Origin of the sequence: Pseudoalteromonas maricaloris (assembly GCF_024746855.1) — a bacterium.
Lineage (GTDB): Bacteria > Pseudomonadota > Gammaproteobacteria > Enterobacterales > Alteromonadaceae > Pseudoalteromonas > Pseudoalteromonas maricaloris.
Genome location: NZ_CP024625.1, coordinates 994,214 through 1,051,884, shown reverse-complemented (window position 1 = coordinate 1,051,884; position 57,671 = coordinate 994,214). Strand labels below are relative to the sequence as shown.

The 57,671-nt window shown below is 43.7% G+C and carries 59 protein-coding genes (2 of these 59 running past the window's edge); 31 read left to right on the top strand and 28 right to left on the bottom strand.

The genetic code is table 11. The features are described from left to right. The 6 genes from CTT31_RS04460 to CTT31_RS04435 all read right to left on the bottom strand — a co-directional run. Positions 1-286, bottom strand: the beginning of a protein-coding gene (locus CTT31_RS04460; protein ID WP_260492055.1) for an endonuclease/exonuclease/phosphatase family protein. 650 nt of this gene lie to the left of the window's left edge; the window shows 286 of its 936 coding nt (coding positions 1-286); its start codon is at positions 284-286; its stop codon lies off the left edge, out of view. Between the two features lie 12 nt (positions 287-298). Next, positions 299-937, bottom strand: coding sequence for a DUF1826 domain-containing protein (locus CTT31_RS04455; RefSeq protein ID WP_017217834.1), 639 nt, complete (start codon positions 935-937; stop codon positions 299-301). A 23-nt stretch (positions 938-960) separates the two neighbouring features. Then, entirely contained in the window at positions 961-1,338 is a 378-nt protein-coding gene (locus CTT31_RS04450) for a MerC domain-containing protein (protein WP_017217835.1), read from the bottom strand. Between the two features lie 309 nt (positions 1,339-1,647). Then, positions 1,648-1,833, bottom strand: coding sequence for a hypothetical protein (locus tag CTT31_RS04445; RefSeq protein ID WP_017217836.1), 186 nt, complete (start codon positions 1,831-1,833; stop codon positions 1,648-1,650). 141 nt (positions 1,834-1,974) lie between these two features. Continuing rightward, positions 1,975-2,439 carry a hypothetical protein gene (locus CTT31_RS04440; protein ID WP_017217837.1) on the bottom strand — a complete coding sequence of 155 codons (465 nt, stop codon included), beginning with the start codon at positions 2,437-2,439 and terminating at the stop codon, positions 1,975-1,977. A 67-nt stretch (positions 2,440-2,506) separates the two neighbouring features. After that, positions 2,507-3,526: a PDDEXK family nuclease gene (locus tag CTT31_RS04435; protein ID WP_017217838.1), complete on the bottom strand. Its 1,020-nt coding sequence runs from the start codon at positions 3,524-3,526 to the stop codon at positions 2,507-2,509. Between the two features lie 324 nt (positions 3,527-3,850). On the opposite strand from CTT31_RS04435, the gene CTT31_RS04430 reads away from it, so the two are divergent. Beyond that, complete coding sequence (locus CTT31_RS04430) at positions 3,851-3,982, top strand: hypothetical protein (RefSeq protein WP_017217839.1); 132 nt, start codon at positions 3,851-3,853, stop codon at positions 3,980-3,982. Between the two features lie 45 nt (positions 3,983-4,027). Here CTT31_RS04430 and CTT31_RS04425 read toward each other — a convergent pair whose 3' ends face one another. Beyond that, positions 4,028-4,555: a cytochrome b gene (locus CTT31_RS04425; protein ID WP_017217840.1), complete on the bottom strand. Its 528-nt coding sequence runs from the start codon at positions 4,553-4,555 to the stop codon at positions 4,028-4,030. Continuing rightward, positions 4,548-5,558 carry a catalase family peroxidase gene (locus tag CTT31_RS04420; protein ID WP_017217841.1) on the bottom strand — a complete coding sequence of 337 codons (1,011 nt, stop codon included), beginning with the start codon at positions 5,556-5,558 and terminating at the stop codon, positions 4,548-4,550. The genes CTT31_RS04425 and CTT31_RS04420 overlap by 8 nt, the downstream gene beginning before the upstream one ends. Positions 5,559-5,824: 266 nt before the next feature. Here CTT31_RS04420 and CTT31_RS04415 point away from each other — a divergent pair, with 266 nt between their 5' ends. The 5 genes from CTT31_RS04415 (at position 5,825) to CTT31_RS04395 (ending at position 11,006) form a co-directional block, all read left to right on the top strand. After that, complete coding sequence (locus CTT31_RS04415; protein WP_069023353.1) at positions 5,825-7,246, top strand: DEAD/DEAH box helicase; 1,422 nt, start codon at positions 5,825-5,827, stop codon at positions 7,244-7,246. 95 nt (positions 7,247-7,341) lie between these two features. After that, positions 7,342-8,151, top strand: a complete 810-nt coding sequence (locus CTT31_RS04410; protein ID WP_010370681.1) for a fascin domain-containing protein — start codon at positions 7,342-7,344, stop codon at positions 8,149-8,151. 99 nt (positions 8,152-8,250) lie between these two features. Then, positions 8,251-9,639 carry an ATP-dependent RNA helicase DbpA gene (dbpA, locus tag CTT31_RS04405; protein ID WP_253105735.1) on the top strand — a complete coding sequence of 463 codons (1,389 nt, stop codon included), beginning with the start codon at positions 8,251-8,253 and terminating at the stop codon, positions 9,637-9,639. A gap of 169 nt (positions 9,640-9,808) precedes the next feature. After that, the gene (locus tag CTT31_RS04400) at positions 9,809-10,438 is read left to right on the top strand and encodes an SDR family oxidoreductase (protein WP_260492054.1); all 630 of its coding nucleotides are present in this window, start codon (positions 9,809-9,811) and stop codon (positions 10,436-10,438) included. Positions 10,439-10,835: 397 nt separating this feature from the next. Then, positions 10,836-11,006: a hypothetical protein gene (locus tag CTT31_RS04395; protein WP_010370673.1), complete on the top strand. Its 171-nt coding sequence runs from the start codon at positions 10,836-10,838 to the stop codon at positions 11,004-11,006. A gap of 61 nt (positions 11,007-11,067) precedes the next feature. On the opposite strand, the gene CTT31_RS04390 is transcribed toward CTT31_RS04395, so the two are convergent. Together CTT31_RS04390 and CTT31_RS04385 are read right to left on the bottom strand one after the other, a co-directional pair. Next, positions 11,068-12,054 (bottom strand): tetratricopeptide repeat protein, encoded by a 987-nt coding sequence (locus tag CTT31_RS04390; protein ID WP_260492053.1) that lies wholly within the window; start codon positions 12,052-12,054, stop codon positions 11,068-11,070. Further along, positions 12,054-12,800, bottom strand: coding sequence for a hypothetical protein (locus tag CTT31_RS04385; RefSeq protein WP_260492052.1), 747 nt, complete (start codon positions 12,798-12,800; stop codon positions 12,054-12,056). Before CTT31_RS04385 ends, CTT31_RS04390 begins: the two co-directional genes overlap by 1 nt. 229 nt (positions 12,801-13,029) lie before the next feature. On the opposite strand from CTT31_RS04385, the gene CTT31_RS04380 reads away from it, so the two are divergent. Together CTT31_RS04380 and CTT31_RS04375 are read left to right on the top strand one after the other, a co-directional pair. Next, entirely contained in the window at positions 13,030-14,163 is a 1,134-nt protein-coding gene (locus CTT31_RS04380; protein WP_017217848.1) for a sensor histidine kinase, read from the top strand. 11 nt (positions 14,164-14,174) lie between these two features. After that, positions 14,175-14,816, top strand: coding sequence for a response regulator (locus CTT31_RS04375; protein ID WP_045961947.1), 642 nt, complete (start codon positions 14,175-14,177; stop codon positions 14,814-14,816). 55 nt (positions 14,817-14,871) lie between these two features. Here the strand turns inward: CTT31_RS04375 and CTT31_RS04370 are convergent, their stop codons facing one another. The 3 genes from CTT31_RS04370 to acuR form a co-directional block, all read right to left on the bottom strand. After that, positions 14,872-15,120: a DUF3297 family protein gene (locus CTT31_RS04370; RefSeq protein ID WP_017217850.1), complete on the bottom strand. Its 249-nt coding sequence runs from the start codon at positions 15,118-15,120 to the stop codon at positions 14,872-14,874. A gap of 91 nt (positions 15,121-15,211) precedes the next feature. Further along, the gene (gene acuI / locus CTT31_RS04365; protein WP_017217851.1) at positions 15,212-16,198 is read right to left on the bottom strand and encodes an acrylyl-CoA reductase (NADPH); all 987 of its coding nucleotides are present in this window, start codon (positions 16,196-16,198) and stop codon (positions 15,212-15,214) included. Positions 16,199-16,275: 77 nt separating this feature from the next. Continuing rightward, positions 16,276-16,914, bottom strand: coding sequence for an acrylate utilization transcriptional regulator AcuR (gene acuR, locus CTT31_RS04360; protein WP_260492051.1), 639 nt, complete (start codon positions 16,912-16,914; stop codon positions 16,276-16,278). Between the two features lie 204 nt (positions 16,915-17,118). Between acuR and CTT31_RS04355 the strand changes: the two genes are divergently transcribed. Beyond that, entirely contained in the window at positions 17,119-17,304 is a 186-nt protein-coding gene (locus tag CTT31_RS04355; RefSeq protein ID WP_010607259.1) for a hypothetical protein, read from the top strand. Positions 17,305-17,343: 39 nt separating this feature from the next. Here the strand turns inward: CTT31_RS04355 and CTT31_RS04350 are convergent, their stop codons facing one another. Both CTT31_RS04350 and CTT31_RS04345 read right to left on the bottom strand, forming a co-directional pair. Beyond that, positions 17,344-17,757 (bottom strand): GNAT family N-acetyltransferase, encoded by a 414-nt coding sequence (locus CTT31_RS04350; protein ID WP_045961950.1) that lies wholly within the window; start codon positions 17,755-17,757, stop codon positions 17,344-17,346. A 149-nt stretch (positions 17,758-17,906) separates the two neighbouring features. Beyond that, positions 17,907-19,019: a TRAP transporter substrate-binding protein gene (locus CTT31_RS04345; RefSeq protein WP_017217854.1), complete on the bottom strand. Its 1,113-nt coding sequence runs from the start codon at positions 19,017-19,019 to the stop codon at positions 17,907-17,909. Positions 19,020-19,304: 285 nt separating this feature from the next. Here CTT31_RS04345 and CTT31_RS04340 point away from each other — a divergent pair, with 285 nt between their 5' ends. The 6 genes from CTT31_RS04340 (at position 19,305) to CTT31_RS04315 (ending at position 26,460) form a co-directional block, all read left to right on the top strand. Further along, positions 19,305-20,447, top strand: coding sequence for a hypothetical protein (locus CTT31_RS04340; protein WP_045961951.1), 1,143 nt, complete (start codon positions 19,305-19,307; stop codon positions 20,445-20,447). Further along, positions 20,447-21,376, top strand: a complete 930-nt coding sequence (locus tag CTT31_RS04335; protein WP_260492050.1) for a hypothetical protein — start codon at positions 20,447-20,449, stop codon at positions 21,374-21,376. The genes CTT31_RS04340 and CTT31_RS04335 overlap by 1 nt, the downstream gene beginning before the upstream one ends. Positions 21,377-21,546: 170 nt before the next feature. Next, the gene (locus tag CTT31_RS04330; RefSeq protein WP_260492049.1) at positions 21,547-23,043 is read left to right on the top strand and encodes a cytochrome-c peroxidase; all 1,497 of its coding nucleotides are present in this window, start codon (positions 21,547-21,549) and stop codon (positions 23,041-23,043) included. Between the two features lie 20 nt (positions 23,044-23,063). Then, a complete protein-coding gene (locus tag CTT31_RS04325) occupies positions 23,064-24,536 on the top strand; it encodes an ATP-binding protein (RefSeq protein WP_260492048.1) in 1,473 nt (490 codons plus the stop codon). A 12-nt stretch (positions 24,537-24,548) separates the two neighbouring features. Beyond that, the gene (locus tag CTT31_RS04320; RefSeq protein WP_260492047.1) at positions 24,549-25,247 is read left to right on the top strand and encodes a response regulator; all 699 of its coding nucleotides are present in this window, start codon (positions 24,549-24,551) and stop codon (positions 25,245-25,247) included. A gap of 130 nt (positions 25,248-25,377) precedes the next feature. Next, positions 25,378-26,460 (top strand): MBL fold metallo-hydrolase, encoded by a 1,083-nt coding sequence (locus tag CTT31_RS04315; protein WP_045961955.1) that lies wholly within the window; start codon positions 25,378-25,380, stop codon positions 26,458-26,460. Between the two features lie 104 nt (positions 26,461-26,564). Here the strand turns inward: CTT31_RS04315 and CTT31_RS04310 are convergent, their stop codons facing one another. Next, positions 26,565-27,908: a hypothetical protein gene (locus tag CTT31_RS04310; RefSeq protein WP_017217862.1), complete on the bottom strand. Its 1,344-nt coding sequence runs from the start codon at positions 27,906-27,908 to the stop codon at positions 26,565-26,567. Positions 27,909-28,158: 250 nt separating this feature from the next. On the opposite strand from CTT31_RS04310, the gene CTT31_RS04305 reads away from it, so the two are divergent. Continuing rightward, complete coding sequence (locus tag CTT31_RS04305; protein WP_260492046.1) at positions 28,159-29,544, top strand: hypothetical protein; 1,386 nt, start codon at positions 28,159-28,161, stop codon at positions 29,542-29,544. A gap of 100 nt (positions 29,545-29,644) precedes the next feature. Here CTT31_RS04305 and CTT31_RS04300 read toward each other — a convergent pair whose 3' ends face one another. Continuing rightward, positions 29,645-29,893, bottom strand: a complete 249-nt coding sequence (locus tag CTT31_RS04300) for a hypothetical protein (RefSeq protein ID WP_010370646.1) — start codon at positions 29,891-29,893, stop codon at positions 29,645-29,647. Between the two features lie 74 nt (positions 29,894-29,967). After that, positions 29,968-30,873: a LysR family transcriptional regulator gene (locus tag CTT31_RS04295; RefSeq protein ID WP_017217864.1), complete on the bottom strand. Its 906-nt coding sequence runs from the start codon at positions 30,871-30,873 to the stop codon at positions 29,968-29,970. Positions 30,874-30,984: 111 nt separating this feature from the next. Here CTT31_RS04295 and CTT31_RS04290 point away from each other — a divergent pair, with 111 nt between their 5' ends. Beyond that, positions 30,985-31,737 (top strand): SDR family oxidoreductase, encoded by a 753-nt coding sequence (locus CTT31_RS04290; RefSeq protein WP_260492045.1) that lies wholly within the window; start codon positions 30,985-30,987, stop codon positions 31,735-31,737. 10 nt (positions 31,738-31,747) lie between these two features. On the opposite strand, the gene CTT31_RS04285 is transcribed toward CTT31_RS04290, so the two are convergent. Beyond that, positions 31,748-34,438: a DUF2339 domain-containing protein gene (locus CTT31_RS04285; RefSeq protein WP_260492044.1), complete on the bottom strand. Its 2,691-nt coding sequence runs from the start codon at positions 34,436-34,438 to the stop codon at positions 31,748-31,750. Positions 34,439-34,680: 242 nt separating this feature from the next. Between CTT31_RS04285 and CTT31_RS04280 the strand changes: the two genes are divergently transcribed. Continuing rightward, a complete protein-coding gene (locus CTT31_RS04280) occupies positions 34,681-35,229 on the top strand; it encodes a CIA30 family protein (protein ID WP_260492043.1) in 549 nt (182 codons plus the stop codon). Between the two features lie 196 nt (positions 35,230-35,425). Here the strand turns inward: CTT31_RS04280 and CTT31_RS04275 are convergent, their stop codons facing one another. From CTT31_RS04275 to CTT31_RS04265, 3 genes are all read right to left on the bottom strand, one after another. Beyond that, positions 35,426-35,992: a hypothetical protein gene (locus CTT31_RS04275; protein WP_017217868.1), complete on the bottom strand. Its 567-nt coding sequence runs from the start codon at positions 35,990-35,992 to the stop codon at positions 35,426-35,428. A gap of 128 nt (positions 35,993-36,120) precedes the next feature. Next, a complete protein-coding gene (locus tag CTT31_RS04270; RefSeq protein WP_260492042.1) occupies positions 36,121-36,369 on the bottom strand; it encodes a hypothetical protein in 249 nt (82 codons plus the stop codon). A 232-nt stretch (positions 36,370-36,601) separates the two neighbouring features. Continuing rightward, on the bottom strand, positions 36,602-36,910 hold the full coding sequence (locus tag CTT31_RS04265; protein ID WP_260492041.1) for a hypothetical protein: 309 nt from the start codon (positions 36,908-36,910) through the stop codon (positions 36,602-36,604). Positions 36,911-37,064: 154 nt separating this feature from the next. Here CTT31_RS04265 and CTT31_RS04260 point away from each other — a divergent pair, with 154 nt between their 5' ends. Together CTT31_RS04260 and CTT31_RS04255 are read left to right on the top strand one after the other, a co-directional pair. Then, positions 37,065-38,201, top strand: coding sequence for a sensor histidine kinase (locus CTT31_RS04260; RefSeq protein ID WP_260492040.1), 1,137 nt, complete (start codon positions 37,065-37,067; stop codon positions 38,199-38,201). Further along, positions 38,198-38,812 (top strand): response regulator, encoded by a 615-nt coding sequence (locus CTT31_RS04255; protein WP_260492039.1) that lies wholly within the window; start codon positions 38,198-38,200, stop codon positions 38,810-38,812. Before CTT31_RS04260 ends, CTT31_RS04255 begins: the two co-directional genes overlap by 4 nt. Positions 38,813-38,946: 134 nt before the next feature. On the opposite strand, the gene CTT31_RS04250 is transcribed toward CTT31_RS04255, so the two are convergent. Beyond that, positions 38,947-39,231 (bottom strand): hypothetical protein, encoded by a 285-nt coding sequence (locus CTT31_RS04250; protein ID WP_249122460.1) that lies wholly within the window; start codon positions 39,229-39,231, stop codon positions 38,947-38,949. Between the two features lie 393 nt (positions 39,232-39,624). Here CTT31_RS04250 and CTT31_RS04245 point away from each other — a divergent pair, with 393 nt between their 5' ends. From CTT31_RS04245 to CTT31_RS04225, 5 genes are all read left to right on the top strand, one after another. Continuing rightward, positions 39,625-41,895, top strand: a complete 2,271-nt coding sequence (locus tag CTT31_RS04245) for a TonB-dependent receptor (RefSeq protein WP_260492038.1) — start codon at positions 39,625-39,627, stop codon at positions 41,893-41,895. 2 nt (positions 41,896-41,897) lie between these two features. Then, positions 41,898-42,848, top strand: coding sequence for an alpha/beta hydrolase (locus CTT31_RS04240; protein WP_260492037.1), 951 nt, complete (start codon positions 41,898-41,900; stop codon positions 42,846-42,848). Between the two features lie 9 nt (positions 42,849-42,857). Beyond that, entirely contained in the window at positions 42,858-44,099 is a 1,242-nt protein-coding gene (locus CTT31_RS04235) for an esterase/lipase family protein (protein WP_211859367.1), read from the top strand. Positions 44,100-44,218: 119 nt separating this feature from the next. Further along, positions 44,219-45,271, top strand: coding sequence for a helix-turn-helix domain-containing protein (locus CTT31_RS04230; protein ID WP_260492036.1), 1,053 nt, complete (start codon positions 44,219-44,221; stop codon positions 45,269-45,271). A 48-nt stretch (positions 45,272-45,319) separates the two neighbouring features. Beyond that, complete coding sequence (locus CTT31_RS04225; RefSeq protein WP_260492035.1) at positions 45,320-46,981, top strand: Na/Pi cotransporter family protein; 1,662 nt, start codon at positions 45,320-45,322, stop codon at positions 46,979-46,981. 24 nt (positions 46,982-47,005) lie between these two features. On the opposite strand, the gene CTT31_RS04220 is transcribed toward CTT31_RS04225, so the two are convergent. From CTT31_RS04220 to CTT31_RS04205, 4 genes are all read right to left on the bottom strand, one after another. Next, the gene (locus tag CTT31_RS04220) at positions 47,006-47,671 is read right to left on the bottom strand and encodes a DUF5034 domain-containing protein (RefSeq protein WP_260492034.1); all 666 of its coding nucleotides are present in this window, start codon (positions 47,669-47,671) and stop codon (positions 47,006-47,008) included. Positions 47,672-48,039: 368 nt separating this feature from the next. Then, positions 48,040-48,648, bottom strand: coding sequence for a glutathione S-transferase family protein (locus tag CTT31_RS04215; protein ID WP_260492033.1), 609 nt, complete (start codon positions 48,646-48,648; stop codon positions 48,040-48,042). 23 nt (positions 48,649-48,671) lie between these two features. Further along, a complete protein-coding gene (locus CTT31_RS04210; RefSeq protein ID WP_260492399.1) occupies positions 48,672-49,733 on the bottom strand; it encodes an NADP-dependent oxidoreductase in 1,062 nt (353 codons plus the stop codon). Positions 49,734-49,757: 24 nt separating this feature from the next. Then, positions 49,758-50,450, bottom strand: coding sequence for a type 1 glutamine amidotransferase domain-containing protein (locus tag CTT31_RS04205; protein WP_260492032.1), 693 nt, complete (start codon positions 50,448-50,450; stop codon positions 49,758-49,760). A gap of 158 nt (positions 50,451-50,608) precedes the next feature. Between CTT31_RS04205 and CTT31_RS04200 the strand changes: the two genes are divergently transcribed. Further along, the gene (locus CTT31_RS04200) at positions 50,609-51,514 is read left to right on the top strand and encodes a LysR family transcriptional regulator (RefSeq protein ID WP_260492031.1); all 906 of its coding nucleotides are present in this window, start codon (positions 50,609-50,611) and stop codon (positions 51,512-51,514) included. A gap of 105 nt (positions 51,515-51,619) precedes the next feature. After that, positions 51,620-52,051 carry a hypothetical protein gene (locus tag CTT31_RS04195; RefSeq protein ID WP_039492036.1) on the top strand — a complete coding sequence of 144 codons (432 nt, stop codon included), beginning with the start codon at positions 51,620-51,622 and terminating at the stop codon, positions 52,049-52,051. A gap of 14 nt (positions 52,052-52,065) precedes the next feature. On the opposite strand, the gene CTT31_RS04190 is transcribed toward CTT31_RS04195, so the two are convergent. Further along, positions 52,066-53,589, bottom strand: coding sequence for a LytR/AlgR family response regulator transcription factor (locus CTT31_RS04190; protein WP_260492030.1), 1,524 nt, complete (start codon positions 53,587-53,589; stop codon positions 52,066-52,068). Between the two features lie 146 nt (positions 53,590-53,735). On the opposite strand from CTT31_RS04190, the gene CTT31_RS04185 reads away from it, so the two are divergent. From CTT31_RS04185 to CTT31_RS04170, 4 genes are all read left to right on the top strand, one after another. Further along, positions 53,736-55,208 (top strand): alpha/beta hydrolase, encoded by a 1,473-nt coding sequence (locus tag CTT31_RS04185; protein WP_260492029.1) that lies wholly within the window; start codon positions 53,736-53,738, stop codon positions 55,206-55,208. 128 nt (positions 55,209-55,336) lie between these two features. Further along, complete coding sequence (locus CTT31_RS04180) at positions 55,337-55,645, top strand: hypothetical protein (protein WP_010370578.1); 309 nt, start codon at positions 55,337-55,339, stop codon at positions 55,643-55,645. A 162-nt stretch (positions 55,646-55,807) separates the two neighbouring features. Then, positions 55,808-56,503, top strand: coding sequence for a fimbrial biogenesis chaperone (locus CTT31_RS04175; RefSeq protein WP_130126760.1), 696 nt, complete (start codon positions 55,808-55,810; stop codon positions 56,501-56,503). Positions 56,504-56,514: 11 nt separating this feature from the next. Beyond that, on the top strand, positions 56,515-57,671 hold the 5' portion of the coding sequence (locus CTT31_RS04170) for a fimbria/pilus outer membrane usher protein (protein ID WP_260492028.1). Its footprint extends 1,303 nt past the window's final position; the window shows 1,157 of its 2,460 coding nt (coding positions 1-1,157); it begins with the start codon at positions 56,515-56,517; its stop codon lies beyond the right edge, outside the window.

Below are 57,671 nucleotides of genomic sequence, written 5' to 3'. Positions count from 1 at the left end.
GCTCTAATGCCTTAACCGATGCAACTTCCTGCAGCGCAATAACGTCTGCATTAAGCCCTTTTGCATAATCACGCAGTGCGCTTATCTCCTGCTCGTCACGAGGTCTACATCCTGCGCTCGATGGATATGCTAAATGCTCCATGTTCCAAGTCGCGATTTTAAGCGATGCGGCCGTTGCTTGGCCGCTTACCACGGAGTTACCGATATTTGAAGGCTCCGATTGGCACCCCAAAAGCGAGAGACTAAAAATAGCGCTAAATGCAAATGCAGTTAATTTTGTTGTCATAATGAATCCAATCTAGGCGATAAAATCTAACGTCAGTAGCAATCGTTTTTCCCCTATTACTACCGCAGGTGAGCGATGCACTAAGCCACGGCCTTCATTACCGTCCCAACGCTCACCTTTTAATAATGCCACATCCCCACAGGCAAGCTGTATTGCGTCTGCTTCCGAGGCCACAGTCAGTTTGTTGTCATCCCTTGATACATGCTGGTTTCTAAGCCACTCACTGCCCGCGCCTACTAGTGTTGTCACCAGTCGTACAGGTACTTTATCAACATGAAATTTCGGGCACATTGCAGTCTTGAGCATTTTTAACCGAAAACCAACGACGCGAAGTTCAAATAAGCAGCTAAACATATCTACTATTTCAATAATATGCGCCACCATCGCATCGCTAAAATTCAGCCGCTTTAACGGCTCACTAACTTCGCAAGTGATATTGCTAGTCGCAATTTGTAGCGCTAATTCTAGCTCTTTTGCTGTTTCTAAGTAGCGACCAAACTCTGCTTTCAAAGCAGGTGATAATGCATGTTGCCAAATCACAATATTGGTGTCGGGCTCATAAATCTTGGTTAACACGGTAGCGTGTTCTGACTGCTGATGATGCACTGAGTCCACCTCAAGCAACGGCTCTATGGCCATAAGGCTATTCATAGTAACTCCAAATAAGGTTTTATTTAGTGAAAATTGCGACGCAGCGCATAGTTTCGAAGATGAGCGCAGGAGATGAGCATAGAGCCAAGCACTGTGAACAAGGTTTCTCCGCGTTGTTCACCTAAAATAGTTGCTAGCACCAAGAATGTGCAGCCCACTAACCCCAAGCCCACGACAAGACCTGACTTATGCCGCAAATAGCCAAATCCAAGGGCCAATACGCTAATGGGTAGCACGGCTATGAGTAACCATTCGTGAAAAGCTTCATCAGAGAGCGCTAGTAAACCCGCAAAGGGAGGAAGTACAAATAATAAAAAAGGTAATATTAAACAATGGACTAAGCACAGCATAGATAACCCAATTGCTGCCTTGTCTCCAAACGACTGTACTTTTGCGTTCACGCTTTCTCCTTCGCCATGGATGCACCAAGTTGATACAATATAACATACCAATCAAAAAAGAGTAAAACGTTAAAGTCGTACAACAACAAGAGTGTTCGATACAAAGCCATGAATACAAAAGTAGCGTGTATTTAAAGCATCTAGAGAGTCAATCTCTGCTTGTTGTGATTTTTACGGTGTTGTAGCAAATAAACGCAAAAGCACTTTGGAAGGTATTTATAAAAAAGAATGCACTGAATTACAATTCACAGGTTTGAGATTCCGAACAAACCTATGAATTGATGAGCAATCGCTGACTATGGGGAAAGGTTATGCGTTACACCCCATCGTTTCACACTCTGGATATGCAGACGGACAATGCGTTGTCCCACAAAAATAAAAGTCTGTATAACCTCGATTATAACCACCAGCAATTTGCAAAGTAACATTTTTAGCTATTTGGCTATTATCTTTATTGAGTACTTTCATGTTCCTTTTCTTAAGGCTCAGTTTCATTTTATTTCCTTGATAATCATTGTTTAAAGTTTCCAAAATGGAAACTAGCTAATGACTATACTGGCAGCAGAGAAACAAAAAATCAACATATAGAAGCTTACGCATAACTTCCTAACCAATGCCTTGCTCAAAGGCACTCTTTTAACCATGATGCCTTCGTATACGCTTAATTAAACCGGATTTATCGAATTCCAATGAGACAATGTTGGTTTTATTGTATTCAATGATTTTGTCTAGATGCGCTGGCTTTACCTTACCAGACTCCGTCATTTTGATAAAAATGACATTTGAGCCAGTCATAACCTCTTTGATAGTAATACTACTGTTAATGACTTCATCTTTAAGCTTTCCGATCATATCTTGCCGGAGTTTTGATTTATCGGTATAAGTGAAATTGTATTTAACGTGTTCGTCAATAAAGCTGTCTGACAACAAAGATAAATAATTTTCAATATCCTCAATCTTACTACTCGGTTGCTGGCGCGCATTTTTAGCTTGGACAAACGCCTTACCCTTTTCAATTAATTGTTCAGGTGTAAATTCGTTCCCAGCTACACTTGAAAACGATACAGCAATCAACATTAATGCAAAGCTTAGTTTTTGCATATCACTCTCTTTTGTATGCCTAACACGTTAAGCTGCGGCAGCGAAGCAGTCCGGCAGCCTTGACTTATTATGTGCGATGTAAGTAATTGTTAAGCTCCTCGACTAACTCAAGTGCTTCATTTTTTGTTAGATAAGGGACCTTTATAGTTCTAGCCCAAAAGAAACTTTTACCTGTTTTTGAGCTAACTTCTGAAAAAGGCATAGCCAACAGTTTGTTATCTTTCCGGTTCGGAATAGGAGTCAAAAACTCTACATCTCGATACAAAGTTTCACTGTCTGGAGCTTTAACCTCTCCTTTTACTTTTGCTGCAGCTATTAAGCCACACCATTTGTGCGAGAAGAAAACAATATCTCCTACATGAACATGGTGAACAAACCTCTTCGCATCACCATATGCCTCAAGACGGCTATTATCCATCATCGACCAAATGGAATTCTCATCCCAACTACGATTTGTATCAAATAATACACCTTTTACATCACTTGGATTCTTGTGCTTATCATATGGAAGCGCAAAGAATTCAAAGTACTTTTCTCCAGCAAGTTCATAAACTCGATATGGTAGGAAATCAATAGATATACCATTTTTCTTCCAGTAATCGATGGAAGATACTAATGATTCATCGGCTGCACTACCGATAACTAATAGGTGTTGTTTATTATTTATTTCTTTTGGATCTAATTCATGCTCAAGACTAAAAGCCTCTCTGTGAGCTTCAACTAGCGACATTTCGTTTTTGCTATATTCTTTGAACTTTTGTTCTAACTTTTGGTAGCTCCATTGACCAGCGTCTTGCGCATATCTTAGTGCTTGATGGACGGCATCTTTCCCAACTGATGCACGCTTTAATTCAAATATAACTAATTCACCATTTTCATTAAGTGCATATATATCAGCTTCCGCTTGCCATTGTCTTTCCTGAAACACAGGCATCAATCTAGCATCTTCAAACAACACATCTAAGATGCTATTTGCAATTAAGTTTTCTAGATCTTTCTCAAGTTTTCCAAAACTAGAAAAGTCTTTGAACTCTACAGGCTCTAACTTTTCAAAAGCTTCGGCTTGTTCTTCTATTTTGTAGAGCATCTCTGCATTCCTTTGAGTACCTAATAGCTCATTAGCGTGAATTTTTGAATATCTCACTTATCAACAAGTAAAAAACAACAACATTCAAGCTAACTTTATTTATTATTTTTAGTAACCTACCAGTCAAACATTGTCATTTCAACATGCAAATCGCCTGCAACAGGCTAGCTGTGAATTATCCAAGCCATTGATTGGCTCGCTAAGAACAAATCGCACCTAGCTAACGTATTAAAAGCGCTCAATTTTAAATGGCACATACGAGATATTCGAGAGTTTTTACATCTCGTTATTTATTTTGCGCTTCTAGACTTTGGCGCAACCTGTATGGTTAGTGGTATCAAAGGAAGCGATTATAAAAACTTACTAAGAGCGGCGATGGAGCAAAGCTATACCGCCATTAAACAAGTCGCGTGCAGCATGGGCTATTTCGACACCTATATGACACCAGAGTGTTAGGGCGCGGTTATCTAACTGTTTTTACTTACAATGACTCTTTGTCGATTACCACATGCTTTTTAGCACGCCATCTTTTCTTATAAAGTGATGGTAAAGCGCCGCCCCGATATGAACTGCAAGTACTGCAATCAGTAGCAATACCGCTAAACCATGCCCTTCGCGAAACACGGCAAAGTACTCGATGTGAGGCACCATCGCGGCTGGAATGGTGAATAAGTCGAGCACCACAATTGGTCGCGCAGCATAATACTGCATCAACAGGCCGCTAGTCGGTATGATTAACATCAATACGTAAAGCAGCCAGTGGCTGCATTTGGCCAGTTTGACCTGTATTTTCGACATCCTAGATGGCAAGCTGGGTGTAGGTGACTTTATTCTAATAAGAAAGCGCAATAAAAGTAGCAAAAGTGCCAGTATACCAAATGATTTATGTAACCCCAGTAAAGTAAGCTGCCAAGGTTCAAGCGCACGTACCATCGTAAGGCCAGCAAAAATCATAGCAAAGATAAGTAATGCCATAGACCAGTGAAGCACTCTCATCGCAAGATTAAATCGTGTTGTTTGATCAGTCATTCACTGTCTCCTCAAGTGCGCCCATCAATTGCTCCTTAGCCCTACGGCGATAGGACTCTGCATAGGCAGCAGAGCGCGCTCTTAGAATTGGATCTTCGGTTGCAATAACACCGCTAGGTAATATCAAGGGATCAAAATTGAGCGCATGGCAGTTACCCGATAGTTGCGGTTGCCAATGCGTTATGAAGATCTCTCCAGCATCTACCTTTGCGCGGTTACTGGGCCAAAGTTTGGCTGGATTATTTTCATCATCTTCTTGCTTGGCAAATATAAACTGCCAATTGAAGCGTACAGCTCCTTTCTCTAATCGAGTTGCAAATTCTTGCTGTAGCGCGTCTTTGCCAGTGTAAGGATTTTTACTTTCTTCATCTAATGGCAGCATTTTCCAGCGAATAGCCTGACGCTGCGCTTTTTCATCAACCAAATAAAACGCATTAATACTATGATAAGTCTCAAGGGCAAAGCTCGGGCTTGGCGTGTAACTCGCTTTCCATGCCAAAAAATCCGCACTCTCTGGATGCTTAGCAAAAAAGTCTTTTACTGCCTCTTTGCCCTGCTTCAGAGCAACAATTTGCTGATAAAAATCATGCGGATTTGTTACCGCCATCACTGGAGGCGTATTCATCGCAATATTCCAACGCTCAGCACCGGTTACGAAGCTCAGCGCGAAACTCCTTACCGGTGCAGTCAACTCAGCAGCGTGCGGATTATTTCCAGCAATGGACAATCGGCCAATAAATGGATGCGTACCGGCTTTAAAAACTGTTGCGTTTGAGTACTGAGATAGCCGTCCATTCGATTTAAATTCTCCTGACACACAAATCCCTTTTGCATGTGCTCTACGAAACCCAGGGAAGTGGTTTTGCCCTTGTTGCAAATCGACAAATTGCTGGGCGGTGATTTGCTCGGTTTGCGCTTGTGTTAATGGTGAAAGTAACAACGCAACAGCAAGACTCGCAAAATAAAACCCCTTTTCTAACAAGGATACAGATGTGTATTTCACAAAACAGCTCCTAAGTTAAGCCAGTTTGCCGAATTAGTGACTTATATACAGCGCAAACTGGTCGTGAATAACTAATGCCATCAATAGACCTGCAGTACGAACGTTTCCTTTCATTTATTTTGATTGTAATCCTGATGTTTACGCTATGCTTTGTTATCTACCCGCCTATCGTTATTTAACTTGAGGCTATTTAACAACACGGCGAAATTGCTTAAGCGGAGTAAATACTGTACTCTTGCCCGCCGCCCAATACAGAGTACAAAATCATGAGCTTTAGCCACCTAGGTTTAGCCCCAGAAATAAATCAAGCCGTTGTCGAACAAGGTTACGACAAACCGACTCCGATTCAAGAGCAAGCCATTCCTGCTATTTTAGAAGGCAGAGACGTGATGGCTGCGGCGCAAACGGGAACAGGTAAAACAGCGGGCTTTACATTACCTTTGTTGCAAAAGCTGATTGCTGGTACTAAGCCTCGTGCGAACAATGTACGCGCGTTAATTCTAACGCCGACCAGAGAGCTTGCTGACCAAGTATGGCAAAGTGTTGCGCTTTACAGTAAACACCTGCCTATCAGCTCTGAAGTTGTTTACGGCGGTGTGAAGATCAATCCGCAAATGATGAAGCTGCGTAAAGGCATTGATGTTTTAGTGGCAACACCTGGGCGATTACTCGACCTTTACCAGCAGAATGCTGTCAAATTTGATGACCTTGAAGTACTGGTATTGGATGAAGCCGACCGTATGCTAGACATGGGCTTTATTCACGATATCAAGCGCATCATCAAAGTATTGCCAAGCCGCAGACAAAACTTGATGTTCTCTGCCACTTTCTCTGAAGAGATTAGAGCATTAGCGAAAGGGCTAATTCATGATCCAGTAGAGATTTCTGTGGCACCAGCAAACAGCACAGCAAAAAGCGTGACTCAATGGGTATACCCGGTAGACAAAAGTAAACGTACGAGCTTACTCAAGCATTTAGTGCAAACGCATGATTGGCAACAAGTGTTGGTATTCACACGCACAAAACACGGTGCCAACCGCTTGGTTAAGGATCTAGAAAAAGACAAGATCAATGCCGCAGCAATCCATGGTAATAAAAGCCAAAGCGCTCGCATGAAAGCCCTTGCTGGCTTTAAAAATGGTGAAGTACGTGTACTTGTTGCCACTGATATTGTGGCAAGGGGCTTGGATATTCAAGAGTTGCCTCATGTCGTGAACTTTGACCTGCCAAATGTTTACGAAGATTATGTTCACCGTATCGGCAGAACTGGCCGCGCTGGTGCGACAGGTGAAGCTATCTCGTTTGTTACCCAAGAGACCGCAAGCGACTTATTTGGCATTGAGCGATTAATTCAACAGTTGGTGCCGCGTAAAGTGGAACCAGGGTTTGAACCGCAACTTGCAGTACCTGAGTCAAAATTAGATACGCGCCCAATCAAGCCGAAAAAACCAAAGAAACCGAAAAAGCCAAAGGCGGCAGACGCTGAGCAAGCACCTTCTGCTCAGCCGAAAAACAAACCTAAGCAAAATTCAGGTCCTCGCAACAATAAGCCAAGTGGCAACGGAAAACCTGCTGGTAACAACAATGGCAACCGTAGACGTCGCCCATCATCGTCTGCAAACAAGCCAAAGAGTCAACACGCTGGAGAAAAACGTACACCACGTCAGAAGCCCACTTCTGGCAATTAATGGTGTAAGCAGGTGTAATAGCATTTGCAACACCTTCTCCTAAGCTAAAAAGGCTGTTAATCGTAACAGCCTTTTTTCGTCAAAGGAGCTAGACAATGAATATCTTGAAATTGATACTGTTCACATTGTTTGGTAGTACATTTTTAGCGCACGCTGGTACGCAATATGTGACCCAAGCTGCGAGCAATATCACAGAAACCTCCGCTCAATTAAACGGCTATTCCGCCTCTACTATTGGTTTAAGTGGAGAAACGTTTGATTATGGCCCAACCACTAACTACGGCTACAGCGTACTCGCAACACCGGCTGGTGTGAATGGCCCCGTTAGCGCACAAATAGCGAACCTAGAGTGCGGCAGCGAATATCATTTCCGTTTTCGAGGAGATCCAAAGCCACCTCGCACCACCATTCAAGGGGAAGACTTAACCTTCACTACAGCCCCATGTGGCCCGACGATTTTTACTAATGTGTCGTTTGAAACGGGCGGACAATATTACTTCGTTGCAGAAAACAATGGCGGTAATACAGTAAACGCCAATCGTATTGCGATTGGTCCTTGGGAACGGTTTAATCTTATCGATGTCAACGGCGGTAACCTGTTTGATGGCGACACCATTCACATTCAAACAGCCACTGGCTATTACTTTGTTGCAGAGCAAGGTGGGGGCGCTGAGTTAAATGCTAATCGAACGGTGGCTTCTATTTGGGAAACCTTCACGATTGAGTTGCCGAATAATCCCGGTGCTTTGATCCAAAATGGCGATAAAGTGGCGCTTAAGTCAATCAATGGTCACTATATCCAAGCCGCAGGTAATGGTGGCGCGGGAGCCAATGTGCATCCTACCGTCATAGGCTGTAATGCCACTTATCCCTGTTCATGGGAAATGTTTAAGATTATTTTTTAACGCACTTGGCCGTGATAAAAAATTTTATCACGGCCTTACACGCGCTATCCGTTCGAGCCATGTTATAATTGCTGTTTTAGAACTACAGAGACAGCGACTTTGACTCAGCCACTTTTTTCAAGTACCTCACTTTCCAGCGCCTTACTCGATAACCTCGCGTCATTGGGGTATCACACCATGACTGACATTCAAGCACAAACCTTACCGCTTATCTTGGCGGGTAAAGATGTCATTGGCCAAGGTAAAACAGGCTCAGGTAAAACCGCCGCTTTCTCTTTAGGACTATTGCATAATTTAAACGTGAAACGCTTTCGTGTGCAGGCGCTTGTGGTATGCCCAACTAGAGAGCTTGCCGATCAGGTGGCGGTTGAAATTCGCAAGCTTGCCCGTGCTGTTCATAACATCAAAGTGTTAGCGCTGTGCGGTGGCGCACCTATGGGTCCGCAAATTGGCTCTCTTGAACACGGTGCGCACATCATTGTGGGTACACCAGGGCGTATTGAAGAGCACCTGCGCAAAGGCCGTTTGTCGCTAGATGAAGTGAATACCTTTGTACTGGATGAAGCGGATCGCATGTTGGAGATGGGTTTTGAAGAGTCACTACAGTGCATCATAGATCACTGCCCTACAGCACGCCAAAATCTGTTATTTAGTGCAACTTACCCACCAAAAATAGAGCAGCTCGCGCAGCACATCATGAAAGATGCAACCAAAGTCACGGTTGAAGCAACCCATGACGATAGCTCAATTGAACAGTACTTTTACGAAGTCGACAATAACGACGCGAGATTGCCTGCGGTACAAAAGCTGTTAATGCAATTTCAACCAAACTCAGCGGTTATCTTCTGCAACACCAAGGCAGAATGCCAGAACGTATGCGACAGCCTATATAGCCTAGGTTTTGATGCGGCTGCACTTCACGGTGACTTAGAACAAAAAGACCGTGACCGCACATTGGTTCGTTTTGCGAATAAGAGCGTCACCATTTTATTGGCAACGGATGTCGCCGCCCGGGGTATCGACGTCGATCACGTAGATATGGTGATCAACTATCATATCGCCCATGACCCAGAAGTGCATGTTCACCGCGTTGGCAGAACCGGACGTGCAGGTAATAAAGGCGTGGCATGCTCTTTAATGAGTTATAAAGAATCGCATAAAGTAAATGCTCTCGAAGACTATTTAGGCAAGACAATTGAGCCCAATGCCCTGCCAAGCGACCAAGTGTTAAATAACAAAATTAACCGAGCGCCGATGGTAACCATTCAAATCGACGGCGGTAAGAAAGCGAAATTAAGACCGGGTGATATCTTAGGAGCACTGACCTCAAATCAAGCGTTAAAAGGTGACCAAATCGGCAAAATAAAGGTCACCGCGATGTCATCATACGTTGCGGTTGAGCGCAGTATTGCCAACGTGGCGCTTAAAACAATCTCAGAAGGGAAAATGAAAGGCCGTAACTTTAGAGCCCGCAAAGTAACAAAGTAACAGGTCACTCCCCCCTCTCTATGGTGGTCGACTTTTCCCTGACCACCATGACTTTAGATTATCCCAGCAATTACTCGCCTATTTATAACTTATTTCACACCACAGGGGTTTAAATCTACACCATGACCCCAAGGTCTTAATTAAGCAAACACTTTAAAGGAGTTTATCTATGAAGACCTTAATTATTGGTGCCAGTGGTCAAATTGGAAAAATGACGACAAAGAAAATGCTGAAACAAGGCCATGATGTCGTGGCGTTAGTGCGCAATAAAAGCAAACTAGTAGATCTTCAGTCTGAGCAACTTACTATCATTGAGCAAGACCTTGAAGGCGATTTTAGCTCAGCCTTTAACAACGTCGAGCAGGTAATATTTAGTGCAGGTTCTGGTGGAGATACTGGTGCGGATAAAACCCTACTTATTGATTTGTGGGCCGCCATTAAAGCCATTAACTATGCTGTGAAAGCAAACGTTAAGCATTTTATTATGGTCAGCTCTATTGGCGCCGATGATCCTGATAACATTGAAAGTGAAATTAAACCGTACTTGGTAGCCAAACACATGGCCGATCAACACCTACAGAAAAGTATTGTAAACTACACCATCGTCCGACCGGGTGCGTTACAAAATGAGCCTGCAACTGCGGGATTCTCGACCTCACGTCCTGCAAATAGAGAAGATGCCGTAATAAGTCGAGAGAATGTCGCAGACGCGCTAGCTTACCTTGCCACTCAACATCCTCAGAACCTAACATTTGAGCTATTTAACGGCAAGCAGTCAGTCGAACAAACGCTGTACTAATAAAGTAACTATGTCTCGGGGTTAACGCCTCGGGGCAAACTTAGGTGCTTTAAGTCGGCTAAGTGTTAAAAATATTTTCCGCTACGCCGACATAAAAAGCTTGCTTTAAAAAATGTAATTCTATACTATCCCTCTCTTGCTTTAACTTCCTCTCAAAATAAAGCAAACCTCAAGTAATGCCTCCTTGCCTTGATCCAGTAAGTCCGCATAAAAAATACAAGTAGAGCTTAATATAGTCAGGCGAAATCAAGCCAATTAAGAAAATTGGTATAAGCTGTCATACCCATATCGGGTCGTTGCGAGGACAGTCTCTTCTGTTCGCTAAACTGTAATGAAGCTCATCTACTATCAAAAAGCATCAGCTAATTTGCTGTGCATTATAAAAGTGAGTTTTATTATGTCATATACATATAACGGAACAGAGATCCGTGTTGAGCAACCAATTCGCTCAATTTCGGTGAACAAATCTAAAGTGATCTTTGCTGACGGCACAGGCCGTAAGATCACACAATTCGCCAATGGCGGCGAAGCACGTCAATTTCTGAGCTGGTTAACTTCAGCACATTAATCGCTAAAACGTCGAGCTTGCTCGACGTTTGCCATCCTAATAAAACAAATGAACTAAATACTCAGATTCGCAGCTGTCTAATCGCTTTGATTAGATCTTTATCGCTGATTCGAGCTGATTTTAATTCGCCGATTAACTTTTTAGCACCTAGGGTATTTCCTTGGAGCATATAGAGCTGGCTCAAACGTAACCGTGCCCAGTTTTTATCTGGACCATCGGTACTGATCTCAAGTGTTAAATACGTTTGTAATGCTGCGATCCCCTCGTCTACATTAACCTCTGAAAACACCGCCGTTCGACCAATTTGGTAAAGCCCCGCAGCATAATGCTTTGTTTCCTTTATTACTATTAAAGTTCTAAAAAACGCAAATGCACCATCGTAATGTTTGATATTCTGCAGCGCAATTCCAGCTTTAAACAACACTGCTTCATCAATAGTTTTGCGTTCAAGCAAGGTGTTAGTATAGGTTATCAACGCTTCATCATTGCCAGTCTGCAAATAAAAGTCGATCCATAGCTTCATTGCGGCATGGGAAGATAAGGCTTCTATCGCCCTTACCTGTCGCACCGCTTTGGCCTCAGAGCCACCAGCAATGCTTGGTGCTGAAAGGTAGAAATAGAACAACCCTTGCTGCGCTTTGATATGCGTTGCGTCTTTGTCTATTGCCGCTAAAAACGCATCTTCAGTGTTGTTGGCATAACTCAGTTTTGAAAATATAGAAGCATGCTTTATCTGCTCTGCATTGATCTTGGCGTACCAATAATACTCATCCGCACTGTTGGGCTCGAGACGCAGTGCTTTTTCAAGGTACTCTTCAGCTTCATCAAATTGATTCGACGCCAACTTAACTCTGCCAAGATAATAGAACGACTCATTTGGATGCGTTTCTTGCAGTGCCAGAAAAGCTTGCTCAGCATCCACTAACGCCTGTTGCTCAACTAGTATTTTGGCATGCTCCAATGCATCGGTAATGTTCGGCATCGCAAACACTTTTGGCGTTACCACTAGTATCATCATTAAGCAAAGTACTTTATTCATCCGAAACATTATTTGCTCCCCCTTGCTTGACGGTGATTAAGCTGTTTTTTGTAAAACAGGATGCCCAAGGTGCCAACCACAGCGGGTAACAACCATGGTACTAGCTGCCAAGCCCCAGGCATTAGCTGCGCTAACCAATGACGTCCACCCACCGCAAAAAATGCCGTATATACTGCAATCCCAGCGCCTAAAATGGTACTCATATGCTCCAGCACCCACTCTCGTGGTTTGAGTGTTGGTTTAAATATGTAGAACAACATAGTAGCGACGGTAGAGAACACAATAAGTGAAAATATTAGATAGAGCGTACTGCCAAATGTAAGCGCTGTGTACAACACTCGTCCACCCGTTGCCGCTAAGAGCCCAATCAGCAATAAATGAGACCCGCTTCTTAATCGCTCTCGGTGCTGTTTAGCCGCTAAAACCAAGCTCGAATGACGAATATTTGCCAACACCAATACTGACAGCATCAGTAAAAATTCACTTAATTGACGTTGCTTCAATACCAGCTGTTGCCCTAGCGCCTGATCAATGTGTTGAGAGGGGTAACGGATCGCCAATGGGTCGTAGATCACAATTAGGCACATGACAATGCCACTGACGGAAACCAACCACATACACCAAGTAAATATTTTTCCCCATAGTCTATGCTGTGGGCTGCCTTTTACGGTCACAACTGGAACCCAAAATACAATTAGCGCAATAGCACCAATAATAATGTGCAAATACAAAGCAAACTGATGAACAAGAAGCATAACAATCTCTCTTTTATGATTTCGACCTTTAGCCTAGCGCTACCACATCAGGAGTACCTGTCCCAAACGTCATGATGTAAAACCATGACTTTTGGCCTATGGGCACAGCTTCATTACTTTGTCATACTCAATGAGATAAATAACCTGAACGCGGGATAACTACTTGTTCTCTAGCAGCTGTTACCCCTTACTACTGCATTAAATTTGCTTGCAATAGGCCAGGAGGACATTGGCGTTGATATTCGGAAAATTAATCGCAAATCGAGATATGAGAGACCTACTGGCGCTGATGACTTGGGTTGCCCTTTTCGCTATTTCAGTTTACATAACGAATCAACAGCCTGAAGCGCCAGAAATATCTCTCTTTAGCAGCTTCTTCTGTTTTTATGCGCTTGGCTATCTCATTGGCACCTGTGAGCAATGTGAACACAAATTACGATGGCTTGCGCTAGTCCTTATGCTATTTTCAGCTTTTGCCTGTGGCTGGATCCTGCAATTTGGATACCTATCCATTCTTACCATTATCTGGGTTGCCGTTGTTGCTTATCTGCTCCCCATTCGCGTATCTGCTTGCTCCACCCTCATCATCGTATTGGCCTGGTTTACAATGCAGAGTGTAAAACAACAACACCTGCTTTGGATTGAGGGATTACTGTATGGCCTGTTTCACCTATTCGCCTTGCTATTAGCCACCACCCATCAACGAGAACAGCAAGCCAGGGTCGAGATCCAAAATCAACATGCTCAGTTGCAATCCACGCAACACTTACTTTCTGAGCTATCGAAGCATTCTGAGCGCACCCGTATCGCGCGGGACTTACACGACCTGCTAGGCCATCACCTCACGGCACTCAGTATTAAATTGCAAATAGCGCAAAGAATGACTGCCGAGACACCAGCCCAACAGCAAATCCAAGAATGTCAAAGCGTAGCTAAGTTACTTCTGAATGATGTGCGAGATGCCGTGGATATGCTCAGACAGCACAGAGATATTGATTTTCATCAATCGCTTACCTTACTACTCCAACATACTCCTGAGCTAAAAGTGCATGCAACCATTCCACAACATATTGCTGTTGACGATAGCCATATAGCACAAGTGCTGCTGCGCTGTGTTCAAGAAGCAATAACCAACAGCCTAAGGCATAGTCATGCGAAGCAATTTTGGATTGTCATGACGCAAGATGAAGAAAAGCTTTTCGTCGATATGCATGATGATGGCTATATCAGTGAACAATGGCAAAAAGGGAATGGTTTAACGGGGATGTCTGAACGCGTATTTGAGTGTGGTGGCCACTTGCATCTCTATGAGCACAATCGTGCCCTACACTATAAAATTGAACTCTCGTTAACTCCACAGTAAGGACGATATTGATGAAAGTAGTCGTGGTTGACGACCAGAAACTCGTAAGAGAAGGCATTGTCACTTTATTACAATTTAACGAAGAAGTTGAAGTGATTGCCCAGTACGACAATGGCCAGACGTTGCTTGATGGGCTATCAGAGGTTGCACCTGATATTATTCTACTGGATCTATCCATGCCAGTTATGAACGGTATCGCTACCTTGAAACAGCTAAATAGTCGAGGTATAACGATCCCAGTATTAGTGCTAACAACCTTTGATGACCCCAAACTCGTTCTGGACAGCTTAAGTAATGGAGCCAAAGGCTTTGTACTCAAAGATATCGCTCTAGATTCGTTGGTGAATGCAATGAAAACCATCATCAATGGTGAAACCTACTTTCAACCGGCGATTACAGAAACCCTATTAAAGTATGCACCAAAACTCGACAATGATTTTTCTGAGTTCAAAGCCACAGAGACGCTTAGCGTACGAGAAATAGAGGTATTGAGACTGGTTGCAAATGGTTATTCCAACAAGGAAATAGCCGAAGCCTTACACAAGTCAGAAGGCACAATCAAAAATCATGTCTCCAATTTACTTTCTAAACTGGGTGTGAGGGATAGAACCCGTGCGGTGCTATTAGCAATCGAGATGGGAATATTACAGTAGCTTAAACAAAGTGCACCAATTTACTCCTGAGCAGATTGGTGCATCATCACGGCGCTTAGCAATAGTAAGCTTCAACCGTTCCTTTTGATTTAATTAGCAAAGGCTGACCTCGGCGATCTAGCGCTTTTGGCGCAGCGACTTTGATCCAGCCTTCACTAATGCAATACTCTTCAACATCGGTACGTTCTTTTCCATTAAAACGAATGCCAATGTGGTGCTCTAGTATTTCTTTAGCATAATGTGGGCTGCGAGGGTTGATTGAAAGTCTATCTGGTAGTGCTGGTTTTTCAGTTGAATCTGTCATCGTTTGTCTTCAATTATTTAAGCATGCTGTATTGTAGGTAATCACACCAATCTGCTCAATAGTCACATGCCTAAATTTTGAGAAATCTATGCTAGGCGTTAATGTCCACAATTATACGACCTCTCACCTTGCCATTAAGCAAATCCGCAGCTGTAGATATAGCTTCGGCTAAGGGGATTTCATGAGCGATGACGCCAAGTTTATTTAAATCAAGATCACTCGCTAACCGTCGCCATGCTTCAAGCCTTAACGCTTTGGGGCTCATCACACTATCAATTCCGGCCAACGTCACCCCTCGTAAAATAAAAGGTGCTACAGTGGCAGGGAAATCCATACCACCTGCTAAGCCACACGCAGTAACGACACCACCATATTTAGTGCCAGCACATGCATTTGCTAAAACATGTGAACCAACCACGTCAACGACTCCAGCCCAACGCTCTTTTGCAAGCGGCTTACCCACTCCTTTTAACTCGCTGCGATGAATCACATTTTGTGCGCCAAGCTGCTTGAGAAATTGAGATTCTTGCTCAACTCTGCCACTTAGCGCTGTAACGCTAAATCCAAGCTTTGACAGAATAGCAATCGCCACGCTACCCACACCACCCGCTGCACCGGTCACCAATATTTCACCTTGCTCGGGCGTTACGCCATGCCGTTCAAGTGCCATAATACACAACATCGCGGTATAGCCTGCGGTGCCGATAGCCATTGCGTCTTTTGGCTCGAAGTTGGCTGGCACAGGGACGAGCCATTCGCCGTTAACTCGTGCTTTTTGTGCCAGGCCGCCCCAGTGTTTTTCTCCAACTCCCCAACCATTGAGTATTACCAATTGCCCTCGCTCATAGTCAGAGTGATTCGAAGCCGATACTTTACCGACAAAATCAATACCAGGGATCATGGGAAAGCTTCTCACCACAGGTGACTTTCCTGTGATCGCTAGCGCGTCTTTGTAATTGAGTGTCGAGTATAATACCTCAATATCAACATCTCCCGGCATTAACTCCTGTTCGCTAACCTCATCGAGTGTCGCAGTATAATTGCCATCTTTCTTATCGATTATTATTGCTTTAAACATATCTCCCCCATTAATTAGACCGACCGTCTATTAAATTATAAAAAGAGTGTGGTTTAACCCACTTAACTGCAAAATGGTTAACCAGACACTTGTATTGAACGAATAAAAAACTCAGAGAATAGCTTTAGTGGCACTGCACTTTGTTCAAGTTTAGCTCTCATTACCGCGCCTTCCCAACCATTCCAAAACGTGTAGGCTAGCTCGTCGCAGTTTGTTTCTCTGGCAATATGTCCAAGCAGCTTTGCTTGTTCAAAACACTCAGCGACCAGCGCTTGCCACTCATTAAGCACATCGTCTAATTTATCTCTGAACGACTCTGGTAACTGCGCAACTTCTTGGCTTAGATTACCAACTAAGCAACCTCGCGAATAGCTGTACTTTCTCATCGACACCTCAGCTTGATCCATAAACAACGCAAGTCGCGCTAACGGATCAAGATATTCGACCGATAATGCTTTCACTAACTTTGCTTTTAAAAAAGAGGAATAGTTTTCAATCAGCACTAAACCATACGCTTCTTTACTTGAAAAGTAGTGGTAAAACGACCCTTTTGGTACATTCACCGAGCGTAAAATGGTATCAATACCGGTCGCAGCAAACCCTTTTTCTGTGAGAATTTCCATTCCAGTTCGGATCAATGCAGCCTTGGTTTCACTAAAACCTGTTTGCTCTTTTTTTGGTCGGCCTCTACGCCGCTTTACAGTATGCTCACTCATAGTGATAAATATTAGACCGGTCGTCTACAAATGTAAATAGCGCTCACCTTCTCTTACTACCTTTTGATTTACTGCAGCCAACTGCTCTGTGTTTTCTACATTTTTCATCAATATATGCTTCCTATAAATAAAATACCCATCCCCCCTTGCACTCTCCACTTTTCTCGATAAGATAAACAATGAATTTAACACAAGGAAACAAGTATGAAACTTAAATTAAACAAAAAGGCGATTAAGTCCCTTTCAAAAGATTTACAAGACTTACCAATGGCGCAAACCCCAAATATTGCAGGTGCGGGCAACCCACCTTTATACCCAGAAAGCAAGTTCGATCAAGGCTGTCCTTGGTTTACACACTTTCAGGTGCGAACTTGTCCAAATCCGTATTAATGCGCCATTGTGGGTAAGTACTCTTACCCACTAAACTTGTTATAACACCTTTACCATAAAATACTTACAGCCATCTTTAGGGTAATGCTCTTGGATCCATTGGGTCTCGTAGCCATGCTTTTCATAAAATGGCATTGCCTGAAAATGTAAGGTATCGAGTAAGCATTTCACGCACCCTCTTTTTTTGGCTGCCGCTTCTAGGCTTTCTAGTATCTGTGAGCCGATATTTTGACCTCTAAGTGTCTCAGAAACCCACAAAGTATCGAGCAACAACCAGTTACCAAAAGTACGCGCGGCTGCACCTGCAACAACCTCTCCAGACTCATCCTTTACTTCAACCGCCAATGGAAGGCGCTCTGTGACCTCCCAATTCGCCCAGTTAAACTCGCTAATTTTACTACTTAAAAAATCGACAAATTGTTGCTCAGGATTTTCTACTACGGATATTTTCACAGCTACGCTCCGGTTGGCTTAGTTGAACTACGGTAATTGTTTTTAACTATGGTATTTTGCCATTTCATAATAAAAAAAGTATCAAACAAGAATCAAACATAACGCACGATAACAATAGCGAGAAGGCCAGTTGTTACTTTCAACCCGGGTTATTGAGTAAACTCTTTTTCTGTTGCATTTACCAGCTGTTGAAATGCGCGAGTACTGCCAAGGAGCTCTCGCTTTACCTTATTCCACTGTGCATTGTGATGACCAAACCTTAATTGCCATTCGCGCTTTTCATCCACACTTAAAGGATGTAGCTTTGCGCCCAAGGCCATGAGCTCGCGCTCACAGTGCTTTTGCAGTTGCTCTATCTGCGCAATATGAGTATAAAATGTTTGCTTACCCGCTTCCTCGATTTCCCCTTTTAAGCGCAGCGGCAAACCATCTAACCAATGCTGATTTGCGACGGTCACCCAAGCATCGGGGACACTTTCAAGTAAAGCTATCTGCCCTACCTCGTTTTTTAGCAGATCAGGACCTGCAAACAAGCCAACAACGCTAGGGTCAATAACCTCTATATGTTTTGTTCTTGCCATTTTGGCCACTTGTGCCCAAGGCACATCAATAACATTTGCCGACGTCATACTGTAAAAATAACTCAAAACCCTAGAAGCTGGTACTCTTAGCACCACTCCTTTAAGTTTTTCAGGCAAATTAATCAAGCGGTTGAACTGTTTTGTGCTTGTTAGGGTGCGACCTCCAACGAGATGATGCATTAAGATATTAAGTTTCCCTTGTTCACTAATAGGCTTAATAACAAGTGACTGCCACTGTGGCGAACAAATTAGATTGAGAAACGCGCGATTTGAGCTCGCCCAAAATGGGATATTAAGGATATCGAGTACAGGTAACGCCCGAGACAGATTTGCCACAGAGATAAGTGCGGCCTCCACATGTCCACGAGTCACTGCTGCCATTAACTCGCGGCCACTTCCAAGCGCGCCGCTATAGTGAACATCAACATAGATTTTACCGCGAGTCATAGACTCAACATTCTCCTTAAGCACTTGATGCATGTGCGGGATAAAGTCACTTTGATCCGCAGGGTAAGGGGAAGCTAATCTTAAAATATGGAGGGCAGCACTGCGCTTAGCCATTTCTTGTTCTCGTTCATCTTCTGAGAATAAATTTAGTGCAAGTACTTGGCTAACCGGAAATGAAGCACTCAAACATGCCGCTAGTGAAGCTTCAAGAAATTGACGTCTACTCTTGGACATGAGAGTACAACCTAAATTCCATACCTCAATTAAAGATAGCTGAGTCGATCACTATTTCAATAAGCTTGGATGTACACCCAAATCAAAAACACAAAAAGCTCACTTGTATTTAACAAAATTTATACTAGTCTATCTTGGATTCACCACAAGGAGTGTAGTGCTAGTTTATTCATCAAAAGCGATAGCTTTACTATCATTACTTTTGTCTCGCTAGGTGTTTTCTTAAAACAAAGCAAATTTAACGCAGTAATCACGTTCATATCGATTAATAAAAGGAGATTAACGATGAACAGAAGAAATGCACTAATCTGTGTTGCCTTGGGATTTTGTGCCCACTTATCCGCCAAGACACCTCAACCAACCCTTTCGATCAACACTAACCTTGATTATGACGGCCTCATTACAACACCGAATGGAAAGGCTTATTTTGGTCAGCAATGGTTTGAAAATGCCAGTGAAGTCACTTTATACCCAAAAAATGGCAACAGCGCGCTTTGGACATTAACATTAACCTATTCTGATGGCAGACCGGCCGTTGGTAAAACCATTACTATAAATTCAACTTATAACACGCTCACCACATCAAGTTGGCGAGATAAAAATACCATGGCAAACCGTTTTCCGAGTGGTTCAAGAGCAACGGTAATTCAAAGAATAGACCAAGGGCTGTTCCGATTACGTGCTCCTTACGAAGCTTCAAGTCTAGTGACCGATGCTAATGGCCAAGTGAAAGTTACCGTAAATAACTTCCATAGCTGCGGTAATGAACAACAGCCAGGCTCTGATAAGTTAACAGCCTCAACTGGTAACTTGCAGGCTCAGCTAATCGTAAAATGCGCAGTAACAGGCTTAGTCAACATTCCAGACCGCGCAAGTGAGGGGCTTACTACAGCAGGTTTAGTTGGCCGCCACTTACACCCAGACTTGCTAAGTGCTTTACAAAATTTAGGACAAGCTTGGAAAAACGTACAAAACAAACCTGTCGGGATGCCAAATTATCTCACAATAACGGGAGCAACCATGCGCTGGGGTGGAATAAATCCTCCTCATTTTACGCACAAGTTTGGTGGTACAGTAGATATTCGTCCGATAGGAACATCATCAGGCCCGGTTAGCGTTGGTGACGTACACTACCATCGCCAAGCCACACAGACTATAGTTGACGCTTTGGTACAATTAGGCGCAACTAAAATTATCTTTGCCGATAATTTGAAAGGCGTTACAGATGTTAAATCAAATCATAAGAATCACCTACATGTCAGCTTCTTAACTGAACCTTTAGAACCTTGGCTTGCTCCTAATGATAACGAGCTTGATAGCGAAGGTGAAGCTTGGCATGACTACAGCAATATCTACGATACTAGCTATTTCGTGCCTCAAGTTAAATCGTTACAGGTTACCGACTTTCATTTTGAATTAGGAAAATAATGACGAATATCGCTTGGCTAATTTATCTCGCTATCTTTAGCATTTCGGCAAGCTTTGATTTATTAAGCTGCGAGCTCGCTATGTCTAGCGATAAAGTAGCCTTAGCACCCTCTACTGAGCGGCCAGAGTGCCGCTTTGAACAATCAGACAATAATGAGTTAAAGCCAACATCGTTGCCGCACACGCGTTTTATTCCACCAAACTATCCAGATGCTGCAATACCTCTCAATTTCGATAGGGTTCAGTCAGCCTGTAAACTTAAGAGTGACACCATCCATTGCCAGTTTGCTGACCGACAAGGCGCTTTGCCTTTAGCTACTAAATATCAACGAGGTCGGTTAAGCTATGATCAGTGGCGCGTAGACAACCACTATTTTATTGGATGGACCTCGCACGACCCAGAAAGACCTGCCGGATTTATGGTACTTTCCACCACCAAACCCGCCTATTGGTTACCTGTGGAAGATGCTTGTAAAGCAAGACTCAGCACACGAGTCGTGACGCTTAATAGCAAAGAGAATCTCTGTTTGAATCACCAGGGTACTTGGCAACGCAGTAACACACAGTCACTACCTGCGCCTTGCGAAAACCCATACTCTGTCGCTACCGATAAAAATGGGGTGTGGGCTTTGCAGCTAAACAATGAAAATCAAAGCTGGAATATTTGCCACTTTGATCACGCATTACAACTGGTGAAAGCATATCAATATCAACTTGATATACCGCAATCGCTAGCGCCATACAAGCTTGTACCTACGTCTTTTTCTCAGGTTACCGCCTTATTCGGCGAATATGACAATGCGCCAGCATACGCATTTGATATTAGCGCTGTTGAGCCTATGTTTCTATCAGCCTTCCCAAGCTCAATACGTCGCATACAAATCCCACTTACACGAGCTAAATATCGGTTAAGCCTAATAGCTCACTAGCCTGCTTTAGCGATAACTCAAAACCCATGTGAGATTTTAAAAAATGCTGTAACGGTTCCAAATTATTTATTCTTTCTCTCCCTTTCAAAACAAAAAATTCCATTTTCACATTCTCTGCACTTTTGCCTGCCAATTTTAAAACTCGAATCACAATAAGGTTTGGAATAACGATGAACAACGCGAACTTTCTACGTGCAATAGCACTTGTTACCGCGGTGGCAAGTTTACCAATAGCTGCACAACATAAACCTCTACCACCTCCGCCTCCAGGCCAGCCACAACCGAACTCGGCACTGGATGATGAACTCTCAGAAATTATTACTGCTCGCGGTATTACTGGCAGAGTTGCGGGTGCGCAACAACTGCCGAGGATCTCAGATCCCATTGCTCAGCTCGGCATGCAGTTATTTTTTAGCAAAGCCCTTGGGGGAGAAAAATCAGTCGCCTGTGCGAGCTGTCACGATCCAAGGCTCGGTGGTGCCGATGGCCTTTCGTTGCCAATAGGTACAAACGCAGTAGAAAGTGATGTGGTAGGCCCAGGTCGCCAAGCAGTCAACGATGACATCAATATTCCACGTAACTCTCCCACCATTTTTAATACCGGATTTGCCAACAACGCTTTATTTTGGGACGGCCGTGTTCAACGTGTGACTATCACTGACGACCAAGGCAATGAAAGCAGTTTTATCAGTACGCCTGATTCAGGGTTTAACCAACCAGATGTAAACGCGGCAGATTCACTAGTTGCAACCCTGTCTCGCTTTCCTGTCACCTCTCGTGAAGAAATGCGTGGAGAGGCTTTCGAAAGTGCCGAAACCAATGAACAAGTTCGCTCACACTTAGCCCAGCGTATTGGCGATTACGGTGAAGAGGCAGGAGGCTTGGCCACTAATGATTGGCTTCAAGCCTTTAGAGAAGCATTCAACTCGCAAGCTGACGCGCAAACCTTAATTACCTTTGATAGTATCGCCTTTGCGCTCGGCCAGTATCAAGCGTCATTTGTGATGGTGGATACCGATTGGCATCGCTATGCCCGTGGTGACCGTGGCGCACTTAACGATCAACAAAAACGTGGTGCTAAACTCTTTTTTACTCCAGTAGCTGAAGGCGGTGCAGGATGTGTTGGGTGCCACAGTGGTGAACGTTTCACTAACGATGGTTTCTTTAACCTCGCCTTTCCACAATATGGTATTGGTACACAAGATAATCAGACCGATATCGGACGCGCAGCAATTGACCCCTCGCCTCGCAATCAATTTGCGTTTAGAGTCCCGAGCTTAATAAATGTTGCCCTGACTGCGCCATACGGTCACGCAGGAGCCTACGAGTCGTTAGAACAAGTGGTCAATCATTACTCAAACCCTGAGCAAACCGTCGAGCAATTTTTTCAACGTGGTGGTGCTTGTGGATTAAAGCAGTTTTCCTTAACCGCTCAGTGTGACACACTAAACCTACAAGCGAGAGAAAATAGTGAAGCGGCGTTAACGTTACTGCGCCAATCACCCTTTGTTGCCGCCAATTTAGCGCCACAACAAAAGCAGGATCTCGTTGCGTTTTTACATGCCTTGACAGACAAGTGTGCAAAAGACCAACAGTGCGTAAGAAGATGGGTGCCAAACCGTCGCACACCAGACCCTGATCATTTACGCTTGCATGCACAACGTTAACCGGTGGAATCACAACAACCATGAAAATGACCATTCGCGTCAAACTATTGCTGATAATTTTGATAGCCAACACCACATTGGTGCTGGCTATCTATATCGCCAATAAATTAGCGTTTGAAAAGAGCTTTACGGCCTATCTTGAAAATACCTCTCGGGCACAACTCAAAAATGTGGTAACGCAAGTTGCCGAGACTTACGCACACCATGGTTCTTTGGACTGGGTGTATCGAGGCTCAGAGGATTGGGACAGCATAGTACGTAGCTTTTATGGTCTTTCTGAGGACGAACGCCCGCGAGACAGGCTACATTCTCGTCCACCACCAAGACATCGTGAAAGAGGCGAAGGAGGGCCACGAAGACGTGATGGTCCCCCACCGCGTTTTGACAATAAAAAACGCCTGCTGATCAAAGACGCACAAGGCAATATTATTATGGGCACACCGAAAAGTAAGCAGACTTCGCTGTGGTTCCCAGTCTATCAAAGCGACCATTTGGCGCAGCCTAAACGCGAACAGATTATCGCCTACTTAGGTGTCGAGCAAAGTGGCTTGATACGCAATGACTTCGACCAATTGTTTGCAGAGCAACAACGTAAACAGTTCATCATCATTGCGCTTGTCGCCCTGTTGGTTACTTTAGTGATTGCCGTGCCTTTTAGTAAATATATGGTCAACCCAATCGTCTTGTTGCGCCGCAATGCAAAAACACTGACACAAGGAAATTACGATGCTCGCGTCGATATCGCGAGTAAAGACGAACTCGGTTTGCTTGCCAGAGATATGAACCGTTTGGCAGACACATTAGCGCAGAACCAAATAGCTAGGCAGCAATGGATAGCGGATATTTCGCACGAGCTACGCACGCCGATTGCCGTGATCCGCGCGGAACTTGAGGGAATGATTGATGGCATTATCGCAAGCGATCCTGAACAACTTATGTCCCTTAATGAAGAGATCCAACGATTGACTCGGCTGGTGGACGATTTACATCAACTATCGCTGTCAGACCGCGGTGCACTTACTTACAACATGGATAAAGAAAACCTTTACGATCTGCTCTCACGCACGTTTGCGAAAAGTAGTCACCAAATTGAAAAGCACCATCTTGCTTATTCCTTGCAATGCGACGAGCATATTACCTTAGAATGTGACGAACAGCGCCTTGGGCAGTTATTCGACAACTTGTTGCAAAACACCTTGCGTTACACAGACTCCTCAGCTGAACAACCGGGAAATCTCGATGTAAAAGTCATACAACGACAAGATAAAACGATAATTTACTGGCAGGACAGCGCACCTTCAGTACCACAAGAACAGCTAAACAGGCTATTTGATAGGCTCTATCGAGTAGAGGAAGCGCGGAGTAGAAAAACGGGTGGTTCAGGCCTTGGTTTAGCCATATGCCAAAGTATAGTTGCTGCCCACAACGGAAAAATCACTGCAAACTTGAGCGAACTGGGTGGTCTCGCTATTATTATTGAACTGAAAAGGTAATGAGTTTCCCCCGTGCCAAACAAACATATTTTAATCGTCGAAGATGAACCAAAACTTGCCGATATTTTAAGTAAGTATTTGGCTCAAGCCGAATATACCAGCCATTGTGTTCATGATGGCGCTTTGGCTGAAGAGGCTTTTAAACAACAGCAACCCGCCCTTATCTTACTCGACCTCATGCTGCCTAATCTTGACGGTATCGAAATTTGCAAGCGGATCAGAGCTTATTCAAACGTGCCAATTGTCATGCTCACCGCCAAAGTAGAAGAAATCGACCGTCTCCTTGGTCTTGAAGTGGGTGCTGATGATTATGTGTGTAAACCCTATAGTCCAAAAGAAGTCGTCGCAAGGGTGAAGGCGATTTTAAGACGCGTGACGCTAAACGAGCGTGGCACAGTGTCAGAAACAGAGAGCAAACTTAAACTGGACGAAGAGAGCTTGTTTGTCTCTTTCCTCGACGCGAGAGCGACGCTCACTTATGTCGAGTTTATGCTATTAAAAGCGATGTACGGTCACCCATGCCGAATTTATAGCCGCGACTTATTGATGGATCACATCTATGATGATAGCCACATTGTTAGCGACAGAACCATAGATAGCCATATCAAAAATATTCGTAAAAAGCTGCAAAGCATCGCGCCTAAATACGACTTTATCCACTCCATTTACGGAGCGGGATATAAGTTTGAAGCCCAGGAACGTAATGCCTAGTCCTTAGCCCATAAGGGAAGTTGGGTTATGCGTTAATCCAACTTCCCTTAAGGCATATCTCACCGCTACACCCCACCCCCTTTTATTGGTAAACTCAAAAAATAGCTAATAATTATAAAAAGGAATGGGCATGAAAAGGCTTGCTTTGGCAGTCATAATCACATTAACAGGCTGCAGTAATAGTAATGTTGTAGAGCGAATAAAATCTGAGTCTTCCGTGGTAAAACATAGCTCTGTAGAAGGGTATGAAGATAGATATTCCAACATCTACAATAAGTTTAAAGATTATCCCGTGACTTGCGAAGAAAACTGCTATCCAGTCACCCAACAAATTCAGTGTCAGTCCGAAATGCAAGATTGCACTTACGTTGGCAACAACCCCACTCTCTCGCTCAATACCGGCTTTGCTATCCAATGGCTTGGACATGCGAGTTTTAAAGTCAACACCAAAGATGGGCAACAATTTTTGTTTGACCCTGTCACGGCGCAATTTGACTGGCCTGTAAACTGGGCATTTCGCCTCTCAGAAGGGTTTAATCGCAAGCAACCTGTACAGCTCAGTCAAACCGAGTTGCAGCAAACTAATGCCGTAATGTACTCCCACATTCATTACGATCATTTTAACAAGAGTGATATAGAAGCGATTGGTACTGGACCAAATTACCTCACCCCACTTGGATTTGCAGAGCACTTTCCTGAAGATGGATACAAAGTTTCTGAAATGGAGTGGTATTCAAGTAAACAACTTGGAGAAGTAACCGCACACTTTGTGCCTGCAAATCACTTTAGCAGCCGTATTTGGGTGCCGTTTTTATACGAAGATCATGGCGCTGCACTATGGGGTGGCTGGATATTAGAACACCAAGGTAATACCCTGTTTTTTGCAGGAGATACGGGATATTCACCGCACTTTAAAGACATTCAAGAAAAATACGGTGATATTGATGTTTGCCTACTTCCAATTGCCTCTTACTATAGCGAAGAACATCCTGATTGGTATCGTAAAGTACACACCACACCAGAAGATGCACTAACTGCCGCAAAAGAGCTCGGCTGTAAGGTCATGGTGCCTTGGGGCTACGGTAATGCTAGTTGGAAAATGGGAGATAAAACCTCACATTCAGCGCTGTTCCGCTTACTGCATATGCAACAAGTGCTAAAAGCCCAAACGCCATTGTATATTTTAAATGAAGGTGAAAAAGTAACTTGGTGAGTTTATCGAGGCTCATGTAAAAGAAACATTGATAGATAGCTCTCCGTGACCAATGCCGCATTAAAAAGGAAGCCCTAAGTCCATTAAGGCTTCCTATATGTGTACTAAGATGGCGTACTAGAAATCAGCCTTTGATAACAAATATGACCAATCGCGCCCCAAAGTGCATTCGTAGTTTCTTCATTACTTGAATTTACCCCGAGTGGCGAGACTACTTGCCATTCACCACGCTCAAAATCAGATTCCCAAAGGTTTCTATAGCCGCGATCATAATCAGTATGGCGAACCGGGTACTCATTAGGATCACAATTCCCAAGATCAATCACGCGAGAAGCTTTACCATCAGGGCCCGTTGTAATGTCATAATTAACAGCAGCTCCCCTTCCTTGGCGCCAATTTTTAACTAACCTAAGCCGAACTGTTGCCCCGGCTACAGGCGCTCCTGTCGAATCTTCTAACTCTGCTGACCAAGTAATTTTATTATAGGCCTGTACAGTAAGATATGGATTGTCGTATGCGGAGCCGGGAATACGAATCACGTTATCTTCTCCTGAAACGGTACGCTTTCGGATAGAAGCCACTGATCCAGCCTGCAAATTATAGGTATTGCTTGGATTTGTTGCGACATTTGGGTTAGCCCTAACTCTAAAATTAACGACTTGATTTACCTGTAGTCCAGTTAAAGAAATGTACTGGTTATTATCTAACAAAACCCACCCGTTGTTGTATACCTCAAAAATATATTCATTACTTGCGGTACTTTGTAGTGACAGAAAAAGATCTTGCCCCCGTACTGCAGAATACTGAAAATAATCAATGTCATTGACAGCATCCATATTAGCGACCAAGCTTGTTTGCTGATCTGGCAAAACAGTTGCCGATGCAACCGTATCATTGAACTCATACTCGTCTAGATTAGTCGCTACTGCTGCACCAAAACTGAAAGGCGACCCATCGGACTCAATCACCTCCATATACCAGTAATAATGTCCGGGCTCGGTAAGCGCAACAACTACTTCATCTTGATTCCCTGCATTAGCAGAGCTGCCAATTGTGGTGTAAGTATCATCACTATTGTGACGCAAAATGGATAAATTGACATCGGTCAGTGCATTTTGATCAACCAACAAAGCGGTTGTTTTGCTACGTTCAGTAATTTCAAAGTGATAACAATTCGCATCACCTGATTGCGAGTTATTAATCGTATACAGATTTCCCGTAGATAAAGTTGGGCAAACAGGAGTAATATCTAGAGCTGATTCAGCACTATTAAATGATATGTGTGAAACTCCCTTGCTTGACTTTTCTATTAAGTTTCGGTCTTTCATAGCCTTGACTGCACCAAAGTGACTCACTACTCCTGATGGGGTCAATTTATGTTCTAGTGCATGGCTAGAGCAGGTTGTTGATACTGCTACTAATACAACTGATAAGTGTGAAATTTTCATCTAATCCTCCTTTTAACGTATGAAATTTCCCCACCAACACTAGTATTGATAACACCAAACATCAATATAATTAACAAAATAAAAACATCAATCATTAAAGGTTTTATTTTTAGTGATTTTCTAAAGATGAGAATTGATTAGCAGAACCTATTAAACATTGAGATCAATAACCTATAAACCCATTTCAGCTTTTATACACTTATCTATGTTATAATTACAAAGTGTTAATTCAAGGAGGCACCATACCCGAGTGAGCAGAGCCAAACTAAGTCAAGACGAAAGCTTATCTTTTAAAATCAACTATCAACTCCTTCCCAAAGAGACAAACCAACTCGACCTGTATTTTTCAATCCCAACCGATATGGGGATTAATACCAACACGTTGAACGAAGTAGACTACTTTAATGCCAATATAAAAAGCCACAGTGCATATTACTCGGAACAGCTCCACCTCCCCTTGGTACGTAGCCGCTTTATCAGCCAAAGCAAAGGTCAAAAAACGGATTACCGTGTTAATCTAAACCTATTTTGCTACCAGATCCGCATTGCACTAGATGCCGATGTAAAGCAGACATTGAAGCTAAAAGAGGCCGATGAGTTTTATCCAGCGGCACAATTATTGGTGGAAGAAACCGAACGCCTATTGAAGAAGCTCAGGCGTTACACGCCGCCAGATAATAAGCTTAAGCCTTACTATCAAAACGCAGATAACTACCTCAGCTGGCATACTGAGCAAGCGTTTTTGAAACTCCTCTCCAGCGGGCCGAAGTCAAGCGATTTTAGTCATGAGCGAAGCTGTATTATTAGTTTCTGTCAACGAGAAAGCCAATACCGCGAGGAGCAGAGCTACAACTCGCAAGTCACGTTGGACGACCCAAACCGCATTACCAATAAAATGAAATTGCTTGAAAGACTCATCGAATATGGCGTTGTTTTTAACAAACAAACCATCGACTTAAGTACCAACCTAAAGCGTTTAGTTCGCGGTGTGGTTACTGGTATTATCATGGCCTTCGTGATGTTTATTGTGCTAAACGCCCGCTCTAACTTTCAAGAAGTCACCGTCGCCCTTATCGCTTTGCTTGGGGTAATTTATGGCCTTAGAGAAACATTCAAAGAAGACTTAACCCAGTGGGCATGGCGTCATATTCAACGCGGCCGACCAAAGTGGCGCAACAAGTTTAAAAACTCAGTGACGGACGCCATCGTTTGTACACAAACGATATGGCTGGAACATATTCGCAAAAAAGACCTACCAGAAGACGTTGATAAGCTGCTAAAAAAACGTCGTCAGCAAAATAAACAAGCTGCGCATCTACTGCATTTTTGCTGTAAAAACCAAGTACATATTGACGAGTTTTTACCCGGTTACGAAGAAGTACAACAACGTATCACCTTTAACATGAGTTCGTTTGTACGCTATCTAAAAAAAGGCGCAGGAAAGCTTTATAGCCTTGAAGGGAAAAAGGTCTCTAAAAAGTCAGTTGAACGTCGCTATCAAATTAACTTGGTAATGCGGTTTAAATCTTCTCAGGGAATACAGTTAGAAAGATATAAACTCACCATGAATCGTTCTGAAATCGTCGCCATAGAGCTTATGGCGAGCGACTCCGTGTATATTGAAAACGACGTTTAAACACTGATACGGTTTTGCATAACCGCCGACAAAACGGATTGGAAGCAGGTTTATCCTGCACTCCAATCTTAAATCCAGCGATGTGGCTACTCAAAAGATATTAATGCGCTTTCTTTGGCCCGTAACGAACCATGTCTTTGCCGTTTTCATACACGTCTTGAGATACCCAACGACCCAACAACAATTGGTGTTTATCATCCAAAATCGCAATAAATGGTCTGCCATCGCTGTTGTTCGTTGCCAACGCCACACCGGCCACGTTTTGCAACCCTAAGCCACCGTTATCAATTAGCAACAAAAAAGCTTCCAGCTCGTCCAAAGTTTCAATGATATCTTTATCGTTGATCATCTCTTTACTCTCACTTACTCAGTATGCCGCGTAGAATACCAGTTCTGTTGAAATGATTGAACCTGACGCCCCAATTACATCCTATTCAAACTATGGCTTAATGCTTCCCACACACACTGTACGGCTTTACTGCGGCCTTGTTTACCTAAACACACTAAATGAATTGGTTGGCGGTCAGGATGTGCGTATTGAGTTAAAATAGGCACCAACTGACCTTGGTTTAATTCCTGTTGAACGTAGTAAGGGTCTCCCATCACAACCCCCTGCCCCAGCACCGCAAGTTGCACCATTGCACGCGCATCATCACAATACGCTACGGCATGAGGCTTGATGTTGAACACCTGACCGTTTTGATGGACAAATGGCCATTTGTCCATGGTGGTGCTTTTATTTTTAAATACCAGGCAACGATGACTCAATAAAGCATCGGGAGAGTCAGGCGTGCCGGCTACAGCCAAATACTCCGGACTGGCAAACCAAGCAAAAGATTTTTCACCGATTTTCTTAGCAAGTAATGAAGAATCAGGTAAATGCCCTATTCGGATAGCAATATCTATCTGATTATCGATTAAATCAACAATATCGTCCGTCAGGTTCAGCTCGAAGCGTATATCAGGAAACTGTTTAGAAATATCATGTAGTTTAGCCAGCAAATAGCGCTCAGCCATTAATGTAGAACAGCTGATCTTTACCTTACCGCTTGGTGTTAAACGTTGCTGCTCACTTAACTGCTCAGTCTGGCTTAATACTTCCTGCAACTTTTCGGTACTTTTGAGTAATTGGCTGCCGCTTTGCGTCAGTGCCAATTTACGCGTACTGCGCTCTAATAAACGCACATTGAGCTGCTGCTCTAGCTGCGATATGCGCTTACTGACCGACGAGCGTGGTAACTGCACTTTATCGGCAGCGCCCTGAAAACTACCTATAGAGGCCACTAGCCTAAATAAATACAAATTTTCTAATTGCTTGTGTAATTCCATTTTATTGTTTCTCTAAGAGAACTTATAAATTCGTTTTTTATCATCTTATCAGCACGAATTGCAATCACTACAATGTCATTTATACCATCGTATAACGCATAAGGATTTACCATGTCATTACCAACTATATTGATCACTGGCGCAACCGCTGGAATTGGACTTGCGGCTGCCAAGCATTACCTCACACAAGGCTGGAAAGTCATTTTTACGGGAAGAAACGAAGACAAAATTGCAACGGTCGAAAACCAACTGCTAGCATGCGCAAGCCATCCCTCACAAGTGCTAGGGCTGCTCTGTGACAGCAGCGTTCCAGCCCACTTTGAAAGCTTACCAGAGGAGCTAAAAGCACAAGATATTAAGCTTGACGCGGTGATTTTAAATGCAGGTGTATTCTATCCAAAACCTTTTGCTGACAATGAGCTAAGCGATTTAAATACGACCATGCTTATTAACTTCACAGGCCCTGCAATGCTATTACAACGCTTGTTACCTGTAATAAATAATCCATGTAGTGTTGTTTATGTATCAAGTATTGCGGTACAGCGTGCTTTTGCAGGAGCGGCAAGTTATGCCGCTAGCAAAGCCGCATTTGAGGCGCTTGCAGCGACGCTCAATTTAGAATGGAGTGATCGTGGAGTACGTATTAACCACCTGCGTCCTGGGGTGACTCATACTGAAATCCAAAATAAAGCAGGAATGAGCGAGCAACAAATAGCCGAGCTAAATGCAGGGTTGTCGTCGATTCCATTAGGGCGCATGTTACAAGCAACAGAAATGCTAGCAAGCTTAGACTTTTTAACTGGCGAAGGGTCAACAGCAATGCGCGGTGCGCACATCACTGTTGACGGTGGTTACTGCTTGTAAAAATGTGGGGTCAGTCCACTGTTGGTTTTACCTCTCTGGGCTGATCCTGCATTTTTTGAAACAGCCAACCAATTCCCACTAGGCATAAGCCTAAACCGATAAAAGACAACGCGCGCAGCAAGCCTTCAAGATTTGCCATATCGACCACAAAGGCTTTTAAAATAACAATGGCTAGCCCTGCAAAACCGGCGTTAATCAGCACTTTATGCTCTATCCGCTTGGCAACAAAAATCAATACGGTTGAAATCAATAGCCAAACAATTGAATAGGTATATAACTCGGGTTGTTCCATCGGCATCGACAGCACAAGGAAACCCTCATGAAATAAGGCCCGAATTTCACCGTTGATAAATAAGATCCCTAGCAAGGCTATCAGGCCGTATACCAAACGCTTAAATTGCGGTGGCATTAACTTAAACTGGAGCATGACAGCAAATACGCATGCTGGTATCAACCACTGCAAAAGTAGCCAATTAATCATACCGCCTCCAATATATTGCCTATCCAAAAACGGATTATTGGCAAACGAAATATCAAAGTGGAGCGACGCGCTTCCAAGTAATAGCAAGCTCGCGGCAAGCGGATAAAGTCTGTTGCCCTTGTCGCTGAGCTGCCCTCGCCACAGATATACAGCGCCAAGCACTAGCCAATTCAAAGCTAGCAACACGGATTCTTGGAAACTGAGGTTAGTAAAATCAGGGTAGTCACCAATCAAGAGATAACTTGTTTCGGTGGTGACCAGAAGCGCCACAATATGCATTGCGACACCCATAAACCAAGTGTTCAGGCTCTTTGAAGGGTTGTATTTGGTAGCAAACCAAATAATGCCCAGCACCAGCGGATAGACAACAAGTGTCCAATGTATAGTTAAAATCGTTTCGTGCTTGTAATCTGCAAGCCAAGGCGCAAAAGTAAGACGGGTAACAACAGCAATAAGTGCAGCTTTATACAACCAATCAGGTAAACGCACTTTGTACTTCCAGCTCAAATAACTCATAGACGCTACTTGTGCCGCAATCGCTAAAGTCAACGAGCTTGCCGAGAGTAACATCGTAAAACACAAACTCAGCATAGCGTTCGCCAAAATAAGGTAAGTGACCTGTTGAATATTTGTATCCGTTTTCATCGCACAATACGAGGCGAAAAGCCCGATGACCAACATTTCAATCGCCCATACAGGATACAAAATTGCTTCTGTGACTTTAGGAGAAATAGCGTAGCTTACACCGTAAAGCGCAAGTGGAGCCACGTTCAACAGCATCAAATAAGCGAGTCTTGATGGATATCGCTTAATCATCATCATGCTAAATAACATCGTGATGACCACTGCCACTTGAATAAACAAATACTTACCGATGAAAGGAAAAAGTACGTCGTCGTAAGTGCCCACTTTGGGCATCAAGTAGAATGAGAGAAGTACAAACAATAGCAAATAAAATGGCCAACTATCCAATGCACTATGTCTATAAGCCGCACACAAAACAACGCTAGCAAATAAGACATTAGCCCAAATAAGCGTATCGATTTGGGTTTTTATTATTAGCGCACATGCGATAAATAACAGTGGGAGTATAATCCCCAATTGCTCTTTTCTTGGCATTAATAGATCTTTGATAGGCAAAGGACTTATCATTGAATTCGTCAGTCGCCAACCCAGTACGTCTACCAACACATATAAGTACATAGAGATAAGCGCAAAAATCAGCAGCACCCAAAAGTCGCCGCTTCCACCAACCGCAACCGCGGTGCAAAACCATAAGAAATGACCAACAAAACTTTGCCACCACAACCATTTGCGCTTCACATAATCCGCAACCCATATCGCAGAGAGTGAAACAAAGCTGATATACAGCAGTAACGCACCGATATTATTAGAACCCGTCGATACCAAGGCAGGCACGACATACGCACCAACAATGCCAATACCTGCGAGCACTGGGCCAAATCTCAGTGCCAAAGAGGTCGCAGCCAATGAAATAATGGCGAGTAAAACAAAGGCCATATTAGCCGGTATAAAATGATAGAAATCAAAAGCAACCAATGTCATGGCAAAGCATGTGATCACGCCACCACTGGCAAGCGCTGCAGAAATGTATGGAGTATTAATTTTTAGCTTTTCTTTGTAGCGATTTACGACTTCAGCGGCAGTAACCAAGCTGATTCCAAAAAGGCCCCCCAGCATCACTCGCACACTTGGGGGAAGAAGTCCGGCTTCAATAGAGTACTTAGCTAGAAAAACGCCGCCAAGAGCTAGTACTACGGCACCTATCCAAAAAAGTCCATTCCCTTTTAATAAGGAATCTAAAGTAAAGTCAAATTCAAAGGCAGGTTTACTCTTACTAGGCTTAGCTCTTGCGATAGTGACCGTACTTTCAGGCTGCTGAGGTTGTGTATGATTGGCTGTTGCCGTGGATTCGCCCAATGCAGTCCGTGCTGTTAATGATGTACTATCAGCTGTTTCGCCATTCTTTTGTCCACACTCAGAAAGCTTATTCTCTGAATGTGTTTTCTCTGAGCATGCTTGATCTGAGAATTCACGACCTTCAAGTGTCGAGATCCGGCGACTTTGCTGCTCTATCGTATTTTGTAACTGATGTACTTTTTTAACGAGTTGCTTAAGCCTTTGTCTATCTTGTAGGGCAAAAACAGCGCCAATAAATACAAAAAGATAAAATATAAAAGAGATAAACTCCGTTTCCATACGACTCCTTATTTGTTTGCTAGGCCCTAGCTCACCTGCATTAGAAACAGTATGAGATCAACCACACCAATAAATCAATCTCTCATGATCGGCGCCATAACTTTAGCAAGCCACATAGAAGTATGATGACTTGAAATTTTCTAACATTGGCCAAAAATGCACATGCGCCCCGTTGTCATATTACCTCCATGTAAATAAACTAAAAAATTATATTTTAGGGACGTTGTTCTAAGGATTTTTCTGTGCGTTTTTTATCACTTTTACTTTTTGTAGCGGTTTCTGGCTGTAGCTATACTCAGCCAAACTTAAAGCCAAAACAGTGGCGTTTTGCGACCGATCCGCATGGCAGCCAAGCAATTCTGAACGGCCCGCTTGTTAATGAAGAGCAAGTTGCTATTCAGTTTAAACGCGTGCCGCGAGTCGATAAACAAAACAACTCTTGGGTAGAGCTTATTTACGACTTGCCCACTAAACAGCTCCCCTCTCAATTCAACATTGCACTGACGTATAAAAGTGATAACGCTTTGATAGTTAAGTTATCGCAACAGGAGTATGGCGGCTCAGGTGATAAAAGCTATGCTCACTACCAAACTAAATTACCAGCATCAGATACTTGGCAAACAATCAACGTATCTCTGAATGATTTTGCCAGACCCAACTGGACACCTGCTTGGTCAAAAGACAAAGGGGTCATACTCAAGCATGTTTCCGCACTTTACTTTGTACCAGACTTGACAGACACAGAAGGTGGCGAAGCAAGCCTTGCAATAAAGAGTCTTCGAATTGAGTAATTTAGCCAATTAAATTGATGTGCATCTACATGTGGGGTATTCCACTTTACTAAACAATCGCTGCCAATTTAAGGTTAAAGCGAATAACGTAAACGCAATGATTTGAATATGATTTTTCAATAACGCAGAGTGTAGCCAGCTCATATAATTGTTAAATTATTAGCGCTGGCTAATCAGGGAGTAATTAAGCGTTAGATTACGCACCTAACGCAGTTAGCTTTTCTTTTAATTCTTCTTTATTGATTAGACCCATTTCGTGCTGCTTTTTGGTTTTACGAATTTCATCGAAATTGTCCAGTTTCAAACGTGCTTTAGCCAGCTTAGTATCAAACTCGTCTTGTGAGATAACATCAAGCTTTAGCGCTTTTTCTAGTTTCTCTTTTTCACCATCAAATTCTTTTTGGAAAACCGCTTTTTCCTGGATAACTATCTGATCTTTTAGTTGCTTCTCGATAGCGATAACTTCCGCTTCCAGATCGTCTTTACGCTTAATTAACGGATCGATACGCTCGATAGTGTCTTGCAATACAGCTTCAAGATTTGCACCATCGTTTTTGATTAGGTTTTCAATATATTTGCGGCCAATATCTTGGTATGCAATATTAAGTTGACCATCGATTGACGCGATATCTGATTTCAAACCTGCAAGCTTTGCATTGTCTTTCGTTGAAGACACAATATCACCGCTTAGTTTACTGGTAGATTCACCAATACTACTGCCAATAGATTGCGCTTGAGTTTTGAATTTATTTAATAGACTCATGGTTATTTTTCCTTAAATAGATTGAGATTTTCAATTTATGTAATATCTAATACGGCAGACAAACCGAAAAAATATATTTCAGATTAATTACGTAATAATTATCAAGCCCAGAGTATCTTGATTTAACTTTAAGACACTCGTTTCTTGCGCTTCGACATGATGCTTTTAGTGCCACTCCACGCCATCCAACAGCCGAATAACACAGCTCCCACGACCAAAGAGTAAATAGCAAAAGAGGCGACTTTAATAATAAAAATGACGAGCAAGGTGATAAATAGCACAACAAACAGCAAAAGTTTTGGTGATTTAGCTAGTTGCTTGGCAATAAAAGAAGGTAAAAACGCACTTAATATGCGCTCCAATCTTTGAGCATTCATAACACTATAATCCTTGTGTTTAAGTGAGATTATTTTGAGACGGGCAATAGGTTATCAGCTTTATTTCTACCTGCCAAATTAATTATAGGTTAATTATCAAACTGAACAATCCCTTTCTTCAAACTAGTTACCAAATGAAACCAACCAGGAAAATAAAAATTAAAATTAAAAATTTACAACAACTTAAAGAAAGCCATCTATAAATTATGGGGTTTAAATCCTTTTCATTTAATCAAAAGTCAATAGAATTGAACCACCTTACCCATGATTCAGGTTCTGATAAAATAAATTTGAACGTTTGATTACTCTTTAATGTAATTTGGATCGCTTGAGTTGTAAGAGGAAGCAGTCCTGCGCCTTTGCCAAGGCACTGTTCAACCTTAATCACATCAACGATATCAATTTGATATGGGCCTAGCCCCAGCAAGGTATTGAAAGGAGTAAAATGCAGTGTATCTGCCGTCGCCCATAATCTTCCATCAGCACGAGCGACGCCACATTGAACAGTAGCCATTGAAGAAATCGTTGCCATATCCGTCATAAATAAGCCTCATATGAATTACCGATATCCATCACTATCTTAGTAAAGTGATGTCACGTCACCAGTGATAAATCTCATATTTTGACTATGACAATTATCACTGTTCTCACCATAGCGATTCTGTAATAATCAAAAATAAAAACTTTGCGCAGAAATGATGGACTCTCCTATCCGCCATACAACAGACTGGCGTTTTTCAACACTTGCTTCTTGGTTAGGTGTCACACTTGCATGTATGTATTACCGTAACTCTCAGCTCGCATTGGTCGGCCAGCTAATCATTAGCGGTGCCATTTTGACATTGCTGTTTTTTATCATTCACAACCCAAATAAGCGAGTCCATGCGGCAGCCTGTACCTACCTAGTATTGATAGCGCTACTTATGCAGGTATCAACAACTTCATTAGTTTTTATTCATTTGGTCATGTTTTCTGCAATTTTTAGTCCGCACTTTTCATTCCCTAAAGTTCTGTCTGCCGTGTTACTTGCTATGCTGGTATACGGATTTACACACCATACAAGGTGGGAGGGTAACGTACCTTGGATCACCTTTGCTGTTTGGCTATTTTTTTGTGCAATGAACTGGTTTGTCAGCAGACGCATAGTTGAGAGCCTCAATATGCACTACCAATCTCGGCAAAATTACAAAGAGCTTAAAGCCGCGCAACACATGATGGGAGCCATGTCAGCAGCGCAAGAAAGACTCAATATTTCCCGAGAATTGCATGATTCACTAGGCCATAAACTCACAGCATTGAGTATTAATCTTGATTTCGCAAAAAGAACGGCAAGCGAAGATATGGAGCCAACCCTAGCGAGTTGCCATCAACTAAGCCAAACTTTGCTTGAGGAAGTAAGAAGTATCGTATCCACTCAGCGCCACAATAAAACACTCTTGAAACAAGCACTAGAAGCAATTTTCACGGCTACACCCAATTTGCGCTACACCTTAAAGCTAGACCGTGGATCAGAACAAATCTCGCAAGATCATTCGCTCTGCGTGATCCGTTTTTGTCAAGAAATGGTAAGTAATACGCTTAAACATACCACAGCAAATCATATCAATTTTGAAGTCGTAATTGACTCCACAACCCATAATCTAAAAGCCAGCGCCTTTCACAACCAAAGCGAGTCTAGTTTGCCAAAACAAGGCAATGGCTTATCTGGGCTGCACGAGCGACTAGCACTACTTAATGGCTCATTCACACAAAAAATTGAAAATCAAAAACTCATCAGCTCGATAACCATACCAGTACCCGAACTTAACCTTTTATCCGAGAATATTACATGATCAATTGCCTACTCGTGGAAGACCAAACCTTGGTGAGATTAGGCCTAGCCAATTTGCTTAACCTTGACGAAAACATTTGTGTAAAAGGGCAAGCCGAAGACGGTATACAGGCACTTGAGTTACTCGCTTCACAACAATTTGACATCATCTTACTGGATATGCGCATGCCTAATTTAGATGGACTAGGTGTACTTAATGCATTGCGCACTAACGCAATACCCACTCCAGTTTTGATTATCACTACCTTTGAAGATTGCGATGTATTGGTAAAGGCCATTAATCTTGGTGCACGGGGCTATGTACTTAAAAATATTGAACTAGAGGCATTAATCGACGCCATCCAACAAGTGATTGCAGGGAAAAAAGTGCTACAAAGCGCTTTGACGACTTACCTTCTAGATCAGCAATTAGCACCACAAGAAAAATTGACTGAAAAAGAACAAGCAGTGTTGCGCTGTTTATCTCTCGGCATGTCAAACAAAATCATCGCCAACACCTTACACAATTCCGAAGGCACCATTCGCAACCATGTCTCTCAAATACTCGCAAAACTTGAAGTTAAAGACAGAACCCAAGCGGTCATAAAGGCGATTAATCAGAATTTAATTTAAATGAAGTTTAACCCGAGGTACTGAATGAATAATGTTGAAATGTGATACAAGCTCAAGTTTGTATCACACCTCACCATGACTGCTCGTCCAACTTTTTTAATAAAAATATCGCCTCCATACATCCTTGGGTTTGACTATTCGGTCGTCAATTTTATGTAAGGCGTAAGTGCACCGACTTGATCCAAACAGCGGATTTGGGCAACGGGTTGCTTGGTTCTATCTGCAAAATTAACAACGCCACCGCGCTGACATTTTGCTTTGAAAGCTTGATAAGCCAATACCCCATTTTTAAGCAGATCCACTCCATCTACAAACTGTATCTCCATGTCATGGTCAAATACTTCGCAGTTCTCTATCGGGTAGGTCTTGATATAGTCATCGTAATAGCTGAGGCTAATCCTGCGGCAATGAGTACGCATTAGCTCTATGATAATCTCTTTACCCCAATTACCCGCTCAACTGCTTTAGGCAATTTGTACTGTATCAACCATGAATCCGAGGCTTGCTGATAATGGACATGGATCTGCAGCTTATTTTCACTCTCAGATCCCAAAGTCGGCGTTGATAGCATTAGTAGCAACGAGAATAGCAAAGTAATTGTTAATGTTACTGTATTTTTCATGCAACTCGGGGTGTATCTTTTTTAGGTGCAATAAAATCAACCCATTTATTGACTAAATACTAGTCGAGTACGGCTTTGCTCTGTCCTGAGCTAATTTGCTCATCAAGTTGACTGTTTTTGTCCTAGCTATTGAATTTTCTTCATTCCTATACTGGAGAACATAATAATAACGACGAAAAGGTTACTCAGCATGATTGCAGCAACTCAATCGCACAGAGTCAGTTCAACCAAAGGTATACCACGGCATACACTATCACTTCTGATAGCGGCAGTATTATCAGGCCATAGCTATGCCGAAGCGGAGTCCACGCTTAGCAATGAGCAAAGCAAAAAAATTGAGCGGATCAGCGTTACCGCAACGCGGCAAACCGAAAATCTACAAGATGTCGCGCTTGCGGTGACCGCCCTCTCCGCCTCAGAGCTTGAGAAGATGAACGTACAAGACCTCGGTGACTTGGCATCTCACGTTCCGAACCTTAACCTGCACTCAGGTGATGCTTCCAACGCCGTCATTTATATTCGCGGAATTGGCCAAATTGACTCTATCTCGTTTAACGACCCCGGCGTTGGTGTGTATCTCGATGACGTATATCTTGGGCGCGTTCAAGGTGCCTTTTTAGATGTTGTCGACCCTGAGCAAATCGAGGTATTACGTGGTCCACAAGGCACCCTTTACGGTCGCAATACCATAGGTGGCGCGGTGCGTTTCAGTAGTGCCAAACCTTCGCAAGACAACGAAGGATATGTCAGCGTGGCGCTTGGAAATTATAATGCTCGAACGATAAAAGCTAGCGTCAACGGCGCATTGATTGAAGACACGCTCTCTGGGCGTTTTGCAATTGCCAAAAGTAGTCGAGATGGTTTTAGTGAGAATCGCTATAACAATAGTGACGACCACGACAAAGATACCCTAGCATGGCGCGGCAGTTTACTTTATCAACCAAGTGAGAATTTTTCGGCCTATTTAGTCGTCGACGGCTCGAACGCATCCCCCTCAAGCTCACGCACTCCACATCGAGAAACGCCTATCTATTCGGTGATAAAAGAAGGCTATTATGCACCTGAGGAAGACCCATTTGTCGTCGACGTTAACTACAACGATTTAGAAGAACTGGATACCTCGGGAGCGAGCTTAACGCTTGAATATATCAAGGGCCACTCGGTATTTAAATCCATCACTGCTCGACGCGAAATGGAATACCGCACGCACTTAGACTTAGATGCCACCCCCGATGCATCATTTGGTATTTTTAATTTCGAAGATCAACAGCAAATAAGCCAAGAATTTCAATGGTTATACAAAGACGACCAGTTCTCTTTGGTATCTGGGCTCTATTACTTTAATGAGGACGATCTGAGTTTTGGCGGCTCCGTTGCTCCGGACTTTTTCGTTATGGTGGCACCAGACGTTTACCTGCCTTGGCCTGTGATTAACGCAGGAGAACGCGATCAAGAAAATACCAGCTCAGCCCTCTACGCTAACCTCTCTTGGTCTTTGACTGAAAAGCTCGACGTCACGCTTGGCGCACGCTACACCATTGAGAAAAAAGAAGTCACATCCAAAGGCGAGGAGTTTTTTGGCACCGGTGTAACAACAGCAGAGGAAATGGAGGCGGTATTCGGCACAGGCATTGGCTATAGCCCGACAGGCTACAGCGCATCCAAGGAGTGGAAAGAGTTTACCCCAAAAGTGGTGTTCGATTACACCATCTCTGACGACAGCATGGTTTACCTGAGCGCTGGAAAAGGGTTTAAAAGCGGCGGTTTTAACGGCCGGATCACCTCATTTGCACAACCTTTTGAACCAGAAACCTTGTGGAGCTATGAAATTGGCTCTAAGTCTTTATTGAATAAGCAGAATATTCGCTTAAATACCGCGGCTTTTTTCAATGACTACAAAAACTTTCAGCTCAGCCGCTTTTCTATCGACCCCGACACCGGCGCGTTTTTATCACTGTTTGAAAATGCAGGTAAAGCCACTATTTACGGCGCAGAAATGGAGCTCGAAGCCGTGGCTTCCGATAACCTCACTCTGAACCTCAATCTGGGCTATTTAGGGGGCGGTTACGATGAGCTTATCGGCGACTTTGGTAAAGAGGTCAGCGATGAAAGAGAGCTGGTTAATTCACCCAAATGGAATGGCCGTGCGGGCTTTGAATACTTCTTTAGCGCCTTTACACAAGGCGAATTTTCACTACGTGGTAGTGCCGCTTATCGCAGTAAAACCTATCTCACCGTGAGCAGCTCTGAGGTGCTTGCACAGTCTGGCTACACCCTCTTTGATATGTCACTACACTACCGCTCCGCGGACGACAGTTGGGAAGCCAGTTTATACGGCAAAAACTTAGGCGATAAACGCTATCGTCAACACGGCTTCGATCTTAGCGCAGCACCCGGGGTTCAACTTGGTTATTACGGCGCGCCTAGAACGTACGGTATCAACCTTAAATATAAGTTTTAATTATGAAATTAGACAAACAAACACAAGCACTGTTAGACGACCTCGCGGCTCAAGCTGGCGACATTCATGACATCGAAATCTCCATTGAGACCTCACGACAAGGCGCAAGAGCGATGTTTTTGGGGCTCGCGGGAGAAATTGACGCACAAGTAAGTAGCCAAGACCTACACATTGAACACAATGGTATTCACGTGAGCGTTCGCTGTTACCGACCAGCGCAGTCTTTGGCAAGCCCCAGTCCCGCGGTGGTGTTTGTCCACGGCGGCGGCTGGTCTTTAGGAGATGTCGACTGCTATGACGGTCTGGTAAAAGACTTATGCCAGCAATCCGGTGTCGCTTTTTTCAGTGTCGAATACAGCCTCGCGCCTGAGCATAAGTTTCCATGCGCCCTGCAGCAAGTAATATCCGTAGTAGATTGGCTACAAGAAAACCACCAGCAGTTGGAGCTAGACCCCACTAAGATTTCCCTGATGGGCGACAGTGCCGGTGGTAACTTAGCGCTTGTTGCAGCGCATAACTTACATCAACAACAGCCAAACACCCTAAGTAACTTATACCTAGTTTATCCGGTAGTTGATTCCTTTTCTCCCCATGAAACCTACCCGTCACGCATGCTGTATGGCGATGGAAACTTGTTGCTAACTAGGGACGCAATTAAAGACACCTGCGACTGGTATCTAGCACCCGAGCAAAGCGCTGCAAACGTCAATGTCTCACCATTATTTATTGAAGACATGACGCATCTTCCTGCCACCAGTGTGCTGCTTGCCGGCTGCGACCCACTTTACGATGAGGGAATACTGCTCGCCAAAAAACTAAAGCAAGCGGGTGTGCTTAATACCTTAACCTGCTTTGAAAATACCATACATGCGTTTTTCTCCTTTGCCGTGCTCGACGTCTGCAAGCTCGCGCGCAGCAATATTGCCAATCAATTAAAGCATGACTTGACCTAGGATAAAAATATGAAAAACACAAACACGACTTTGCGCACTCACACTTATGGATTGCTCGCTTTTATCTCACTCGCAGCAAGTGGTTTAGCGCATGCATCAGCGACACTTGAAGCCACCTATACCACAGGTATTAACAATGGCTGGCAAAAGATTGAAAGGTGGCGAGATAGCTCAGGGCATATCGGCAATGAAAGCTTTCCTGCTGACGGCCGTGGCGATCAATCAGGTCAGCGTGCTACTTTCTTTGCATCTAGCCAACCAAGCTCTGCGCAATTTCTGCTTTATCATGCACCGGGTTGGGATAGTAACAGCCGCCAAACACCGGTGTTGCTGATCCACGGTGCCAATCAAGATGCTGATTTGGCTTGGGCAAATCCAAACGAGGCCGGTAGTTACGGCTGTGGTCGACAAAACTGCCCTTCGCAAGGCTTAATGCAAGCGCTTGCCAGTGATGATTACAAAGTCTTTGCCTTAAATCTGGCGCATAAAAATGGCGATGGCTTTATCTGGGCGGAGCAGATAGCCAATGCCATCGTTCAGGTTAAAAATAAGACGGGGGCAACGCAAGTCGATTTAGTCACTTGGTCAAAAAGCGCGTTTAATGCCCGCATGTATATTTCTTCTTTGACCAATGCTTGGAGCACTAAATTCAACAGTGACGTACGTAAACTGGTGATGCTCGGCGCCCCCAACAACGGTATTGATTGGTCATTTCGTCACGGCGTTAATCATACCTATGGTGCTTATTCGCAATGTGGCGGCAGCATAAATGGGCCTACCGCGCATGATCAAATATTATGTTTTGGCCTATGGTATTCAAGTTCCGAGTGGGTTTACGACTCGCCTTATTTTCCCGGCTCCGCGCAGATGCTAAAAGCACTAGATGATAAATATGCACTCCCCACCACAGAGCAAGATTGGTACACCACTTACTACGGTGGCTTAGGGTTTGTGAGCAAAGGTCGAGGTATTGCAACGTTTACGGTCAACTCACTGGTAGACCAAGTTCGTAGCGCTGGCACCGACAGCAGCGTTCAAGTTTATAATCTTTGCGGCGATCAGGCCGATATGGCATTTATTCACAATGAACATACCGGCCCTTCTGATGGCGTTGTATTTATCAGTAGCTGCATCGATAGCACCGGAATAAGTAACTTAGCGGGCTCAGCGGTTGTGGCTACCAACCACCTAGAGCTTGGCTGGGAACCCAGTGCAATCAACCAAATCAAAAATTGGTTAAGTGCTCCCTAGCCCCCCTCGGCGGGTGGTGACAAAATACTGCACTAAAGTTGCAACGCAAAACTATTGCTATCTTGAGTTGATGTTGATTAACTGAATTGTTGAGAGTGACAGGATGAGCTTACGTATTTATGTCAAACACCGCTATTGCACCTTGCTACGTGCAATTGATGCAGCACACACTCACCGCAGCAAAACTGGAATTTGCTGCGGTTGCCCAGTATTTGGCTATCAATAAAGCCATTGACGCCCTAGATGCCATTGAGTTTATGCGCGTGATGGAACACTGTGCTGTCGAGCTCAATGACGAAAGTCTAAACCTTAACCGCAAAAAGCTTCTGCCTGGCACCAACGAATTTGTATTCAGTAGCCTGCGCCATTGCCGTACCATTACTCAGTTATTACAAGAGCTTGCCCGTGGCTATAACTTTATCCACGCGGGGACCTACAATTTCTGCGAAGTATCACACACTCAAGTGAGTTATATAATTGATGATGCGGCCTTTGACTATGCCACGGCCGCTGACGCGCAATTTTCTCGCTGTATGTTAGATAGCATGCTGATATTGATCCATGGCCTCGTAAAATATGTGTGCGCCGAAACCACCCAAGTTCAACTCTCACAAGTGCAGACCAAAAGTGACTCAAACTCGCTGCTAAACTCGGTTATCACCCACATTCCCATTAAACCCTTAAGCAATCGCTACTTACTCACCTATCAATACCAAGAAACGAATCAATCATTAGATTTGGCGAAGCTAGAGCATCTAGCGCTCAATACCATTTATCATTCACTCGCAAACACACTCCATCACCAGCAGTCGATCAACGACCATGCTAACTTGCTCGACAAAGTCTATAGTGAGCTTAACGCGGGAATACTGTGCCAAGAACAAATGGCTGACAAGCTCAATATCAGTCCGGCAACATTAAGACGAAGGCTCGCTGAGTACCAAACCAGTTTTAGGCAACTCAAAAATAACGTACAGAACAAGCAGGCCAAACTGCGACTGACTCAAGGCAGTAGTTTGTATGAGGTGGCGCATACGCTACAGTTTTCAGATGAGCGTAGTTTTATTCGTGCGTTTAAGTCGTGGAACGGCGTAACGCCTATGCAATTTCTGCAGAGTTTGAGTTCAACGGTAAAAGTTGACGTTAAACAAAGCAAAGCACAACAAAAGTGATATTGTGCAACAAGCAAACAGAGTAAAAATGTAATACGTGGAAGGGATATGGAAACACTTCAACTTGCAGGAACGCTACTCGGCGGTTTGGGGATATTTTTAGTTGCGATAAGTATGATGACAGACGGCCTGAAACTAGCGGCTGGCTCGTCACTGCGCCGAGTGCTTGGAGTGTGGACCAAAACCCCTCAGCGCGGTATTGCATCTGGCTTTTGCATGACAGCCTTAGTGCAGTCATCCAGCGCGGTTACCGTGGCCTCTTTGGGCTTTGTAAATGCCGGTCTTATTACCATGCATCAGGCGCTTGGTATTGTCTATGGCGCCAATGTTGGCACCACCATCACTGGCTGGTTGGTAGCCGCGGTTGGATTTGGATTTAAATTTAATATCCAAGCTATCGCACTCCCCTTGATAGGCATTGGTGCCTTGATGAAGTTACTACTTCCTCGTTCGCGACTGGCGTCGGCAGGCATGGCCTTGGTTGGTTTTGGGCTATTTTTTATCGGTATTGATATTCTCAAAGGTGCATTTGAGCATATTGTCGCTGCTTTTGATTTAAGCCAATTTACCGCAGAGGGAATAAACGGCATGTTGACCTTTTTGCTGGTGGGTATGGTGATGACAACCCTCACTCAATCCTCCAGTGCTTCCATCGCCTTGACCATTACCGCCGCTGCTAGTGGCATGATTGGATTATATGCCGCAGGCGCGATGGTCATCGGCGCAAACGTCGGCACCACGTCAACATCTATGCTGGCATCCATTGGCGCAACAGCTAATGCTAAACGCGTCGCGGCGGCTCAGGTCATATTTAATGTATTCACCGCGATGGTCGCTTTCGCGGTGTTACCTGCGTTGTTTTATCTCATCAACCATTTTACCGCGCTTTTCGGCGTCACTGCTGATCCTGCGTTGTCATTGGCACTTTTTCATACTTTGTTTAATATTTTGGGCGTGCTACTCATCTTTCCACTCAATGACAGGCTTGCTGGCTTTTTAATGAAACGTTTTTGCAGTGCCGAGGAGACGGCTTCGAGGCCACGCTTTTTAGATAATACCATCGCCCAAACGCCAGAGCTTGCAATCAATGCGTTATTGCTTGAGTCCAAACTCGTTGCAGATAAGGTGTTGGCCCAATTTGATAAATGCCTACTCCCGACCGATAAACTCGCGGTTGAACAGGCACTCCATGCAGTTCAATCTCTATGTCAACAAATTAGCCTTTTTATTGTGTCGGTAGAGCAATCAGCATTATCATCACAGACCACCTCACTACTCGCTAAACTCATGCGTATTGAGCAATATTTGTTTACTTGTAGTCACTGTGTAGAACAATTAACGGAACACGCTCCATATAAGCAACTCGCAGAGCATCATGACTTGCATGCACAATTGAATGAATACCAAGCCCAACTTAGCCACTTCATGAAAACCAGCTTACACGGGCAAAACGTAACACCTACTGAGCTGTTGCTGGCGCAAGAGGCATTACAACGTTTACATGACGATGTGAAAGACGACTTAATTCTAGCAGGTACTCACGCGTCACTGGCGATAGATAAGATGGTAAGCAATATCAATACACTAGCGGAAATGTGGCAACTTTCACAGCAGTGGCATAAAGCGATGTTGCTGATCCATGCCATTGAAGCGCAGCTAGAGCTACCTCAATCAAGCATTCAAAGCAGTGAACACAGCACCACAGCTTAGCGCTGTGGTGCGATACTTTTAGTATTACTCGGTAAAACTGAGCTCTTGAGATTCAAGCGAAAATTGCTCGCCGGTATCCAGTGAAATTTCAATATAAAATACATGGTTCTGTTTGTAAGTGGGCTCACTATTCAGTGCAAACTGGATAAATTCGCTCGCTTTTTTATCTTCCATATCTAAAAATTCAGATATTGAAAAGTAGTCATTTTCACCATTATCCAGCCTACGATAATCAACCTGATTTGAGTAATCAGAACCGATATACACGATGTCAAACACCTCATTTAAGCTTGAACCTGCCGGAAACTCGTCACTAAACGCAGCGCTAGAGGTAATATTTATATCCGTAATTTTTTCATCGGTATAGGGAGGAACAGGTGAACAGGCATAAGCGGTGCTAATTAAAGAAAACTCAAAGCTCGGTGCGCTTAACTGCGCTACAGACTGCGTATCAGCTTTAAGCTGAAATACGAGTGTTTGATACGAAATAGGTTCAACGCCATCATATTCAGTGTTAACCCACTCATCTACCTGATCAGCGCTAAATTCACCGAGGTTAAAGCCGGTTATATCAAACCTTGAGTTGCCAACACCACCACATTGACCATCATCAGGGCCACTACTGTCGCTATTACACCCCACTAACCCTACCGCTAATACTGCGCTTGCAAATACCAATTTTGCTTTCATTCTGGCTCCTTTTCCAGCTGAGTAACGTCTCTATTTTGAGTCCAACCAAGAAGAAAATACAGTGTTAAACCTGCTTAGTTTGTTATTAAATGTTCTTGTAAAAACCGAGTTTAATTCGACTTAGCCAGTGTAGGGATAAAAAGAGGTAGAGTGCTAATATTTTATATAACTTCTGCTTTAGGAGATTAACCAAACACGCAGTGAAAGGCACTGCTATGAATTGATTCGAAATTCGGTGACTGGCACCTTATTAAACGGCAAAAAAATGTAAAAGCAGACATGTTGACGGCGCGATCTTAGGTAGGGGAAGTCGGCGTGCGAAAGTAACTTTTGCAAAAGCCAGAGCAAACCTCTGGCTTTTAAACAGGCTAACCGTGACTTCGTGCAGCTTGATATGCACCGCGAGCTTGCACTTTTTCAAGATAAGCCTTGATATTGCCATGCGCTGTGAGCAAACCGACTTTGTCTGCGATTTCTAGCATCACCGTCATCATAATATCGGCGGCGGTAAAGTCGTTGCCTGCAAAATAGCTTTGCTTGGCGAGTGTGGCATCTATATAAGAAAAGTCGACATTGACTTCTTTAGCAATGTAACCATCCATTGGTTTATCGCCTGTACGTTTCTCCATCTTCATCATCAAAGTTGCTATCACCGGCAGCGCCAATGACCCCTCAGCAAAGTGCAACCATTCTTGATATTGATAGTATTCAGGAGTCCCCACATCTGGTCGCAAACGACTGTCTTCTGCCTTGTCGAGCAAATACTCCATAATGGCTCCAGACTCACATAAAACTAGGTTGTCATCGACCAGCACAGGCGCTTTCCCAAGCGGATGCACCTGTTTTAGGCTTTCAGGCGCAAGGCGCGTTTCAGAGTTTCGCTGGTGCTCAACAAGGTCATAAGGCATGTCGAGTTCATGTAAAAGCCAAAGTACTCTTGTCGAGCGTGATTCGTTTAAGTGGTGAACAGTTAACATCTAATTTTTCCTGATAAATATAATTATACGAGTTCGTCTGGACCTAAGCGCACGACAAGTTTGCCGAAGTTTTTACCTTCCAATAAGCCAATAAATGCCTCGACTGTGTTATCCATCCCCTCGACTAAGTGCTCTTTGTACTTAATCTTGCCCGCGTTTAACCATGGCAGCATGGCTTCGCTGAACTCGTTGTATCTATGTCCATAGTCGTCGAATACAATAAAGCCTTGCATTTTCACTCGCTTAATCAGCAGTGTCGCCATTAGCATCGACATACGATCAGGCCCCGATGGCAACTCAGTGGCATTATATTGAGAGATCAACCCACATAGTGGAACCCGGGCACTTGAGTTAAGCAATGGCATAACTGCATCGAACACCTTACCACCCACATTTTCAAAATAGACGTCAATTCCTGATGGGCATGCCTGTGCTAACTGCTCAGCGAGATCGTCCTTGCGATGATCAAGGCAGGCATCAAAACCAAGTGTCTCGGTAGCGTAACTGCATTTTTCGGCGCCACCAGCGATGCCTATTACTCTACAGCCTTGCAGTTTTGCTATTTGTCCAACAAGGCTACCTACAGCACCTGTTGCTGCGGCAACGACTACCGTTTCTCCAGCTTTTGGCTGACCGATATCCATCAGTCCCATGTAGGCGGTAAGGCCTGGCATCCCTAACACGCCCAAGCTATATGATGGGTTGGGTAAATTGTTGTCTAACTTAAGTAAGCCAGTGCCATCCGAAACGCTGTAGTCTTGCCAGCCGCTCATCGCGAGTACCCAGTCACCTTTGGCGAATTTAGGGTTATTTGACGCTTCAACTCGGGATACTGTGCCACCTACCATCGCTTCACCGATAGCAACCGGCTCAGCGTAAGATTTTGCATCGCTCATACGGCCACGCATGTATGGATCTAACGACAAAAAGACGGTACGAAGGAGCACTTCCCCCTCTTTCGGCGTTGGGATCTGTGCTTCTTCATAATTGAAATTTTCTTGCCTTGGTGCACCATGTGGGCGTGACGCTAAGGTAATGCGACGATTCGTTTGTGCGTTTTGAGTTTGGTTTATTGCATTACTCATCATTTATTCCTTTTAATAAGCAGGTTACAGCTGGTTTAGGTACGTCAGCATTTTCTCAGCGACAAGTTCAGAGCTTGCTGGATTCTGCCCTGTAAAAATTAAGCCATCTCTAACAGCAAACACATTCCAGTCATCCACTTTTTGGAAATCTGCACCTCGTTTAACCAGCTCATCTTCTAATAAAAATGGCACGACATCAGTTAGCCCAACGGCCTCCTCTTCACTATTCGTAAAACCAGACACCACTTTACCTTTTACCAGATACTCACCCGACGTGGTTTTTACATCCATCAGCACAGCGGTTGCATGGCATACCGTACCAACTGGTTTATCTGCTGCTAAAAAGGCGCTTATCAATTGGATTGAATTGGCATCTGTTGCTAAATCCCATAATGGTCCGTGACCGCCAGGATAAAACACAGCGTCAAAATCTGCCGCGCTCACCTCAGCCAGTGGCACCGTATTTGCCACCCGATCCTGCGTTTTTTGATCATCAAAATAGCGTTTAGTACTGTCGGTTTGGAAATCGGGCTGTTCACTTTTTGGGTCAATTGGCGGCTGACCACCTTTTGGTGAAGCAAGCGTTACTTCTACCCCTGCATCTACAAAGGCATAGTAAGGTGCGGCAAACTCTTCAATCCAAAATCCTGTTTTCTCACCTGTCTTGCCAAGTTCTGCATGTGACGTTAGCACCATTAAAATTTTCTTTGCTGTCATCAAAGTTACCTCTCATTCTTTCTTAAAACTTCAGGCTATTTAGCCTGCGGATAAATATAAAAGTATGAGCTTAAGACAAGTTAAACAATGCAGACAAAAGCTAACTCTTTGTTCAAACAATTGATACAATCAATTTATCTCAGCCAGTGGAGTAATGTGTGGACATTTCGTTTGAGCAACTTAAAAGCATGGTCGTTTTTGCCCAAGTTATTGAGCAAGGCACCTTCAGCGGCGCCGCCAGGCATTTAAACTTGTCTCGTGCAGTAGTGAGCTACCATGTTAAAAAACTGGAGTCACAGTTAGGCATAAAATTGCTCAATCGCTCGACTCGCACCATTTCACTTACAGAGGCAGGCCGTGAATATTATCAGCGCTGCCGTGTGATTGCAGAGCAAGCCTTTGCTGCAAACCAGCAAATTGAGAATTTAAAGAAAGAGCCTATCGGCCTAATAAAACTTACCTGCCCTGTTAACGTTGGCCTGCAAACCATAGTGCCTGCACTCAATGAATTTAGAGCTATGTATCCAAAAATTCAGCTCGATATCATGCTTACAGATGAAGTCGTCAATATCATCAAAGAAGGGATTGATCTGGCCATTCGAGGCGCCCCACTTCCCGATTCAGGTTTGCAAGCCAGTAAACTTTCAGTGCTAAAAACCTGTCTATGCGCATCGCCAGACTATTTGCAAAAGTATGGTGTCCCCAAACACCCTACCGATCTCTACCAGCATCAATGGGTGATTTACAAGCTGACATCGGGCGCACTCACATTAAGTAAAGGGGCTCGGGCTTATAGCATCACGATGAAAGGCGATATAAGCACCAACAATGCAGCGGCACGCACCGCTTTTGTTGAGGGAGGTCACGGTCTTGGACGAATTCCGACTTACGATGCGTTACCAAAAATACAAGCCGGTACTTTAGTGCCTGTATTAGAAGATTACACGCTGCCAGACATACATGTTTATGGCGTTTTCCCAGAAGGCAATGCCAACTCTAAAAAAGTGCGATTACTTCTCGATTTTCTAAAAGGGTATTTTCAGCGCCAATTGGTTGAAGCGTAAGCCCCAACCAATTGTGTATTTAACCTAGTAACTTTCAGCTGCTGGGTGAGATACTGATGTTGAGTGACCATCAAAGGATTAATGAGGATATGTGAGGAAGCTTTCATGAAATATTTAGCACTTATAGCAACGATCGGCATAAATAATTTAGCGGCTGCACAAGGCGGTGTAGCAGCAGAGTGGCAACTGGGACAATACTCTGTATCCATTGGTGAAAATTGTGTTATTACCGTTTCAACCCCTGCTTCAAAAGAAATAATAGCAAACGGTTTCAGTAACGATAGAGCCTGTAAAGTCGCCTACCTAGCCCAAACCAACATTCCCAACGCTTACGTGATAGGCGGTGCACATATTCTTATCGTCGAACAGCAAACTATCCAATCAAAGAGCTGCAGACGCGTATCAAAAGCGCTTTATTTACCAACCGATGGTCAAGCCGCATTGAGCACCACTCAAATAGAAAGCGGCAACTGCGATGGCCATATAGAGCCAAACGGAGCGATGTATTTAATTTCAGCTCTGCAAAACCCAATTTAAAAGATCAGCTGCGCTTAGGGTTTATTAGACGCTTTAAGCGTCGCCCTAACCGACGGGACAAGCCGACGACTGACGGGAACACTTGCTCCATTGGTTAATTTCAAGTTGCTTTGATTATTATCACTTTCTAATGACACCACTTCATTTAGATTAGTTAAATAAGAACGATGTGTTTTTACAAAAATAGAGGGCAAAGTAAGTTCGAGTTGTTTTAGTGAGCCTGTAAACAGCTTCTGCGTGGTGTCTTTCATATGCAGCTCAACGTAGTCCCCTGCAGCTTTGCAAAACGCAATATCCGTGAGCACAACATAGTCAGTTTTACCTGCAATACTGACTTCCAGCTTAGAAGGAGACTGAAGCTGTTTATTCTGCGCGAGTTTAAACTCAAGCTTGGAAATTTGAGCTTGGTCACTGCTCAGCTGCACTTGCTGAGCACGAAACTCTTTAGCTTGACGAATGAAAAGGTAGACTAGCAAGACTGCAATGATCACAAAGTGAATAATTTCGTGAAAGCTTGATGCAACAAAGAGCACGGTTGCTGCCACCAATAACTGCACCACAAACCAAGTCGCTAAATTATTGTGTTTCGCGCATCGCCAACCATAGCCTAGCTGAACTAAGCTAACGAGTAATGGCACAAAGACTCCTGCAGTGGTTTTAGCATCAAAGCCTGGAGCAAAAATAATAACAATAAGCGTGACAATAGTACCAATATAAACCCAGTGAAGAGCGTGCTTTTCTGCGACTTTTAAGGAGCTATATACAAGCAACAAAGTGCCAAATAAAAACGACAACGCCGTCACAGTCAACAGTCGAATATCATGCCATATATAGCCATAGTCAACTAATCCTCGCGATATTTCAGCACTGAGCTGCATTGCTGCAAGCAGGCACAGTGCGGAAAATATCCGAACGCTTGTATTGCCATAACGACCAAGGCTCAGACTTATAAAGTACAACGCGCCCAACAAAAAGGCACCAACCAGAATCAGGCCCAAGCCACTAAATGATTGAATATATTGCTTAGGATCGCCAAATTGCCCTATCCCAACAAAATGTATTGGGTATCCTAATGAAATAAGGCTATGCTGCGCAGATAGACCAAACACCAGTTGATTGCTTTTCTTTATAAGTGAGTCTGGCAAATAAAATACGCTGTCCATTTTGCCTATTTGCTCAGTTTTATCTACGGCAGGAAAGCCGCTGCTCCCCACCTTACTACCATTTAAAAAGACTTCGCTTGATGATTTAGCGAATAAATACAACCCTACGGGCCTTGGTATTGAGGCTAATTTCGCTCGCTCAAATTCGATTAACACCCAAACAGCCCGATTTTGCGGATCAACCTCAGATAACTTAGCTCGGTGACATTGCGGCTCAGTAAACTGTGGAATTTCTTTTGGCGAGACTGACCATGGGCAAACCGTTACGGCTTGATCATAAGAAAATGGCAACAAAGGTTGGCTGGCATAAGCCTTACCTAGAGCGCCCGAGCAACACACAGCCATCACTAAATAAAGTACAAGATTAATATTCACACTCTGCCGCTTTTCCTTTAACCGTTCGTCGGCCTTTTACTACCGCTGAGCCTACAAGCCAATAAATATCTGCCTCTCATAGAAGTTCGCTACCCCATAAAGTTGCCATGGTATTCAATAAAAACAAACTATTAAGGAGTAATACTATGCGATCAACACACACATTAATAGCCGCGTTAAGCTTATTCACTTGCTTATACGTAAACGCTGAGAACGGCGGCGATAAGCAAGTGCTGTACAGCAATGAGCAACAAATCGAGTTTCAAGCCAACAGTGGGGAAACAACGAATGCCATAGCTGGGCACCTCTGGGTGCCTGAAAACAGGAATAACCCCAAAAGCAACAAAATTAGAATCAACTATGTGCGCTTTCCTGCAACCAGTAGCAATAAAGGTTCACCTATCGTGTATTTATCTGGTGGCCCCGGCGGTTCAGGGATCGCGACTGCCAAGTGGCGAAGATTTCCGTTATTTCAAGCACTAAGAGAGTTTGGTGATGTTATTGCGCTAGACCAAAGAGGTACGGGCCAGTCAGAGCAAACTACTCCTTGCGTGTCTAGTGAACACATTGCGCTTAATGCTGTTACCACTGAAGCGCAAATTGCAGACCGTTACCGCAAAGCTGCATTACAATGCTTTACTCAATGGAAGTCTCAAGACATTGATATATATGGTTATAATACCGAGCAGAACGCGCTAGATATAAACGACTTACGAAAACACCTAAAAGCTGACAAAGTATCACTTTGGGGGATCTCTTACGGCAGCCATCTGGCACTCAGTGCCATAAAAGCGATGCCAGCGCATCTTGACAAAGTAATTATCGCCAGTGCTGAAGGGCTCAATCAGACCGTTAAACTACCTCATCAAACCGATCAATACTTTGAAAGAGTTCAAGGAATTATCAATCAGCAAGCGCTTAAACAACAAGTTTCGGATCTACCCGCTTTGATGCGCCGAGTGCACAGTAAACTTGAGCAACAGCCTATTGCACTTCAAATTACACAAAAAGACGGCTCAAAAACACCCATGTTATTTCAAAAGCATCATATTCAGTCGTTAGCTAGCATGATGATTGCCGACCCTAACCAATATCTTGCCATGCTAATTCACGTTTATTTAGGTTTAGATAACGGCAATACCGAGCTGTTAAAGCATGTTTTACAGCGTGGAATGTTTACCGATGAGCCCATTACATTCAAACTGATGCCGCTGGCGATGGATGTGGCTTCAGGGATCACCGCTAAACGCCTTGCAAAAGTGACAACCCAAACGTCAACAGCCTTGCTTGGCGACAAGCTTAATTTTCCAATGCCAACACTTCACTTGATAGATAAAAAACTAGACTTAGGTGATAATTTTAGAGCCGCTCCCCAATCCAGCATCCCAACTTTATTGTTTACAGGGAGTCTAGACGGTAGAACGTATCCAGAAGAACAACTTGAAGCTGTGAGAGGACTTACAAATTTGACCCAGATTATGGTCAACAATGCGGGCCACAACCTTTATACAAGCTCACCCTTAGTGCTCGCCAGAATGCAAACATTCTTAAGCGGAAAACCCGTCAGTGCAGAATCAATCCAACTACCGCTGCCAAAACTTGCGCTGTCAGCACCATAATTCGAAAAAAGCGGCTCAAAGTGAATTGAAAAAGCAATTCACTTTGAGTGGGCAATCATCAACAAAGTTGTTGATTGCCCACAAGCTTGAGTATAATTAGGCTTTTGGCCTCTTACATCCATAGCATTATGAAAAAGCTCTCAAAAGTACAAGAAAAACAGCAAGCTTTGGTACTGACCATTGCTGACAAACTCGAAGAACAAGCTCGTGCAGAAATTCCCGGCATGGTGCAATGTTGGTTTGATGTGGAATATCACTTGTTCCCCGGCTCATTAATACTCTTTTTCCAATTTGAGAACGAACAGGCACTGGAAGCCGCAAAGCCAGAACTCCTTAAATGGCAAAAGCGTTTAAGCGCCGCCATGCTGAAAAAAGGGGTGATTTTAAAGGATATGCGTAAACATTTAACCTTTACTTTGCTTGGTCCTGAAGACTGAAGCAATGTAGATTTATTCGGGTTTGTGAAAAACTGTCACTCTTCTAATTTCAACCATACTATTTGGTTATTATTAAAAAAAGCGTATATGTTACCCTTGTAATACCAAATAGTCTGGGTATCGTATAGCGGAAATTTTGGTCTTCTCAGTGTTGGAGTTTGAATGCGTATATTGTTGTTATTGCTGTTTTGTTTAGCAGCTCCGGCTTTGGCTTACCAAGTACAACCAATGATTGTCGACCTCTCGTCACATGGTAAAAAGTCACTCGTGACCTACCGCCTCCAAAACCCCAGTGACAATCCTTTACCCATCGAGATAGAGGTACTTAAACGTACTTTTGACGAGCACCAAAAAGAAGTGCTGATCAGCGCCGAAGAAGACTTTATTGTGCTGCCTCCGCAAGTGGAAGTACCGGCAAAAAGTTATCAAGTATTCAGAGCAAAATACCTAGGCTCGCCCGAACTCAAACAAACACAGTCTTATCGCATTGTCTTCAAACAGCTGCCACTTCCCGGAGAAGATGAAGCATCTGGCGTTAAAATGGTATTTAACTTTGCCACTTTAGTGTTTGTTAGTCCGGATGGTGTTCAATCGCAAATAAACAGCGCGCTGCAATGTGAAGAGCTAACCGAATGTACACTCACCCTAAGTAACCAAGGTGACCGAGTTCTGGACTTATCGCAGTTTGAATACCGTTTCCACGATGGCGCAACTGTCATAGATTGGGTGAAGTTTCAGTCAGTTACTGCGGGCCGTTTTATAATGCCAAATCACACTATGGTGATAAATTTACAGCCATTGCTCAATGACAAGCCGAGTAAAACAGTAGAGCTTATTAATCTACTGGCTTCTAAATAAAAAATAGCTAGATGTTAACAATGCGCTCAAGCCTGCGCTTGCCTCGTTTAAAACAATTTTGGTTTACTCCACTTTATCTGATGTGGACAGCCCCCGCATGGGCGGCGGTTTATTCAATGGATTTTCCCGTTCGGCTGAATAATGCCGAGGTGGGGCAAGTTTCTGCCTCTGTAGATAGATACGATTTAAAATCGGTTTCAGCCATGCAGCTGAAGGAAAATCTACAATCTGTATTAAGTAAAGACGTACTCGATTGGCTCTCAAGTCTTGAGGAGCACGAGGTCACCCTAGATATGTTACAAGCAAAGGGAATTACGCTTGATCTCAAGGCACAAGATCTCACTATAGACATGTCGCTAGCAGAAGCGGCCATGGCTACAGACACGCTTTCTTATGGCAGAAAGAAATACTTTGAACAACCAACACAAGAAGCGCGTTGGGCTTTACTGAATAATCTCAACCTAAACCATGAGCGTAGTGACAATAATCAAAACTACCACTCACAATTCGAATGGCTTATAAATGCCAATGTTGGCGGTAGCAACGGCATAAATATGCACAGTTCGGTTTTTTGGGAAAGCGGCAGCACCGAGCAAAGTCACGTCTACCGTGGTGATACGGCAGTATTTTACGATCAGCCCGAAAAACCGAGACGATTCACTTTAGGTGATACCCAAAGCAGTAACAATGGCCATTTATCGGGTGCTCCACTTGCAGGCTTCAAAGTCGCAAGCGCCTATTCAAAGCTGCAACCCCAACGTAAGATCACCCCAGGTAACAGCCAACAGTTTATGTTACCCCGCCCTGCAACACTTGAGATATTTATTAATGAGTTTTTGATTTCTAGAGTACGCCTCAAAGCGGGACGCTATGACCTCAATGACTTACCGCTGACTTCAGGCATAAATAATATTCACGTTGTTGCGACATATGCCAACGGTGAAACCCAGCACTTCCATTTTACTAGTCACTATAACTCTCGGCTATTGGCTCAAGGTGTGAGTGACTACTCGCTAGCAGTTGGTTTTTTATCGGTAGTAGATGATGGTCGTTATCATTATGACGACGACGCGCTGCTTTCTGGTAGTTACGAATATGGCGTTACCGACAAACTCTCACTTGGAGTTAATGGCGCGGCCCATCCACAAGGGCAAGTATTTGGCTCAAT

What these genes read in the sequence shown, in the direction of transcription:
- CTT31_RS04455 (WP_017217834.1), bottom strand. Translation starts at nt 937, where the DNA reads ATGAATAGCCTTATGGCCATAGAGCCGTTGCTTGAGGTGGACTCAGTG.
- CTT31_RS04445 (WP_017217836.1), bottom strand. Translation starts at nt 1,833, where the DNA reads ATGAAACTGAGCCTTAAGAAAAGGAACATGAAAGTACTCAATAAAGAT.
- CTT31_RS04440 (WP_017217837.1), bottom strand. Translation starts at nt 2,439, where the DNA reads ATGCAAAAACTAAGCTTTGCATTAATGTTGATTGCTGTATCGTTTTCA.
- CTT31_RS04435 (WP_017217838.1), bottom strand. Translation starts at nt 3,526, where the DNA reads ATGCTCTACAAAATAGAAGAACAAGCCGAAGCTTTTGAAAAGTTAGAG.
- CTT31_RS04430 (WP_017217839.1), top strand. Translation starts at nt 3,851, where the DNA reads ATGGTTAGTGGTATCAAAGGAAGCGATTATAAAAACTTACTAAGAGCG.
- CTT31_RS04425 (WP_017217840.1), bottom strand. Translation starts at nt 4,555, where the DNA reads ATGACTGATCAAACAACACGATTTAATCTTGCGATGAGAGTGCTTCAC.
- CTT31_RS04415 (WP_069023353.1), top strand. Translation starts at nt 5,825, where the DNA reads ATGAGCTTTAGCCACCTAGGTTTAGCCCCAGAAATAAATCAAGCCGTT.
- CTT31_RS04410 (WP_010370681.1), top strand. Translation starts at nt 7,342, where the DNA reads ATGAATATCTTGAAATTGATACTGTTCACATTGTTTGGTAGTACATTT.
- CTT31_RS04400 (WP_260492054.1), top strand. Translation starts at nt 9,809, where the DNA reads ATGAAGACCTTAATTATTGGTGCCAGTGGTCAAATTGGAAAAATGACG.
- CTT31_RS04395 (WP_010370673.1), top strand. Translation starts at nt 10,836, where the DNA reads ATGTCATATACATATAACGGAACAGAGATCCGTGTTGAGCAACCAATT.
- CTT31_RS04390 (WP_260492053.1), bottom strand. Translation starts at nt 12,054, where the DNA reads ATGTTTCGGATGAATAAAGTACTTTGCTTAATGATGATACTAGTGGTA.
- CTT31_RS04385 (WP_260492052.1), bottom strand. Translation starts at nt 12,800, where the DNA reads ATGCTTCTTGTTCATCAGTTTGCTTTGTATTTGCACATTATTATTGGT.
- CTT31_RS04375 (WP_045961947.1), top strand. Translation starts at nt 14,175, where the DNA reads ATGAAAGTAGTCGTGGTTGACGACCAGAAACTCGTAAGAGAAGGCATT.
- CTT31_RS04370 (WP_017217850.1), bottom strand. Translation starts at nt 15,120, where the DNA reads ATGACAGATTCAACTGAAAAACCAGCACTACCAGATAGACTTTCAATC.
- acuI (WP_017217851.1), bottom strand. Translation starts at nt 16,198, where the DNA reads ATGTTTAAAGCAATAATAATCGATAAGAAAGATGGCAATTATACTGCG.
- acuR (WP_260492051.1), bottom strand. Translation starts at nt 16,914, where the DNA reads ATGAGTGAGCATACTGTAAAGCGGCGTAGAGGCCGACCAAAAAAAGAG.
- CTT31_RS04355 (WP_010607259.1), top strand. Translation starts at nt 17,119, where the DNA reads ATGAAACTTAAATTAAACAAAAAGGCGATTAAGTCCCTTTCAAAAGAT.
- CTT31_RS04345 (WP_017217854.1), bottom strand. Translation starts at nt 19,019, where the DNA reads ATGTCCAAGAGTAGACGTCAATTTCTTGAAGCTTCACTAGCGGCATGT.
- CTT31_RS04340 (WP_045961951.1), top strand. Translation starts at nt 19,305, where the DNA reads ATGAACAGAAGAAATGCACTAATCTGTGTTGCCTTGGGATTTTGTGCC.
- CTT31_RS04335 (WP_260492050.1), top strand. Translation starts at nt 20,447, where the DNA reads ATGACGAATATCGCTTGGCTAATTTATCTCGCTATCTTTAGCATTTCG.
- CTT31_RS04330 (WP_260492049.1), top strand. Translation starts at nt 21,547, where the DNA reads ATGAACAACGCGAACTTTCTACGTGCAATAGCACTTGTTACCGCGGTG.
- CTT31_RS04325 (WP_260492048.1), top strand. Translation starts at nt 23,064, where the DNA reads ATGAAAATGACCATTCGCGTCAAACTATTGCTGATAATTTTGATAGCC.
- CTT31_RS04315 (WP_045961955.1), top strand. Translation starts at nt 25,378, where the DNA reads ATGAAAAGGCTTGCTTTGGCAGTCATAATCACATTAACAGGCTGCAGT.
- CTT31_RS04310 (WP_017217862.1), bottom strand. Translation starts at nt 27,908, where the DNA reads ATGAAAATTTCACACTTATCAGTTGTATTAGTAGCAGTATCAACAACC.
- CTT31_RS04300 (WP_010370646.1), bottom strand. Translation starts at nt 29,893, where the DNA reads ATGATCAACGATAAAGATATCATTGAAACTTTGGACGAGCTGGAAGCT.
- CTT31_RS04295 (WP_017217864.1), bottom strand. Translation starts at nt 30,873, where the DNA reads ATGGAATTACACAAGCAATTAGAAAATTTGTATTTATTTAGGCTAGTG.
- CTT31_RS04290 (WP_260492045.1), top strand. Translation starts at nt 30,985, where the DNA reads ATGTCATTACCAACTATATTGATCACTGGCGCAACCGCTGGAATTGGA.
- CTT31_RS04285 (WP_260492044.1), bottom strand. Translation starts at nt 34,438, where the DNA reads ATGGAAACGGAGTTTATCTCTTTTATATTTTATCTTTTTGTATTTATT.
- CTT31_RS04275 (WP_017217868.1), bottom strand. Translation starts at nt 35,992, where the DNA reads ATGAGTCTATTAAATAAATTCAAAACTCAAGCGCAATCTATTGGCAGT.
- CTT31_RS04270 (WP_260492042.1), bottom strand. Translation starts at nt 36,369, where the DNA reads ATGAATGCTCAAAGATTGGAGCGCATATTAAGTGCGTTTTTACCTTCT.
- CTT31_RS04265 (WP_260492041.1), bottom strand. Translation starts at nt 36,910, where the DNA reads ATGACGGATATGGCAACGATTTCTTCAATGGCTACTGTTCAATGTGGC.
- CTT31_RS04260 (WP_260492040.1), top strand. Translation starts at nt 37,065, where the DNA reads ATGATGGACTCTCCTATCCGCCATACAACAGACTGGCGTTTTTCAACA.
- CTT31_RS04255 (WP_260492039.1), top strand. Translation starts at nt 38,198, where the DNA reads ATGATCAATTGCCTACTCGTGGAAGACCAAACCTTGGTGAGATTAGGC.
- CTT31_RS04250 (WP_249122460.1), bottom strand. Translation starts at nt 39,231, where the DNA reads ATGCGTACTCATTGCCGCAGGATTAGCCTCAGCTATTACGATGACTAT.
- CTT31_RS04245 (WP_260492038.1), top strand. Translation starts at nt 39,625, where the DNA reads ATGATTGCAGCAACTCAATCGCACAGAGTCAGTTCAACCAAAGGTATA.
- CTT31_RS04240 (WP_260492037.1), top strand. Translation starts at nt 41,898, where the DNA reads ATGAAATTAGACAAACAAACACAAGCACTGTTAGACGACCTCGCGGCT.
- CTT31_RS04235 (WP_211859367.1), top strand. Translation starts at nt 42,858, where the DNA reads ATGAAAAACACAAACACGACTTTGCGCACTCACACTTATGGATTGCTC.
- CTT31_RS04230 (WP_260492036.1), top strand. Translation starts at nt 44,219, where the DNA reads ATGTCAAACACCGCTATTGCACCTTGCTACGTGCAATTGATGCAGCAC.
- CTT31_RS04225 (WP_260492035.1), top strand. Translation starts at nt 45,320, where the DNA reads ATGGAAACACTTCAACTTGCAGGAACGCTACTCGGCGGTTTGGGGATA.
- CTT31_RS04220 (WP_260492034.1), bottom strand. Translation starts at nt 47,671, where the DNA reads ATGAAAGCAAAATTGGTATTTGCAAGCGCAGTATTAGCGGTAGGGTTA.
- CTT31_RS04215 (WP_260492033.1), bottom strand. Translation starts at nt 48,648, where the DNA reads ATGTTAACTGTTCACCACTTAAACGAATCACGCTCGACAAGAGTACTT.
- CTT31_RS04210 (WP_260492399.1), bottom strand. Translation starts at nt 49,733, where the DNA reads ATGAGTAATGCAATAAACCAAACTCAAAACGCACAAACGAATCGTCGC.
- CTT31_RS04205 (WP_260492032.1), bottom strand. Translation starts at nt 50,450, where the DNA reads ATGACAGCAAAGAAAATTTTAATGGTGCTAACGTCACATGCAGAACTT.
- CTT31_RS04195 (WP_039492036.1), top strand. Translation starts at nt 51,620, where the DNA reads ATGAAATATTTAGCACTTATAGCAACGATCGGCATAAATAATTTAGCG.
- CTT31_RS04185 (WP_260492029.1), top strand. Translation starts at nt 53,736, where the DNA reads ATGCGATCAACACACACATTAATAGCCGCGTTAAGCTTATTCACTTGC.
- CTT31_RS04180 (WP_010370578.1), top strand. Translation starts at nt 55,337, where the DNA reads ATGAAAAAGCTCTCAAAAGTACAAGAAAAACAGCAAGCTTTGGTACTG.
- CTT31_RS04175 (WP_130126760.1), top strand. Translation starts at nt 55,808, where the DNA reads ATGCGTATATTGTTGTTATTGCTGTTTTGTTTAGCAGCTCCGGCTTTG.